At 32.2% G+C, this 40,853-nt stretch carries 36 protein-coding genes; 9 read left to right on the forward strand and 27 right to left on the reverse strand.

Annotated elements, in window-relative coordinates:
* Positions 1-102: 102 nt before the first annotated feature.
* From ACSVDA_RS19890 to ACSVDA_RS19905, 4 genes are all read right to left on the reverse strand, one after another.
* Positions 103-303: an AraC family transcriptional regulator gene (locus tag ACSVDA_RS19890; RefSeq protein WP_485885465.1), complete on the reverse strand. Its 201-nt coding sequence runs from the start codon at positions 301-303 to the stop codon at positions 103-105.
* Positions 304-571: 268 nt separating this feature from the next.
* A complete protein-coding gene (locus tag ACSVDA_RS19895) occupies positions 572-2,191 on the reverse strand; it encodes an ABC-F family ATP-binding cassette domain-containing protein (RefSeq protein WP_485885467.1) in 1,620 nt (539 codons plus the stop codon).
* Positions 2,192-2,309: 118 nt separating this feature from the next.
* The gene (locus tag ACSVDA_RS19900) at positions 2,310-3,773 is read right to left on the reverse strand and encodes a methyl-accepting chemotaxis protein (protein WP_485885468.1); all 1,464 of its coding nucleotides are present in this window, start codon (positions 3,771-3,773) and stop codon (positions 2,310-2,312) included.
* Between the two features lie 234 nt (positions 3,774-4,007).
* Positions 4,008-4,709, reverse strand: a complete 702-nt coding sequence (locus tag ACSVDA_RS19905) for a hypothetical protein (RefSeq protein WP_485885469.1) — start codon at positions 4,707-4,709, stop codon at positions 4,008-4,010.
* Positions 4,710-5,195: 486 nt separating this feature from the next.
* Between ACSVDA_RS19905 and ACSVDA_RS19910 the strand changes: the two genes are divergently transcribed.
* On the forward strand, positions 5,196-6,029 hold the full coding sequence (locus ACSVDA_RS19910; RefSeq protein WP_485885470.1) for an endo alpha-1,4 polygalactosaminidase: 834 nt from the start codon (positions 5,196-5,198) through the stop codon (positions 6,027-6,029).
* 167 nt (positions 6,030-6,196) lie between these two features.
* Here ACSVDA_RS19910 and ACSVDA_RS19915 read toward each other — a convergent pair whose 3' ends face one another.
* From ACSVDA_RS19915 to ACSVDA_RS19965, 11 genes are all read right to left on the reverse strand, one after another.
* Positions 6,197-6,877: a DUF4956 domain-containing protein gene (locus ACSVDA_RS19915; RefSeq protein ID WP_485885472.1), complete on the reverse strand. Its 681-nt coding sequence runs from the start codon at positions 6,875-6,877 to the stop codon at positions 6,197-6,199.
* Positions 6,878-6,894: 17 nt separating this feature from the next.
* Positions 6,895-7,593 carry a polyphosphate polymerase domain-containing protein gene (locus tag ACSVDA_RS19920; protein ID WP_485885474.1) on the reverse strand — a complete coding sequence of 233 codons (699 nt, stop codon included), beginning with the start codon at positions 7,591-7,593 and terminating at the stop codon, positions 6,895-6,897.
* A gap of 121 nt (positions 7,594-7,714) precedes the next feature.
* Entirely contained in the window at positions 7,715-9,418 is a 1,704-nt protein-coding gene (locus ACSVDA_RS19925) for a CotH kinase family protein (RefSeq protein WP_485885476.1), read from the reverse strand.
* Positions 9,419-9,445: 27 nt separating this feature from the next.
* Positions 9,446-10,882 (reverse strand): exopolysaccharide Pel transporter PelG, encoded by a 1,437-nt coding sequence (gene pelG, locus ACSVDA_RS19930; RefSeq protein ID WP_485885478.1) that lies wholly within the window; start codon positions 10,880-10,882, stop codon positions 9,446-9,448.
* A complete protein-coding gene (pelF, locus tag ACSVDA_RS19935; protein WP_485885480.1) occupies positions 10,882-12,297 on the reverse strand; it encodes a GT4 family glycosyltransferase PelF in 1,416 nt (471 codons plus the stop codon). The genes pelG and pelF overlap by 1 nt, the downstream gene beginning before the upstream one ends.
* A 1-nt stretch (position 12,298) precedes the next feature.
* Positions 12,299-14,131 carry a DUF2194 domain-containing protein gene (locus tag ACSVDA_RS19940; protein WP_485885482.1) on the reverse strand — a complete coding sequence of 611 codons (1,833 nt, stop codon included), beginning with the start codon at positions 14,129-14,131 and terminating at the stop codon, positions 12,299-12,301.
* A 1-nt stretch (position 14,132) separates the two neighbouring features.
* Positions 14,133-14,885 carry a hypothetical protein gene (locus ACSVDA_RS19945; RefSeq protein ID WP_485885484.1) on the reverse strand — a complete coding sequence of 251 codons (753 nt, stop codon included), beginning with the start codon at positions 14,883-14,885 and terminating at the stop codon, positions 14,133-14,135.
* Between the two features lie 130 nt (positions 14,886-15,015).
* Positions 15,016-17,193 (reverse strand): NAD-dependent epimerase/dehydratase family protein, encoded by a 2,178-nt coding sequence (locus ACSVDA_RS19950; protein ID WP_485885485.1) that lies wholly within the window; start codon positions 17,191-17,193, stop codon positions 15,016-15,018.
* 370 nt (positions 17,194-17,563) lie between these two features.
* The gene (locus tag ACSVDA_RS19955; RefSeq protein WP_485885487.1) at positions 17,564-18,688 is read right to left on the reverse strand and encodes a response regulator; all 1,125 of its coding nucleotides are present in this window, start codon (positions 18,686-18,688) and stop codon (positions 17,564-17,566) included.
* A 41-nt stretch (positions 18,689-18,729) separates the two neighbouring features.
* Positions 18,730-21,813 carry a hybrid sensor histidine kinase/response regulator gene (locus tag ACSVDA_RS19960; RefSeq protein WP_485885489.1) on the reverse strand — a complete coding sequence of 1,028 codons (3,084 nt, stop codon included), beginning with the start codon at positions 21,811-21,813 and terminating at the stop codon, positions 18,730-18,732.
* A 681-nt stretch (positions 21,814-22,494) separates the two neighbouring features.
* Complete coding sequence (locus ACSVDA_RS19965) at positions 22,495-24,135, reverse strand: lamin tail domain-containing protein (protein ID WP_485885525.1); 1,641 nt, start codon at positions 24,133-24,135, stop codon at positions 22,495-22,497.
* Positions 24,136-24,694: 559 nt separating this feature from the next.
* Here ACSVDA_RS19965 and ACSVDA_RS19970 point away from each other — a divergent pair.
* On the forward strand, positions 24,695-25,585 hold the full coding sequence (locus ACSVDA_RS19970; RefSeq protein WP_485885491.1) for a GNAT family N-acetyltransferase: 891 nt from the start codon (positions 24,695-24,697) through the stop codon (positions 25,583-25,585).
* Between the two features lie 200 nt (positions 25,586-25,785).
* Here ACSVDA_RS19970 and rraA read toward each other — a convergent pair whose 3' ends face one another.
* Positions 25,786-26,268, reverse strand: coding sequence for a ribonuclease E activity regulator RraA (rraA, locus tag ACSVDA_RS19975; RefSeq protein WP_485885493.1), 483 nt, complete (start codon positions 26,266-26,268; stop codon positions 25,786-25,788).
* Between the two features lie 342 nt (positions 26,269-26,610).
* Positions 26,611-27,348 carry a metallophosphoesterase family protein gene (locus ACSVDA_RS19980; protein ID WP_485885495.1) on the reverse strand — a complete coding sequence of 246 codons (738 nt, stop codon included), beginning with the start codon at positions 27,346-27,348 and terminating at the stop codon, positions 26,611-26,613.
* Positions 27,349-27,727: 379 nt separating this feature from the next.
* On the opposite strand from ACSVDA_RS19980, the gene ACSVDA_RS19985 reads away from it, so the two are divergent.
* The 3 genes from ACSVDA_RS19985 to ACSVDA_RS19995 all read left to right on the forward strand — a co-directional run bounded on the left by ACSVDA_RS19985 (position 27,728) and on the right by ACSVDA_RS19995 (position 29,800).
* The gene (locus ACSVDA_RS19985; protein ID WP_485885497.1) at positions 27,728-28,654 is read left to right on the forward strand and encodes a CobW family GTP-binding protein; all 927 of its coding nucleotides are present in this window, start codon (positions 27,728-27,730) and stop codon (positions 28,652-28,654) included.
* A 184-nt stretch (positions 28,655-28,838) separates the two neighbouring features.
* On the forward strand, positions 28,839-28,979 hold the full coding sequence (locus ACSVDA_RS19990) for a hypothetical protein (protein ID WP_214482237.1): 141 nt from the start codon (positions 28,839-28,841) through the stop codon (positions 28,977-28,979).
* A 320-nt stretch (positions 28,980-29,299) separates the two neighbouring features.
* A complete protein-coding gene (locus ACSVDA_RS19995; protein ID WP_485885499.1) occupies positions 29,300-29,800 on the forward strand; it encodes a sigma-70 family RNA polymerase sigma factor in 501 nt (166 codons plus the stop codon).
* Between the two features lie 226 nt (positions 29,801-30,026).
* On the opposite strand, the gene ACSVDA_RS20000 is transcribed toward ACSVDA_RS19995, so the two are convergent.
* The gene (locus ACSVDA_RS20000) at positions 30,027-30,221 is read right to left on the reverse strand and encodes a hypothetical protein (RefSeq protein WP_485885501.1); all 195 of its coding nucleotides are present in this window, start codon (positions 30,219-30,221) and stop codon (positions 30,027-30,029) included.
* A gap of 359 nt (positions 30,222-30,580) precedes the next feature.
* Between ACSVDA_RS20000 and ACSVDA_RS20005 the strand changes: the two genes are divergently transcribed.
* On the forward strand, positions 30,581-30,769 hold the full coding sequence (locus ACSVDA_RS20005; RefSeq protein ID WP_214482234.1) for a YkvS family protein: 189 nt from the start codon (positions 30,581-30,583) through the stop codon (positions 30,767-30,769).
* Positions 30,770-31,244: 475 nt separating this feature from the next.
* Here the strand turns inward: ACSVDA_RS20005 and ACSVDA_RS20010 are convergent, their stop codons facing one another.
* The 4 genes from ACSVDA_RS20010 to ACSVDA_RS20025 form a co-directional block, all read right to left on the reverse strand.
* A complete protein-coding gene (locus tag ACSVDA_RS20010) occupies positions 31,245-31,415 on the reverse strand; it encodes a hypothetical protein (RefSeq protein WP_485885503.1) in 171 nt (56 codons plus the stop codon).
* 145 nt (positions 31,416-31,560) lie between these two features.
* The gene (locus ACSVDA_RS20015) at positions 31,561-31,713 is read right to left on the reverse strand and encodes a hypothetical protein (RefSeq protein WP_485885505.1); all 153 of its coding nucleotides are present in this window, start codon (positions 31,711-31,713) and stop codon (positions 31,561-31,563) included.
* Positions 31,710-32,849 carry an AimR family lysis-lysogeny pheromone receptor gene (locus tag ACSVDA_RS20020; protein ID WP_485885507.1) on the reverse strand — a complete coding sequence of 380 codons (1,140 nt, stop codon included), beginning with the start codon at positions 32,847-32,849 and terminating at the stop codon, positions 31,710-31,712. Before ACSVDA_RS20020 ends, ACSVDA_RS20015 begins: the two co-directional genes overlap by 4 nt.
* Before the next feature lie 260 nt (positions 32,850-33,109).
* Positions 33,110-33,280 (reverse strand): hypothetical protein, encoded by a 171-nt coding sequence (locus ACSVDA_RS20025; RefSeq protein ID WP_485885509.1) that lies wholly within the window; start codon positions 33,278-33,280, stop codon positions 33,110-33,112.
* Positions 33,281-33,649: 369 nt separating this feature from the next.
* On the opposite strand from ACSVDA_RS20025, the gene cspD reads away from it, so the two are divergent.
* Positions 33,650-33,850 carry a cold-shock protein CspD gene (cspD, locus tag ACSVDA_RS20030; RefSeq protein WP_485885511.1) on the forward strand — a complete coding sequence of 67 codons (201 nt, stop codon included), beginning with the start codon at positions 33,650-33,652 and terminating at the stop codon, positions 33,848-33,850.
* Between the two features lie 143 nt (positions 33,851-33,993).
* Here the strand turns inward: cspD and ACSVDA_RS20035 are convergent, their stop codons facing one another.
* The gene (locus ACSVDA_RS20035; protein ID WP_485885513.1) at positions 33,994-34,602 is read right to left on the reverse strand and encodes a histidine phosphatase family protein; all 609 of its coding nucleotides are present in this window, start codon (positions 34,600-34,602) and stop codon (positions 33,994-33,996) included.
* 581 nt (positions 34,603-35,183) lie between these two features.
* On the opposite strand from ACSVDA_RS20035, the gene ACSVDA_RS20040 reads away from it, so the two are divergent.
* Complete coding sequence (locus tag ACSVDA_RS20040; protein WP_485885515.1) at positions 35,184-36,815, forward strand: hypothetical protein; 1,632 nt, start codon at positions 35,184-35,186, stop codon at positions 36,813-36,815.
* A gap of 696 nt (positions 36,816-37,511) precedes the next feature.
* Here the strand turns inward: ACSVDA_RS20040 and ACSVDA_RS20045 are convergent.
* The 3 genes from ACSVDA_RS20045 to ACSVDA_RS20055 all read right to left on the reverse strand — a co-directional run bounded on the left by ACSVDA_RS20045 (position 37,512) and on the right by ACSVDA_RS20055 (position 39,439).
* Positions 37,512-38,384, reverse strand: coding sequence for a GNAT family N-acetyltransferase (locus ACSVDA_RS20045; protein WP_485885517.1), 873 nt, complete (start codon positions 38,382-38,384; stop codon positions 37,512-37,514).
* Between the two features lie 53 nt (positions 38,385-38,437).
* On the reverse strand, positions 38,438-38,776 hold the full coding sequence (locus ACSVDA_RS20050) for an NIPSNAP family protein (RefSeq protein ID WP_485885519.1): 339 nt from the start codon (positions 38,774-38,776) through the stop codon (positions 38,438-38,440).
* Between the two features lie 264 nt (positions 38,777-39,040).
* On the reverse strand, positions 39,041-39,439 hold the full coding sequence (locus ACSVDA_RS20055; RefSeq protein WP_485885521.1) for a VOC family protein: 399 nt from the start codon (positions 39,437-39,439) through the stop codon (positions 39,041-39,043).
* Between the two features lie 164 nt (positions 39,440-39,603).
* Between ACSVDA_RS20055 and ACSVDA_RS20060 the strand changes: the two genes are divergently transcribed.
* Positions 39,604-40,071: an immunoglobulin-like domain-containing protein gene (locus ACSVDA_RS20060; protein WP_485885523.1), complete on the forward strand. Its 468-nt coding sequence runs from the start codon at positions 39,604-39,606 to the stop codon at positions 40,069-40,071.
* 122 nt (positions 40,072-40,193) lie between these two features.
* Here ACSVDA_RS20060 and ACSVDA_RS20065 read toward each other — a convergent pair whose 3' ends face one another.
* Positions 40,194-40,466 (reverse strand): HU family DNA-binding protein, encoded by a 273-nt coding sequence (locus tag ACSVDA_RS20065; protein WP_214482222.1) that lies wholly within the window; start codon positions 40,464-40,466, stop codon positions 40,194-40,196.
* Positions 40,467-40,853 lie beyond the last annotated feature (387 nt).

Genomic DNA, 40,853 nt, shown 5'->3' on the forward strand with positions numbered 1-40,853 from the left:
TATGCCCTCACCACTTCATGTTTAAATTCAATAGAGAAAAATTTATTGGACATAAAAAAGCCCCCTTAAGGTAATCAGATTTTATTTTTTAATCTGTCTACCTTAAGGGGAGCATATCACTTCGGCTAATCTTCTATTCATTATATATTGCTCTACAGTTTCCCCAACCACTTGATGAAATAGTCTTTGAAAATGAAACTTTGAGTAACCGCTATAACGGCTAATATCTTCTATCGTCAATTTGTTTGTTAAATTATTTTCTATGTAATTAATAGTTTTTGAAAGGTTTTCTATATATTCCATAAACAATCCCTTCATATAGAATTTTTTTATATGAATTTATCAGCACATTATGAAAGGTTGGTTGCTACTATTAATTGTTGTTTTTCGAAAGACATTAAACAAGTATTCATTTGACGTTCACGGTATTTTTTTATTAATGATAACGGCTAAAATCACAATTAGCTGTTCCAATATAGTTTTCAATTACGACAAGGCTTACGGCAAGAACCTAAAGGAAAAAGGATAGACGTTAATACTTTATCTATCCTTTCCACTTCCACTTATATAATTATTTATACATAGTTGCAATTTGACGTTGCAACTCATCGTCTTCAATATATTCATCAAAAGTAATTTGTTTATCAATAACTCCGCTAGGTGTCACTTCAATGATGCGATTAGCAATCGATTGAACAAATTGATGGTCATGTGACGTGAACAACATGGATCCTTTAAAGGCGATGAGACCATTATTGACTGCTGTAATAGATTCTAAGTCAAGATGGTTCGTTGGCTCATCAAGAATTAATACATTTGCACTGCTAAGCATCATTTTTGACAGCATACAGCGAACCTTTTCTCCTCCAGATAAAACGCTAGCCTTTTTCAGTACTTCTTCACCAGAGAATAGCATTCTACCTAAAAAACCGCGTAGGAAACTTTCACTCTCATCTTGTGGTGAAAACTGACGTAGCCATTCAACTAAATTTAAATCACTATTTTCAAAAAAAGCTGAGTTATCCTTAGGAAAATAAGCTTGTGAAGTAGTTACTCCCCATTTAAATGTGCCGCTATCAGGCTCCATTTCACCCATCAGAATTTTAAGTAATGTCGTGTTCGCAACTTCATTACGGCCTACTAGCGCAATTTTATCATCTTTGTTCATTGTAAAGCTAACGTTATCAAGTACTTTTTCACCATCAAGTGTCTTTGTCAAGCCTTCTACTCGTAGGAGATCGTTGCCTATCTCTCTTTCTGGCGAAAATCCGACAAACGGATACCTTCTAGATGAAGGTTTAATATCATCAAGAGAAATTTTGTCTAATAGTTTTTTCCTAGAGGTAGCTTGTTTTGATTTAGATGCATTTGCACTAAAACGTGTAATAAAGCTTTGTAATTCTTTAATTTTTTCTTCTTTTTTCTTATTAGTATCCTGAGCCATTTTTAAGGCAAGTTGACTAGATTCATACCAAAAATCATAGTTCCCTACATATATTTGGATTTTCCCAAAGTCTAAATCTGCCATATGTGTACAAACCTTATTTAAAAAGTGACGGTCATGTGAGACAACAATCACGGTATTTTCAAAATTAATTAAGAATTCTTCTAACCATTGGATCGCTTTCATATCAAGGTGGTTAGTAGGCTCATCTAGCAATAGCACATCAGGTTTACCAAAAAGTGCTTGCGCTAATAAAACCTTTACTTTTTCTCCACCTGCTAAATCACTCATTTTCTTCGCATGAAGGTCTTCACCAATACCTAGTCCATTTAATAATATTGCTGCTTCTGACTCTGCTTCCCAACCATTTAGTTCAGCAAACTCACCTTCAAGCTCTGCCGCCTTGATACCATCTTCATCTGAAAAATCAGCCTTCATATAGATAGCATCCTTCTCCTGCATCACTTCATACAATCGTTCGTGCCCCATAATAACAACTTTTAAAACTTCATGTTCTTCATACTCGAAGTGATTTTGCTTTAACACCGCTAGACGTTCACCTGGTGTCATGTGTACATCGCCAGTTTGAGCTTCAATTTCTCCAGATAATATCTTCAAAAAGGTTGATTTACCTGCACCATTTGCTCCGATTAAGCCATAGCAATTACCAGGCGTGAATTTTATATTAACATCCTCAAATAGCTTACGATCACCGTAACGTAAGCTTACATTTGTAACTGTAATCATTTACGTTCCTCCATTTTATAATACATCCTTACTATTATATCATCGTCAGTTATAAACTACTAGGAGTGATATTAAAAAAGACGATAACGCCATAAAATAGGCGTTATCTACGTATTTCTCAATTAAATGTATTTTTGATCTTTTCCGCATTAACTGTCGTATCCTTCATGATAGCAGCAATCTTTTGATTATCTGTAGTTAATGTTTCAATCGTAGCACTCATTTCCTCTAAGCTAGCTGTTGACTGTTCGATAATAGCTGCCAACTCATTTGTTGAAAGCTCCACATCGGTTGTTTTTTCTTTCATATCATTAGCAAAACGAGTAACCTCAATAAATTCATCAGTACGTTTTTCTAAAGTATCTTTTACGTCTCTAAAAATATTAGAAACAACTTGAGTGGATTCAACACCTTGATTAATACTAGTACTACTTTCATGCATTTTACTTACAGCACTATCGTTACTTTCATTGAGTTTTGTAAGATTTATATTAATTTTTTCAGTCGTCTCTTTCGTTACATCTGCTAATTTACGAATTTCTGATGCGACTACCGAAAATCCCTTTCCTGCTTCCCCTGCTCTAGCAGCTTCAATAGATGCATTTAGTGCCAATAAACCAATTTGTCCAGTTATCCCATCAATGGTAGATGTTAAATCATTGGTTTCTGAAATCGTTTCAGAAAGGACTTGAAAGGTTTGCTGTAAATCAGTAATCGTCTCCTTTAAACGATACATTTCCTGTTGGAAGTTTTCCATAGTGGAATAGCCGTCAGTCACAGTTACACTAGTTTGCTCTGTTTCAGCTTGTAAATTCTTCGTTAAACGATGCAACTGATCCATAGATTGCATAGTTGTTAATGAAATATGAGCAACATCGCTAATTTGTTCAGATTGTGATTGACTTCCTACAGAAACTTCTTGAATTGCTATCTTCATTTCGTTGTGCGAAGTTAAACTCGTTTGAATTTGGTTATTTACTGTAGAAATTGCATCTACAATTTGAGCTACATTTGTCTCTAATTGCTGTTTCTGAATACTCCTATGCTCAGCTTCTTTCTCAACTTGTGTAAGAACTTGTTGTAAATGATAAAACTGTTTGTTATTTAAATGAATAATCACTCCAAGAGCAATCCCGCTTAAAATATGTACTAATAATATGGTTACTAAACCTTGTTCAGCTGGAGATATGATTAACGTGGTAATTAAACCAATTCCACCTAAAATAAAACCTAAAAAATAATACAACTTATTTAAGTGAATAGCTGAAACCAAATTTAGAAATAACAGCACAACAATGACATCTATATTAATACCAAACAAGAAAATGTAACCAATAGTAAATGAATAAGTAATGATTAAGGCTATAGCTGGGAATAGGTTATGTTTCTTAATTAATAAATGGATAACAACAAACAATAGGATGAGCAAGAGTAGCTCAAGCCCAAAATAGATGGTCTTTGGCATTTGCTGTGTTGATAAGGCTTTCCCTATGGTTGCTAGTAAAGAAATTGCAATTACTATTAACATTAAGGTATTTTTCTTTTTCAAATCAGTATTTTGTAATTGTTCTAAAGCAATCATTAAATGTCCCCCATTAAATAGCATGATATAGGTATATTTTACTATATGACTGAACTCTAGTAAACGATTGTAATTATTCCAAAGGATAACAGAGGAAATCCATTCAACAAATGAATTCTGTACTACATCGAATCTACTATTTAAATACTAAGCTTTTTAACTAAAGCAAAACATTACTAATACAAGCTAGGTCAATACCTCTCATAGTCTCTTACATTGGACAGTAAGTAATTATTAGCTATTCTTCTTAGAACGAGAGGTTTCTACTAATAATCCATTTTTAAAAACGGCTTCATCATCGGAATATTCAAAGAGCATTTCACACATTATTTTAATAATAACCTTCTCGAAATTACTAATAGGGTCAGTAATATCCATTCTACTATTATCTACAAAATTAATTAATTCCAAATACGCAACATCAACTCGACCATATCTTGCATTCTCAATAAATTTCTCAAAGGTTTTTATATGACTTGGATAAATCATAGCGTTACTATAGTACTCTTTGTCACTTTCTTGTTGTTCATTAATGCCATCAAGCTGAATTAAGTTTAATTCAGTATATAACCATCGAACATTATCAATTTTCTTTTGTTTATCAAGTTTAAGCGCTTTTCTCATTTGATCTAGTATTTTCACTCGTTGTTCATTTACAGTATATTTCGTCATAATTTCTAATATTTTATCTTTTATATCTTTGTTTAACGAAGAGATCTCTTTTGAATCTAGCATCGTATATGTTAATGTATCATTAATTACGTAATAACTAATTTCAGCAGCTCTTAGTTGTTCTCTAATATCATCTATAGCTAATACTCCTATGTTGTTTTCTATCGTTTTTATTTTCTGATAGATTGATCGTAATAAATGAGCGTAACCAGATTCAAATTCTTGTTGAAGCTGTATATCTTTCTTTGTTAATTTAAATTTCACTTTCTAATCTCCTTTGTTCAAACAAAATGCCTAAATTTTTATACACTACGAAATTTCTTTGTTCAGAACGCTTATTAACTTTGTTAAGGATTAAGTTATAATTGTACGGTTAAATCATCCATATTAAAAAGCTATAAAGCGATCCGTTGTAACTTGCTCCTAAAGTAAATAAATTAACTACAACTAGATGATGTTATTTAGAACTGTTATCTTTTAAAAAGAAAAAAAGATGCTACGAACACTAATTAAATATTGCGGTAACAATTACATTTCTTATACAAAATATAACCTTATTTTCCTATACATGATAAAAATTCTATCAAATAACACTCACAAAAATCTCACAATCTTCTAGGCGTTTAGATACTTTACTAATACTGGTGACATATCCTATATTTATGTTGATTTCTTGTTACTATAAAAGTACTATATTAGATAAATAGCATAACCTCAGAAAGATACTTTTCCCCAAGGAGAACTAGAATGTTGAAAAAAGTTATATTTGTTGCCATATTCATTATTGTAAGTTTCATAACACTATACTTTCCTCTAAGCGCAAAGCATAAAAACGCTTTAATGAATGTTGAAGATTATGTCATATATTATGGCCATGTAAACGACAAGCTTGTTAAGGAGCTTAGTTCATACGATTTAATCATCATAGAACCTCATCAAATGACAACAGAACAAGTTCAAACAATTAAAGATAGCGGAACAATCGTTTTAGGTTATATAAGCATGATGGAATTAGCAACATGGAATGAAGATTTTGTAACAAAAGTACAACAGGATGACTACCTAATCATTAATAATGAGAGAGTGTACGTTAAAGATTGGGATACATATTTAATGGATATTTCAAAACCACATTATCAGCGATTATTAATAGACGAAATAGATATTGAGATCATCCAAAAAAACCTTGATGGCATTTTTATAGATACAATTGGTGATATCGATGACTTTTTTTATGATCAACCACATATTGCTAATAAGCTTCGTGATAGCTATGTAGAGCTGCTGAAAACCGTCAATGAACAACATTCAGACCTGCTGCTGTTACAAAATTGGGGATTTGAAACGTTTAAAGAAGCCTCAAAGGATTATGTTCATGGAATCATGTGGGAAGACTTTGACAAAAGGAAATTAGAGAATAGTTCCTGGGGACAACAATGGATTGCATTTTTTAAGGATATGAAAAAGAATGAAAAAGTTGCAGTTTTTACAGTTGCACCAGATAATACAGGCGTTAAATATAGCAAGCAACAACAGTTTGTTCCTTTCAAAAATGAAAGTAGTATATACGATGAAATGAACTAACGATGGCTCTTTATTGATATTGTTACACTACAAGAAATAGTTTTATACAATCGTCATCGTTTAAAGATGGAGCAAACTTTAGTTGTGTCCGTATTTATTTCCTAGTTAGAACAATTAATAAAGGTGCCAAGTCATATATCTCTTATGACTTGACACCTTTATTTAGCTTAAGAAGCATAATCTCCACTATACTGTACGAGTGACACATCACCCACACCATCAATACTTGCTAATTTATGGACAAAGGATGTATTGTCTACTTTAAGCTTTATTTTCACTGTTAGTTCAGTGCGCTGCTTCCTTACAATCTTTGATTTAAGAGAATAGTTCAATTTGTTCAGCTGCTCCTTAATCAAATCATTTGCCTGTTCATCATAATGAATAACTAATAAATACGTGACATGTTTCCATTTCTTCTTGGAAAGAGCATATACGACTATGGCTACGAAAAGAGATCCAAATATTGCAACTGTATATACACCTGCTCCTATTGCTATTCCACAAGTAATCGCCCAAAACATAAATACAATATCAAGTGGATCTTTTATTGCTGTACGGAAACGAACAATACTCAATGCGCCAACCATACCTAATGATAGAACAATATTCGTACTAATCGTCATAATGACCAATGAAGTAATCATAGTCATCAATACAAGTGTCACATTAAAATTGTTGCTATAAACGACACTTTTAAACGTCTTCAAGTATACGAAATATATAAATAATCCTAGTAGCGTAGAACATACTATACCAATCAAGATAGACATAATCGATACATTCCCAAAGCTATCTAGTTTTAATACGCTATTTTTTAAAATATCATTAAAATTAAATTGTCCATCCATATACTATATTCCTTTCTTTATTGATGATAATATTGAATACGATTCTCTCTGCAAATGACATATTTAGATATTGCTGATCTATGATGACTGTCAAGCTGTAATATATCACGAATATAATCTGGTAAATATGAATTATATTTCACTTCCATAATCATTAGAGGGTACTTTAATACTTCATAAGTTACCAAATCTGGATTAAACAGATCTGTAGAATTGTTACTCGTACTCAAATATTTATCAAAAGTAATTCTCACATCTTCAATATGCTCTATATAAGCTTCTCTTACATAATCGACAATAACTTTTGGTGACATATGTTCACTTCTTAAATACAAGTAAAAGTCCTTCGCAAGCGTACTTTCCTTACTTCTCAAAAAATCATAATCCCAACCGAGCAGTTTATCAAATTCACTTTTTGTTAATTTTAAAGATTCCTTACAAACATACTCACCGTATCGACTTTTCTTTTCCAGTTTAATAATTTTATCACTGTAATTATAAATACGAATACGAAACTTCTTTCTTTTATATATACCATACGTCTTTTCAAAAAGGTCATTATCAACACAGTTATCAAAATATAAGCTCCGAATATGATAGCCCTCTTCATCAATTGCGTTATGATCTCTCTGTAAAATTGTTTGAAGCTTTTCTCTTAAAATATTGTATTCTGACACATTAATATAAAATTTCAATTCATGACGTAACTTTTTCATACAACCTTCCTTTTATATACCAATTAATCTTTATTTGTATGCTTCCACATTAGCAGGTGGTACTTGCGAAAAGATGAGAAAAGAATATGCTGATTATTGGAAGTAAGTTCTTTGAGCTAAATTATTGAACATGAAAAGCTAGTATTCCGAAATACTTTACACCATCCGAATCTTCATATTGATCGAATGCATATTGTACATTTCCTTTACTATCGATGGCAGTCACTCTAAAAAAATATTGGCCTGGATCTAATTGATCAATACTAGATTTTGTATCTATCATATCTTTCTTTTCATAAACGATATCTAAGAAGGAGGGATCATGACTAACTTGAACAACATAAGAAATATCATCGCCTTGAACATCATATGAGGGATCCCAAGTTAATAAATAACTACCGTTACCTTCATGAGTAACCCCTAGAAAAAAAGGCATTGGATTCTCAAGATTAGTAAAATAGCTTTTCATATTTTGTTCAGTAACATTCACCATTGAATAATAACTATCATCAAAATTAGCTATATTCACACGTAAATAAGATAAATCTGGTGCACTATTTACAAATTTATAAACTGTATTGTAATATTCGTCTAACATTTTCCTTGTTTGAGTCGGATTTATAGTTTGAGAGAGTTCCTCAATCTTCTTAGTTAGTGCGTCTACATTAGTTGGGTCCTTAAAAAAACGATTATGTAATACTGATCCCCAATAATTTGATAATCCAGTATGCCATTCTGGATATTGTCTAACTTCACCCTCTTCAATAGGCTCTCTCCAAGCACCATCATAATCCCAAGGGAGAAAATACCATTTTTTTGAATTGATTGGGCTGTACAAATAGTAATTTTGTGTCATAATATCTGTGTTTCCTACTAGTATATTTGCAGCTACCCATGTCAAATAATTTTCTTTATCGAAATGTTCATTGACAACATCATTTATATTCAATGTTTTATTATTCACGTCATCAAGCATATCTAATAGTTGTTGATGATCTTTACTGCCCTTGTTTTCTAAAATACTCTCAAATTGATCCTTATCAAATAACGGATCAGATTCAAGCCTTAACTGTTCTGGATAACGATAAAATTCAAAATTTGAAGCTTTATATAAATTGCCATTCGGATCAAGGCCGTGTGATGCTAAGAAGCGTTCATTTACTTGCTCTACATGGGTAAATAATCCATAGTCTTCAAATTGTTCAACTGTTCTTCCTGAAGTTAGGTCCTTTACATATAACTGAACAAATTGTGTTCTCACACTCGTCAAATTAGCTATTTCAGTAAAATAATCAAAAGAAAGTTTGTTTCGAACTCTCGTAGGATCATACGGATGTTTATTTAGGTTTAGTGTTTTTTGACCTCTCCAAAGTCCTGCTCGATCATGCAGGTTTATTTTATAAGATTTTTGTGGTGCAATTCTAGTAGATTTCCCTCTTATACTAATTGATGCATTCGCATCTGATGTTCCTGTATGATTGAAGCTACCATTTATCGGCCCATCATCATTTCCTTCTTGAATAATAATATCTAGTTTAGGAGATTCTGTTTGGCTATTATAGATGCTGTACCAATTATTTAGTTCGTAAAATGAAACGGGATCATTACTCTTGTTGTCTCCTAGTATTGTAACGTAGAGCGTTACAACTGAGTCTCGCTCATAAAAATCATAAAGACGATTATCTTCACTTATCCCGCTAGATATTACTACTTCTTGTGTATTTTCCTTAGTTTGTACTTCATTGATGCTATCATTACTACAACTTGCAACAACAAATATTGTTGCAATACTGTAAATAATGACTATAAACTTTTTACTTATCATGCCATCCCCCACCACTCGATACAATCTCTATTCATACTGTTTTCTCATACGTTTGAATAAGTTCCCAACCTTTTTAGGTTTTTCTTTATTTAATATAGGTTGCGAACAGAAAGTATAGTAATCTATGTTATTTAAATAGCTTGTGAGCTTCCATAATCCAAAGATTAATGCACCACATGCGACGATAAAAACAGCATACCCATAAATGTCATAACGAATTAAAACAGCTGTCAAAACCATACTTCCCACAGTGTAAACAACTGTGGTTAAGCAAGCCCCTTTTTGATCGTCGAAATATAATAGTATTAAAACAACAGTATACATAATGATAAAAAATAAATTTCCAAGTACTAAAATAGTAAAAATATGCATTTGTTCAAACGTAAAACCGAGTGTTGGTAAATACTTCAAACCTAATGCAATCGAGCATATGACTACAAGCAATTGTATTTCTGTAATAAATGTCAGCTCTAACGATAAAGTTTTAAACATCGTTTTTTTTGCCGATAAAATATCCTTTAACGGAAATGAATTTAAAATCCGATCATAGTATGAGCGATAAGTTTTGTAAAATGATGTTTCTAATGAAACGACAAATAGTACCATAGCTGGGAGAACACTTAAATAAGCAAAGAAAACAGGTACATCATAATAAGGTGCAACTGTGAACGTTTCTTCGACCGTGTATTGAACCTTACTATGCCATATTATTAAATTATGTCCATACAGACCCAGCGTATAAAGTAACCCACATACGAACAAATATGGATACAGCCTCATGTATGAAAAGAATAAGAAGTATTTTTCATTATTAACGTGAAAAAATGCTCTAATATATTGTGTAAACCGAATAATCATAATAGCAAAACCAATATCTAGGCAAATAAACATTGCTGTTGCACTATATATTTTCAAAACATAGATGCAAATACAAATTAAAGCTATAGAGACGACTACTCCTACTACAAAGCTTCTCACTATTTTCATATAATCCTTTAATGCAGATACATACATGCACTGAATCCAAATGATGATCAGTTCCACGAAAAAGATATAGGATACAACCTTAAATGTAAAATTCATTGGCGAAAATAAATAAAACAAGAATGCACTGACAGCACCTATCGTTACACAAATGCAAATGACTCCATACATTGATGACAAAATGTAATCATACTTCTTCAAAAAGATATGGTCAGCAACATACCTAGAAATAATCAAGTTGAATCCACCTGTGATAATCTGTGAAAAAATGAGTGCATATTGTGCTGCAGCTAAAAACTTCTCTCTTTCTACAAATGGGGTATCAGCATATATTAATAATTGTTGCGCAAAGGTTAATAACAATATACATAAAGCAAGAGGGCCGACAGTTACGATTGTTGAATAACTATAAGCCTTAACTTGATTCAAAATACCTTGTTCATTAAAAAGCTTCTTTAATTGAAAACCTATTCCTGCCATTAATTTATCACCGTTTTATTATAAAGTTGTTTATAATTATCGATAAATGTTTCTTTTTGGTAAAAAGTTCTCACACGTTTTTTACCATTTTCTCCATAGCTTTTTCTCAGCTTAGCATTTTCACATAATTTAATAATTGCTTGTCCCATCATGACATATTGCATCACAGGAACGATCATACCTGCTGCACCTAGATCATCAGCTTCACCCATTAACAGCCCTTTGCAATTTCCTACATCAGTGGCTACAAATGGCTTACCACAAGCCATTCCTTCTAAAATTGCTAATGGTTGTCCTTCGCTTATGCTTGATAAAACAAGGATATCTAATTGCATTATATAATCTTTAATATTTACTTCACCTGTAAATATCACATCTTTAAGATGTAAACTATTTACGAGCTGTACACATTCCTCGTAATATTCCTTATCTTCATCAAGCGGTCCTAAAATATAGAACTTTGCATTCGGCACTGAGGCCTTTACTATAGAGAAACTTTGAAGCATTGTTTTTATATCTTTAATTGGAACAACTCGAACAATCGCACCTATAAAAATGTCATCTTTAGACTTCTCTTGCTTTAATGACAATGCTTCGAAATTTTTTATATCAATTCCATTTGGTATAATTGATATTTTATTTTCTGCACAACCTAGTTCAATCTGAATTTCTTTGTTTTTATTAAATAAAGTAACAATGTTATTCGCGTAGGTATACGTACAATTTGACATATTATAAAAATATTGAATCCATAAATCTTTAAAATACCCTTTTACCCATTTCGCTTTAATAATTTCCTCCTCTCTTTCTCTTGTATAAATGCCATGCTCTGTTAAAACTAATGGTTTATCATATAAAAAACTTCCTAAACTGCCAATTACTCCTGCGTATCCTGTAGATACACTATGGTATATGTCAGCCTCTGGCACAGAATTTTTAATCGCCAATAATAAGGGTAAAACCATTGAGCGTAATGTCCAGAACATTTCAGTAAAAGGAATTTCACTATATTTTTCCAAACAAATTTCTTGAACAATCTCAAAAAAGTCTCTACTCTTTAGAAAACTAGTAACAGATTTAATTCTATGACTAGAAAATAATGAAAAAAGGACATCCCACTTGGTTGTTCTACTATCAAGTAAAGATCTGATAGCTACTTTTTCCTCTAAAGAAAGATTATAGCGACCTCCCCATTGATCTCCGTCCTCATCAAATTCATCGAGAAAAGTCTCTACGACATGACTTACATTATTCGGCAAGCTATACTTAAATTTCCCTTTTATTTTTTTTTCAGCTCCGATCGTATAAACGATAAATTCGTGCTCTGATATATTTGATATTAACGATTGAATCCAACTCGATACTCCTCCTGTAATATAAGGGTATGAACCTTCAGCAACCAAACAAATTTTCATATTAATCTACCAACCCAATCTCTATTATCATATCATTTGCCGATACGACATAAATATCGTCATCCACTTTTGTAACTGTACAATTTTTCAAACTACCAATTTTCTTGTTTGTACGTAATAAGAATTTCATTTCTTGTGCAAAACGATCAACATAAGCAATGATACGATCACTATCTTGTTTAATAAATACTTCGGCATTTAAGTAATTTGCCATTTGAATACTAGCATTTGATGCAGTTCTACTTTGTAACCAAGGATAATCAGCATGTAAATCGCTTAACATTCCATTATACTCTTTTGAAAGTGTTGACCAACTTTTTGAAAAAGAACGATTTTCATCAAAAATATCATCAGGGTGAATAAAATGTGAAAAAACGCCGATTGAAGTGATGGCATTCGCGATTGCCCATTTATTTTTCTCGGAATATTCATATCCTGAAGTAATCCTTGGTAGGTTGTTATGTGTGCTTGTCGCATCAAATTCTTGTATCTTTGAATATCCTACATCATCCTCTAAATACAATGATGAAATAGTGTTGATAGTTGGTATCGATTCTAGTAATGCTTGCACACCCTCATCGCTTATCCTATTACTCGGAGGCACGTATGTTGTAAGTGGATAATTTGGAAAGCTCTGCTTTACAAAGCTCTCGACCGTTTGTAATGCTAACACCATATCACCCATTGAATTCCAAGCATTGTACCCCAAATCTTCTACAGCGGCTGGATCTGTAGTCAAAGACTGGTGATTATATCCGTGAACCCCTAATTCTCCTCCCATTTTCAATAATTCTCTACCGTACCGAATAAGTGTACTACGATCGGATCCAATATCATTAAATGGAGCTTTCACGACGTCATTATATGTTTCAATTAATACACCAGTATATACTACATCATACTTTGCTGCTCCACTTAAAATATCAGGCCACCAAATGTCCTCAAAAAAGCTTTTTATATCCCTTCGATATTCATCAAATATTCCCTCATGGTATCCAGTTTGGATTGGAGCAGGAAAATCATCTAAGTATAGGACTTTCATATCCAAAATAGGATAAATAAAATCATCATTTAGCATACTTAATGCGCCAGAAATCAACCCTCTATTTTCTTTTGTACTTAGCATCGTACCATTAAAAACGATGAATTTTCCGTTATTAAATGACATACTCCACATAAGAGGAGTATCATCATCAGACGTTGCAAGAACGTCTGCTTTGCTTTCCAAGCCAACTGCTAAGGAAGAATTTTTCGCAATATTTTCTGCTCCAATCGTTAACTCTCGCTGATTAATAAGGATGTTAGAAGTAAGTTTTATTCCCTCTAGAGTAATAAAATCTCCTACTTCATATATTCCAAGCTTTCGGTAAACATTATAAAGCGAATTGTCTATTTCAGGGCGCATCGCAAAAAATATTTTCCCACCATTTGAGGTATATTCCATCAATTGATCCAAAGTAGGAATCTTACTAATTTCTTCTAATGCTATAATGACATTCTTGTATTGATCAATTTGTTCAGGGACAAGTGTATGAGGTATGACTTCCACCTTTTTCTTCATATATAATAAAGTTTGTTCGATATTATCCTTTAACAACACACTCTCACGGCTACCGTCATTATATATAAGTAAATATTCTTCAGCTTGTATTTCATTTAAAACATCTACAGGCAATCGTTCATAACTCATCTGCCCACTATTCTTAAGTTGTGAACTACCCGGTACAATTGTAAGGATAAGATCTGAACGAACTATTCCTAAAAATATTCCTGCTAAAAAAACAGACAAGATAATTAAATGAACTGTTTTCCCAATTCGAAACTTATAATTCATCTCAGCCTACACTCCCTTTCAACCAATACCTCATTTTATTCAAACCTAAGGGAGTTAGCCTGACAGGTGAATTTCTAAGCATATTCAATATTTCGTTAAATTTTTCTTGATCTTTTAAGATATAATATAGTTTCATCGTAATAAAATACGCTTCTTCTTCATTAGAGCAGTAGTTCATAAACAGTTCACAATACTTTTCTGCAACTTTTAACTCTCCAAGCTGTAAATCACATTCTATTTTTTCAATGTAATTCTCCTTATTATTTGGCTCTATATCAATGATCTTTTCCAACACTTGAGAGTATTGATATAGATATTGTAATTCCGCCCGCTCATCTAAGATTCCAAGATCAACATACTGTCTTATTACTTGTGCATAGCTCTTCATTATTGATACTTCCGTAGGAGTTATTTCTAACTGCAGCTCCAGCTTTTGAAGAGAGTTTAACAAGGAGCTATTGACTTCTAAAATGGCTGACGCTGCGTAATGTGAAGTTTCAGTATCATCATTCTTTATCGCGGCTTGTAATATATCTCCTTGTATTAATGAATCTGTTTTTAAAACATCGAGGAGCATTTTCCTTTTCGTTTTATTATCATTTAAAATCAACACATCCTTAATGGGTACAACATTAATCTCTTTTTCTTTATTTACACTTGTTAGTATATCCTTATCAATTTTTTCTCTGTGAATAATTGATTCGAATTTTCGATTACTTATGTTACCATTGTGTCGTTCTTTTTTGTTCATCATATGGATGAGGATTATGCCAACAAAGGGACAGCATAAGAGAATAGTTAGGTTAACTATTGTTCCTCTCTTTTTCCACCCAAAATAGTAAGAAAAATATATTAAAGAAACGACATAGTACGCAAGCAGTGCACTAAGCATACATTTCTTCCTCTTTAATTTGAATTTCACCTAATAATGGTTTAATTCGTTTCATAACCGTTAAAGCATCCTCTTTATTAGTATTTGAAAGTAAGATCCAATAATTAGCATCGTTATCAATTCCAATAAAGTCTGTTTCACGAAGACTATTAGCTACTTTTATAGCTGCCTGTTGTACTATTTCAGTATTTGATTCAAGCTTTAATAAAGTGAAAGGGATATTTAATTGCTCCTTTGCTTTCCTCTTACTAATCATTGCTTTAGTTAAGTATTCTGGTTTTAATACTCTAGTATTTAGAATATATCTCTCTAATTTAGTGGCATTGACATAATCAAAGGCACGTGTTATTGAAGATGAAATTAAATTAATGACAACTTGGAACAAGTTTTCATAATATAATGTTAAGTTATTAAAATCCGTATCATTTATACAAATAATTGCAACTGGCTTGTTATCTTTCATAATGGGCGCAATCATCAAAGGTGTATGTGGATCTATACTTCGATTTATATAAATCTGCTTCTTTTTCATCACATCAGTAATTGCACTCGAATCCTTCACCTTGATCGAGGAGGGGAATGTTAAGTGGGGGTGACTCGACTTTGATATTAATCGCAAGTATTCTTCACTATTTCCAACTAAATAAATAGCGGCTTCCTCAGTTTTCATAATCGTCTCAAGCACACTAATCACACCATTAAAAATTTCATCAGGCTCTAAACTATCAATTTTTTTAATAATTTGATAGATTTCACCTACACTTTGCTCTGAATGTAAAATTTGAGTTTGTAATTGTTCTTTAATATTTTTAGTTTCAGTATAAATTCCATTTAGCAATAGATATTTTTCCTCAAACAATTTTAATTCTGAAATTGCATGTTGTTCCCTAACATTCTTTTTTTCAATAACATATCCGATAATGAGTCCTACAAAAATATAAACTGCAAATTGAATGAGCGTGCTATTATCAGTAAATAAAGCAACTATTTCTCTTCCATTTTGCAGGCCTTCCCAAATATATATCATAATTGAAAGAGCACAGGCTATCATGACCTGATTTTTGCCTAATACAACCCCAACGATTAATATATATAATAGAAGAATGTCGATTTGACCAAATAATAAATCGAATTTGATATAAGCCAATGCACTTACTATAAACAAAATCAAATTTTCTATAATAGGGAATATAGTTGTTTCAGACATTTTTTGAAATAAACTTTTTTCCCTCACTGCTTTGTTATTTACACTTTGTTTCTTCTTATCTTTAAACCATTGGTATGTCTTTTCAAGTCCTTCTTCTAGCTGATATTTCGGTAGCCAATCAAACTCTCTTTTAATACGTTCATTTTCTAACCTAGAATGTTTTATATCTCCCTCTCTAGCTTTTTTATGCACAAGGCCATTTAGTGGCTCCAATTGTTCTAGGGCTGCTACAAGTTGATTGATACTATTATCCGTATTTGTAGATAAATTATATACGCCAGTTGTATCACTCATAACCCCACGATAAATGGCTTCAGAGACATCTTCAACGTAAATGAAATCCCGTGTTTGACTACCATCACCAAAAACTTCAATTGTTTGCTTGTTTATTAACTTATTTAAAAAAATAGAGACAACTCCACCTTCACCATCATTGTTTTGTTTTGGGCCATAAACATTTGAAAAACGTAAACATAAAGTGTTTATACCATAATTTTCTGACCAAAATTGACAATATGATTCTCCCATCAATTTGCTCATTCCATAAGGTGAAGAAGGATTACATTTTTCGTCTTCAGTTAAGGGTAGCGCAGGATTATCACCGTATACTGCTGCTGAAGAAGCAAATACGAATGAAGATACTTTATACTTCTTTGCTAGTTGCAACATATTTATAACACCTAAGACATTCACCTTTGAATCATAAGTTGGACTTTCAACTGATGTCTTTACATCTACTTGAGCAGCTAAATGAATTACAACATCAAAATGATTTGCTCTAAAAACCTCTTCGCATTTTTCATCTTCAATATGTAATAAATAAGATTGATGTCTAAAATGAATATTTTCTTTATGACCAGTAGACAAATTGTCAAGTATGTGAACCTCGTGTCCTTCTCTATAAAATTTTTCAGCTACAAAAGACCCGATAAACCCATAGCCACCTGTAATCAATACCTTCATACTATGCCTCCATGCCTAAAAACGAAATTCATTTGCTACTATTGTAACATTTACATATAATGGTTTAATACATTTTTCCCATTTTCAAATAATAACAGAATGACCTCACAAAATACTCACAGGTTTTAATGACATGTAACATACAAGTAAAAAACAGATGGATAGCGTGTGTTCTTGCTCTCTAACAGTTTTTATGGATATTCTCGCAAACTTTGTTGCTATAGTTCATAAAATCAAATATAAAAACGTCGTTTTATAGGAGAAATGATGACCTGAAACCTAGTTGTATACGTGTTTATTTTTATACGAAGGCAGCCTTACTTAAAGGATGCAATCGTACAGTCTACAGGATGTACTAAATCATGAATATTCATTGTTTCAAGAATAATTGTGCCTCTTTAGGTGGAGCTACGCCCATTTCCTTATGTAACATTTTTGCATAGTAATCATAATAATCTATCAGCAGGTTGTGATCATTCATCGCATATAAGTTTAGGAGAGCAAGGTTTATTCTTTCATGCAAAGGATAGTATGACAAAAAGGTTTTCAGTCGTTCCTCAGCTAAGTGAAATCCTCCATTCGAACTATAATGAAGAGCTAATTGAAGAGTTAGTGAACTATATTTTTCTACCAACTCTTCTTGAACACCTATACTCCATATGTAATCTTTCCTGCCGAATAAGCTCCCTTTGTATTGATGAAACACACGTTCACTTTCCTTTAAGGTTGCACTTGATACATTTTTGTGTGTTTCGAAATAATGAAGAAATTCGTCAAAATCACTATTCATGTTATTCATATCTAATAAATAACCTTCATTCACTTTTTTGATCGTTAGTAAAATATCGTTTTCTTTGAGAACTTTTTTTAGTCGATAAATTGTTGTGTACAAATTATGTACGGCACGGTCATCCTCCATATTTCCCCATAACAATTCTGTGAATATCCATTTATCAATTATTTGATTAGGTTTAGTAAGGAAGTAAGCAAACAGTTCTTCTGTTTTTTTTGTTGGCCATTTAATAATTTCACCAGAGCCATTTCTCACCTCAAGTGTACCTAAACATAGGATTGTTTCCTTCCACTCCTCTTCAAATACTTTTCTAGTTTCACTTAATTGAGTTGCCATAAACTTTTGGTTCTTCCTCAGCCTAGTTGTCACTTTTTCTATTTCTTGAATCGTCACAGGCTTTAATAAATAATCAACTGCATATACTTTGAAAGCATCTAAAGCATATTGCCCATACGCTGTTGTAAATACAATTTGGATATCCTCATTTATAATAAGCATTTTTTTTGCTAGTTCTATGCCAGTCATTTTGGGCATTTCTATATCAAGGAATACAACATCTGGCTTAATAATAGGAAACTGCTTAAGTGCTTCAAGAGGCTTGGTAAAAGTCCCAGCAATTGACAAATGGGCATTTTGACCTATAACTATCTTCATCAAATCTAAAATCGGTTTTTCATCCTCTACAATCATAACCTTAAGCATTAGCATTCTACCTCTTTCCTAAGAACTTTATTAGTCCATAATCAATTATCAGTACATTTAGGAAGCTGAATATTAACCGTCGTACCTTCGTTTTTTCTTGAATGCACCTCAATATAACTCCCATTGATGGATTCTAACCTCTTCTTTATGTTCGTCATACCAATACCTGCATTCTTTATTTTACCTGCACGAAACTGTTGAAGAACGTCATTTGTCATTCCAACACCATTATCTTCTATTTGTACTAAGATATGTTTGCCATATTCTTTAATGGTTAATGAAACATAACCACGTCCTTCTTTTTCGAATAAACCATGTCGTATCGCATTTTCCACAAGCGGTTGGATACATAATGATGGAATATGGACTGTGTCTAACCCTTCGCCTATTTCACACCTAAATTCAAATTGTTCAAACCTAGCTTTTTCAATTTCAACGAATGCATTTATTAAATCTAACTCTTGTTGAAGCGGAACAAGAATTGTCTTATGATCCGAGTTGTAAATAATTCGTAAATATTGACTTAACATCATTAACAAATGTGCAGCCTTTTGTCCGTCTGTAAAGCAAAATGAGATGATATTACTAATGGCATTATATAAGAAGTGAGGTTTAATCTGAGCTTGCAAAAATGCCATTTCATTATGAAATGCTTCTTCCATTGATGTTTTCATAGATAGTAATGTTTGAATTCTAGCTATAATGGTGTTTGCTTCAAACGGTTTTGTTACATAGTCGTTCGCTCCAGCTTTGAAGCCTAATTCAATATCTTCTGGCAAATTATTTACAGTTGAGAATAAAATAGGCAATTCTAATAATGAATGTGTCTCCCTTATTTTTTGACATAATTCAATCCCTGACATAACTGGCATCATCACATCTAATATGACTAAGTCAATATTTTTATATTGCTCTAACTTCCTTAAAGCATCCTTAGCTGAATATGCAGTAATCACATTGTAATGATGACTAGATAATAAGTTGAGTAATATCGTGATGTTTGATGGTTCATCATCCACAACTAAAATCGTGTTTTCATATTCATCTATTTTGTCAAAGTTTGGTTCTGACAAGACGATAGAGTTAGAAGGTATGACTGTTTGTTCAGCTGATTCTTCATTCTTTTCATGTTCAGTGCATGTGGCAATAGGTAATTTAAAAGCAAATCTCGTACCTTTTCCAACTTCGGACCAATCGACCCATATGTCACCGTCCATTTTTTCAATAAGTTGTTTGCTTATATACAACCCTAACCCCATACTTTGATAGCCATTTTGTGGTGACAGCTTATCAAGCTGTTCAAAATACCCAAAGATCTCTTCAAATTTCTCTGCTGGTATGCCGATTCCTGTATCCTCGACATATATATATAGTTGTTGGTCTAATGACTTAGCTGAAACAATGATTTCCCCATGCTCAGTATGTTTTATTGCGTTTTGTATTAAATTATATAAAATTTGCCTTAGCCTATTCTCATCAGCAATGGCGAATAAAGATTCATCAATTCCGTTTATTAAATGTATTTGTTTCCCTTGAATTTCAAAAGCCAATACGTCAAACACGATTTGTGTAGACACTTTTATATCTACTTTCGTTGTGTTCAACCTGAATTCTCCATTCTTCAAACGTGTTACGTCGATTAAGTCGTTTACTAAATTTGAAAGTTTAATAGACGTGTCATGTATTAGCGACAGATTGTCCTTATAATTTTGTGATTTATGTTGACCCTCATTTTCAAGTAAAAAGGATGATATATTTATAATACCGTGAAGAGGTGTTTTAAATTCATGTGATGTCTTAGCTAGAAATTCATCCTTCACTTTATCCACTTGAACCAGCTCTTCTGATAACTGTTCATTTCTTTTAAAGGCATTTGAAAACCGTAGTGACATTAATAAAGCAAGCATTAATAATAATATAAAAGGTTCAAACGGAAATAAGGCAATAGGGTTATCAATTGCTATAAAGCTATCAATTACAATAAAATACTTAAACATATGTACACTCATTGCAATTGAGCCTAAAATTAAATAGATACTCCCCTCCATCTTTTGTAAAAAAGCTAAAATCATTACATACACAGCGAAAACCATAGCAAAAATACTATACAAAGACGTAGTATCTCTCACCCAAAAAGGAATATACGCAGGAAAAATTAGTTCATATAATGTTAGCAACAAACCTATTGACGCTACGAACCAAACAAACTTTTTACTAACTACATTTTTAAATGCTGCATATATATATAAAACTAATGAAAGGTTTGACAACATAAACGACACGTACTGCAGTCTTAAAACAATCCAGTGAGGAGTATTTGGAAAAACTGTATACCATACTAACTCTCCATGAACAGCTTTGAATATACCAGTAGCTAGACAATAAATAGAGAAAAGTATGAGAAAGTAATCCTTTTTCCTTTGAGAATACAGGCCAATAAAATACAGCCCCATGATGAGGAACACACTAATTGGAACCCAATCATTCATAAGTGATCGGTCTCTTAATTTCGAGATTTGTTGCTGATCACCAAAATATATAGAAGTAAATATACCTCCTCCAACCGAATAATCGTAGTTAGCTACTTGTAAAATAATTTCATTCATGCCTTTATTTAAAGTAAAGTATGTAACGTATGTTGCAGTCCCTGGAGTATAAAGCGACTCATCGTTTGGTTCCCCACTTGATCCCAACAATTCTCCATTCAAGAACAATTTATTCGACATAATTATAAAAGAAGGTGTCTTTATACCATAAATATGTTGATCATCTTCTACGTTTACTTTTAAACGATAGGTTGCTTTCCCATACGGACTCATTGCTTGATTACCATTTTCATAGCTTGTCCAAGTTATGTTAGGCACTTTTACAAATTGAGGTATAAATTTTTGACTGGAGTTTGTTTTAAAATCATTTGCATTTAATAGTTGATTAGGATAAAACTCCCATTCTCCATCAAGTCGAATAACTCCATCATTTTCATGATCCCATTGCGATAAATCTAACACCCCATCTTCTATTGAAGGTGATGCTAATTCGTGATGTGTTGCAATATAGTATAAAGTACCTGCTACGATCAGAGTAATCAATAATAATATCTGTATAGCGACTAACTTAGTTTTCATCTTGCACCTCAAGTAAAATACTCAAATAATTTATTAATTCAATAGGTATAATTCACTATGATTTCCCAATTAATGTTTACAGAACTTAATAACTAACTAAAAGATAACACTACCAAAAAATTCTCACAAAAATCTCACAAAGTATTTTTTGTCTCTTTAACTATTAAAATACTCTAACAAAAACTACTCAAAAACAATGCATTGTTATTACCTATTGTGGAACATAAAGGAATTAGCTTTTAATAAAAGCCTTTTTTCCTAAACTTTGTTGCTATTAATCGGAAACTAGAAAATTCAGTCCTCGTTTTAGTAAGAAAAGGTATCTCTAAATCTAATCCTATATACGTAAATATACAAGTACAATGAACAACATTCTATACGATAACAGCCAAACAAAAAAATAGCTTTTTCGTATACTTTGTTACATTGTTAAATAAAGTGAACAATTGAGCGGGTATAGTACTATTATAATAGTACTTATTGAGTATAAGCTACTCGATTCTTTATTGTATAATTATTTTTCACCTTAGCAAAAGTACAACATTGAATAAATCGCAATGTAGCTTTCATACAAAATTTTCACAAAAAAATAACTACTTAACCCCGTATATAAGATAGGTAAGTAGTTATATCTATTAAACTTGTTTTTCATTTTAAAATCCTAATGATTTCAATGCTTGATTAATGACTTCCTATATAATCAAACGTATTTGAAGGGTAGAATGTCCAGTCGTTGCTATTATAAGTAGCTGCACCAGATGTTATATCACTATTCCTTAACAAGGTTTTATCTTTAGCAAAGCTAGTGCCTTCAACACCGATTACATCAATAATAACGCCATTATGCTTTAACACAATTGAATCATCACCATTAAAAACCATGTTTGTTTCAGTCATATCTGCTTCTACTAAAATAGTTTGGTTCGCGTTAGGATTTGCAATAACAAAGACTTCACCACTGTTTATTGTACCACTTAATGAAATACTACTAGAAAGGTTGGATAGCTCAATTGTATATTGTGATAAATCAACAGATACACTTGTTCCATTATAAATTTCTAGTGCTTTATTATAACTGCTTCCTTCAATATATTCAGAGAAAAATATATTGGATGTATGATTTTGACCACCTTCCACATAACCAAATGAACCTTCCGCAAAAGTCGTTTGATCCCACCACTTATAACCTGGGTCAGGTGAAGACCACGGCTCAAATTCAGGCTCTGTGGAATTTTGTGGTGTTTCAAAATGTAATAATGAAGTAGGTTGATCTAGTTCAAGTCCAGGTATATCAGCAAAGCTTGTATAGCTTTCTTGAACCGTTAGCCAATTTACCATATTCACCAGAAGTCTAGCGTCATCAACTTCAAGAAAACCGTCATAGGTTCTTTTAGATGATCCATTTTCCTCACGTGCATATTTAGGTGTTGCATCTTCTACCGGAGATGAATCACCGATAAACGCTGTTTTTCCTAACCCATGCTTCCCAATCGCTGCATAAGGGCCTTCTTCGATTCCACCGCCATTATATACGCCCTGATCTACTGCATAAGACCATTTTTGGTTTGTGCTTGGTAAATATACGATCCCCTTAGCTTTTGTTGGATCAACTATAGCCAAGGTTGATCCAGCATGCATAGCCACGTTGTTTACCCCTTCCGTAATTCCAAAGGATTGTTCTGGTGTTACAATTTGATTAGCCGTAACATCTCCTATCGCATTATAACGAAAACGAATACCAAAATTTTCTGAGAGCCAATCAGAGCTTGTTACATCCTCCATCGCTGTTGAATTGCGCTCTTCAGTACTCATGCCTTTTGTTGGATCAGTCCACGCACCACGTCGATAACCGTTAAAAATTTCTGATGAATCCCAACGGTTTTTATTTCGGTCAGCATTATAATGGTCAGATATGAAAAAAATACTTCCTCCATTTTCAACATACTGTAACATGACCGCTTGCTCAGAACTTTTATAAGGTATATTTGCCTCAGGTATTATAAAAGCATCATAAGTCACTAAGTCTTCATATGTAATTGGGGTAGATTGTCTAAGTTCTTTAACGTAATAGCCATTATCTGCAAGTGCATTTGCAAAATCTGAAAATCCCCCGTCTATTACCCAATCAGCTGCACCGGCAGTTTGTCCATGAGTATTATCAAATAAAATCCTCTTTCCATTTACATTACCTCTTGCTTCAATTTCTGGTGCTGGATCTCCTACTCCTTCTGCAAAAATAGCAACATCTACTTGTAAAAAAGCAACGAGGGTCAATAAAGCGATTACACTAATACAAATCCTTTTTCCAACTTTTAATATCATAAACAAAACAAACCTCCTATCTTAATTATTCTCCCTCTTCTAGATTATCATATTAATATGAAATTTAAATTAAGAATCATAATAATATTAAAAAAACTATTCATTTAGTAATGAGATTAATATAATTACTTTTTCCAAACTTACATTGTAGAGAACAAAATAACAGCTTTAATGTAACTTCTCTTTTACTTAACAGGAGGCTTTTGTCCATTTGCTTCTCTATATAATATTAAAATGAGATATAAAAAAGGAATTTGTCCTTACTTATCGAATAAAGATGAATGTCATACTTTCACCAAACTTGTTTTCACAAACTTATGATGAGATCTTCTTGGACTTCTCTATCTTTTTAATTAAAAAAAGACGCTATGAGCACTATGTTGTACCTTGTTTAAGTCTCAGTACATATAGCAACATTCAACCCAACCAAATGCGTATCTATGAAAAGAAGTTTTACAAAGAAAAATATATACACTGCCGTATGAGTCAAGTATAAGCACCTACCATAACCTCATATAGGATTGTTACTTACATCTAAACTAAGGAGAATGAATACAATATGAATACATTACAACTAATTAGTGACTATAAAAATAATTCAACGTATAGAGAGAGTTTTATTAAGCTAGCTAAAGATGTTTTTGGGATAGATTTTCAACAATGGTATGACTTAGGGTATTGGGATGATAACTATATATGTTATTCATTTTTTGATCAAAAACAAGTTATTGCCAATGCTTCAATTAATAAAATGAGCATCACGCACATGGGGAAAGTGTTTAACGCAATTCAAGTTGGCACAGTTATGACACATCCTGAATATCGAAACAAAGGCTTAGCTGCGAAACTGATGAAACATATTATTGCAACATATGAAAACGATTGTGATTTCATTTATTTATTTGCCAATGATTCTGTTTTAGATTTTTATCCTAAATTTGGATTCAGTAAAGTCTTAGAAAGCAGCTTTACTATACAGCGCTCTGACTTAAGTCTTAAACCGACAAATCCTTTAACGATAAAAAAATTAGATGTGAATAAACAATCACATCTAACAATTATTGAAAGATTAGCAAACACAAGAGTTCCTGTATCAAACATCTTTGGGGTAAAAGATTGTAAACACCTGCTAATGTTTTATATTATTACAGTATTTAAAGATGCGACTTACTATATTGAAGAGGAAGATAGCATTATTATTTTTGACCAAACTGATGGCGTGTTAAATATTTACGATATCATCAGCAATGATAAGATCGATCTTGTGAACATTCTTAGTAATTTGATGACAGATGAAAAAACTATTCATTTTCATTTTACTCCGGACTTCCTGCAAGATCTGTTAAAAACTGAACTCATATCAACCATTGGGAATGATACGTTGTTTATACGTCCTTTAGCAAAGGATTTCCCTAGCCATTTCTTATTTCCACTTACATCTCATGCGTAACCTTGCTATTAAGATTTGTAACAGTAATTGTTTAATCTACATGAACAGCACTTATCAAGGTGGAAGTTATACTCCCTCTCTTGATTAGCCTTAAATATAGAAGTATGGACTAGAAAAAAACTTGGTTGATCCAACAAAAAAAGTGTGTTCCCTAAGTCATATAAATGCTTAGGAAACACACTTTTTCAGCTTAAATGATTTTACACCTGAATTTGCTGTAGACTAACTACAACCCCGTCCTCATCAGCGTAAACAAAATAGCCTGGCTTCCAGTCTATTCCACCAAAGTGTAATCGTTCATTCCTTTTCCCCTTCCCTTGCTTTTTACTTTTCAAAGGATGGGTTCCTATAGCTAAAATACCGATATTAAGTGTAGCAAGTTCTGCCGAGTCACGGACACACCCATTAATAATAATCCCACTTAAATTACGCGACATAGCAATACCACCTAGTCGATCCCCGAGCAAAGCACAATTTCTAGAACCTGCACCATCTACTACTAAAACTGACCCTTCTGGTACTGTCTCCAATGCTTCTCTAACTAAAACATTGTCCTCAAATACTTCTACCGTTGCAATTGGGCCAGAAAACATGTGTTTTTTTCCAAAAGAACGAAATTCTGTTTGACAAATTAATAATTCGGCTCCAAATTCGTCACATAAGTCTGCAGTTTTTAACTCCATAATCACATCTCCTTTTTCACGCTTGTTTTCTGGTTATTCGACAAATTGCATGTAAAATCCTGTAATGAGGAATCATTATTATGCTTAGTTAATTGCTGACACTTGTTCTGCATAAGTGAAAGTGGAAAATTACACATCTACACTTGGGATAGTGGCATCCTCTCTACTTTTACAATTTTTTGATCTCTCATAAAAGCACATCATATTGTTCATTTTTAATTATAAAAAATTTTACAAAAAGACTCATACTTAATAAGTAATTAAAAGCAAATAAAAAACTGTGATCCATCATTTGATGAATCACAGTTTCTCTACTCTAACTTCTAATACTTGTTATTTCATTTATTTTTTCAAACCTCTATAGGTTGCTGTTCTCAGCTCATCAATATAAGGCTCAAGCTCTGGCATTCCTTCTTCTCTTGCTTGGCGAATAGCAAGCTCAATATCGTATGGTACTCGAACTAACTGAATCGCAAAGGAGCTTACTACATCAGAACCGTAGTCCCCTTCTAAGATGATATAAGATGCCTGTGTCATATCTAAGGGATTACCTACACTTCCAACGTTTAAAAGCACCTTCTCTTGTATATGGTGGATAAAGGCATAATGAATATCTCCATAACAAACAACGTCTGGCTTACGTCCATTTATCCCACCAGTTTTTTCAGTATTTTCAAACATTTCCTTCCGCTTGTCTAGCGAGTCCCAAGGATAGACTCGGTGATGAACGCTCGTATGTGAAGCATGAAACAGCCGTATTTTACGACCACTCATCGTAAAATCATACGAAAATGGTAAAGATTTTAAATACGAAAGTTGTTCTGAACTTAAACGATGCTGATACCATTGAATATATGTATTATTTGTTTCATTTGGAAGAAAGTCATCCCAATTACCTTGTACAACGATATCACAGGTGTCACGGATGATGTCTATACTTTTCTCTGGATGGGGTCCCTTCCCAACCAAATCACCTAAACAATAAATTTTTTCAATGCCTCGTTGTTTAATATCTAGCAGTACCGCTTCTAGCGCAGGAATATTCCCATGTATATCCGAAATAAGTGCAATCCTCTCCACCAGCATCCCTCCATAAAGCTCATTATGGTTAAAGCCCAATTATGTTGAGCGAGTTTAATTGAAATTGTACTATAAATTTCCCACAAGTACCTAACAAAAACAATTTCTAGTTAAATTGGCTCATTTGTAAAGGCTGTTTACGCATTTGTTGTTGCTTTTCGTATTATAAAATACACATATGTAACTATCATTTTCGGCATCATTTCTTCTATTTGAATATGAGTATGACTTTAATCGCCTGTTGTTAAGGTAATTTCATCTAAATAACAATATTACGAAACAAGCCTTTGTTAACATTTATATAAAACATAAATCATTGACGAACTGAATTTCAATAAGCTACGATAGAATGTACGTGACCTTAAGGAGAGAAAAAACAGTGAAGAAAAAAATAGATATTATCATTTTGTCTGGATTTCTTGGCAGTGGCAAAACGACACTACTTACAAATTTGCTACAACAAGAAAAACAACTCGACCGTAAAGTTGCCGTAATCATGAATGAATTAGGCAAAATATCAATTGACTCACAAGTAGTTCCTGATAACACACCTTTAAAAGAACTGTTAAATGGCTGTGTTTGCTGTACGATGCAAGGCCAACTAGAAGCACAACTTCAAGAACTATTATTAACCCAAAACATAGATGTTATTTATATAGAAACAACTGGAGTTGCACATCCAATAGAAGTGGTTGATGCGTGTATGTCACCTATTTTTGCTGATAAATTAGCAATACAAGGTATTATTACAATTGTTGATTCAAAAAGATGGTTTGACCGTGACAAGCTTTCTCCACAGATGCAACAATTATTATACGAACAAATTCGTCATGCTGATACATTACTTTTAAATAAAACTGACCATTTAACAGAAGCTGAACAAGCAAATCTAATATTTTCAATTCAATCCTACAATTCTCATGCGACTTGTTTGTTAACTACTTTTGCAAATATCTCATTACAGCAAGTTCAAGCAGTTCCAAAAAACAGTCGTATTTCAAAACAAAGCACTCATGTTCAACATGATTTAAAAGTAAAATCATACGTATACCAGTTCATGCATCCCTTGGACATAGATGCTTTTGAAAACTGGCTTCGGGAGATGCCTGAAACTATTTTGCGTATTAAAGGCTACTTGAAATTTACTCATTCTGAATCGATGTTCTTATTTCAGTACTCGTATGGGATGCCGATTTATATGAAAGAACCAGTACAAATGCCGATGAATCTCGTCTTTATAGGTGAAAATTTAAACACATCATGGCTTGAGAACGAAATGATTAAACTTGAGCAAAAGAATTTATAGCACCTATGTTTAAAAATTCAATATTTTCAGAAATTAACAATAGTTATTTTCGCACATACCCTTTATAATTAAATTACAAAGCTTTGTTATTAGCTCAAAACAAATGGAGGTGGGGCGCTAGAGCGATTAATGTAGCTTCAAATCGTATGTTGCTTGTTTATCTTTGTAAAAAGGAAGTGATTGTATGCGATTATTTAAAACGTTGAAAATACTTCTGTTAGCAAACGTAGCGATTATCGTAGTTTTTATCTTCCTTCCTGCTTTATTAATAAGTGACATTAGTGTCCTAGAATCAATCCTTGAAACATTAAATAACAATGACTAACACTAAGAAATTTTAAGAAGCCTGTACACAATATTTTTGTGACAGGTTTTTTTATTTTATATTTGTTACACATAGTTTCTTTGGTGCATAGACTTGTCAGAAAGCTCTTCACTTTTGCACATGTTAAATTTTGCGAATTTAAAATTTCACCCAGCCTTACTTAGTTCATATATATAATCTGCTAATATGATACTTTATTTTCTATGAACTCATATAGCATAATAACCTTCATTCATGAATTTGAACTTTTAAGCCGTTGTCAAGTATGTTGGTGTTACCGCGGAATAATAGTCAAAGCGCGCTTTCGATAGGAAAATTCGATGAGCGATGATAAACTGTTTGAACAAATGATCCATCAATACCGACCAATGATACTAACAATAATGAGAAAACTTCATCTTTATAAAAACTTTGATCACTATTATCAAAGCGCCTTAATTGCTTTATGGCAAGCTAATGACAGATACGATAGTGAAAAAGGAATTTTTTCAACATATGCTTATGCAACAATTCAAGGAAAATTATTATCTGAATTGACAAAAGAAAACCGTGTAGAGAGTCGTTTCCTCTGTATGAGTGATGAAAACCTTCAGTTTCTTGCCGGTTCTTACGTGGATATAGAAACAGAGCATGAAAGTTTGCTCATGTATTGTGAAGTATTAACAATGAATCAACAAAAATGGCTATTAGGTACTTTTTTGTATGGTAAAAAACTACAACACATCGCTAGTGAAGAAGGTGTCTCAATTGCTGCAGTTAAATCATGGCGAAGACATGCTTTAGCAAAATTAAGAAAGACTTTCACTCCACCTTCCACTTAGCCTTTCATTTAATTTTTCAATTGGATTTCTTTGTTGCTTAGTTACAAAGAGCAGATTTTGGATATATTTCCTAATTATGATCGCATTAACAAACAATCCCTACTCGTTTGCGTTTACGTGAGTAATATCGATAAATTATGATTGCGCTTTGAACGGCATTACAATTGGAACAGTCATTAATGGTGTGCTCTTAAAAAGGTACGATTATTAGGGGCACCCATAGTTTTTAACTACGCTCTTCTGTTAGATAACGATATATTACGTCACCACCTCTTTGAGCAATTCCATGAAAATGCTTAAAGTCACTGCGACGAACTATTACGTTTCTATAAGTATAGAATTGTTCCTTACTAACTCTAAATTCATTTAATTCTCCATCACGCAGTTTATCTAATATATCTGTAATATATTGTTGATCCATATGGACATTCCTCCTCTAGTAATAACTTATTGTTGGACATAAATGATAAAATCTATATAATCATGGGTAATAAAGCTAAAAAGTATGTAAACTAGCCTATTACATTGTATTAGTACTTCAAACTAGATATTTTAGTATTTTACATGTAAAGTTATTTATTGTCTATATGAGAGCGAACCTAGTTAAAATTAACCTTATTAAAATAGTTATATTGACTCATTCGTAATGGTAAATTAATACATTTTTCAGATCAAACGTATGAACTAACGATAATAAATGTCAATTATCCAAAAAATTGCTTTACTGATTATCTATTTTAGGGCAAAATTGGAAGTATAAGTTTTTAAAGGAGAGATAACATGAAAAAAGCAGAAGTGGGGAACATCATCGAGTTCAGAGGTGGGCTACAAGGAATCGTTGAGAAAGTTAATGAGAACTCCGTAATTGTAGACTTAACTTATATGGATAATTTTAATGAACTAGAGCTTGAACACCGTCGAACAGTTATTAACCACAAAAACTATAAAGTTATCGCTGAAACAAACTAACTATTCATATCATTACTTACATATTCTTCTCCTGTATATACTAGAGCCATTTCACTTGAAGGCTGTTGCCTTTATGTGAAATGGTGCCAAAACCTCGGATCATAATGTTCCTTCTTAAGTATCGACAACTACACATCAATATAAGGATATGCTGCATCGTTTAATTCCTTAATCGTTGTGGTCTTCTGATTTTCTTGTATTTCAAAAAAGCTGCTAAAATTTTTCACTTCCTTATCTATAAGATTCTCAATCTTCCATCCATTATCATAACGAAAAAAAAAACGCTACAATTCAGTAACGTTCAAAAATAATGCAACTACTTAACAGGTAGAAATATGTTTTATACAATCATCAATAAAAAAATCAAAAGTCATAATTTTTTCTTGAGAGGTTAGTTAGAAGTACATTTTTACATTTTACTTATCATTTATTGTGGTCGTAATTTCGAAAGAATTTATAAATATATTTACATTTATTAATCAAAGGGATCTTTGAGAATCAAAGAATCTGTGATGTGTACGTCTTTTTCTAACGCTATATCTGCTTCCCAACACGTGTTTAAGAAAGCATTCTTATGAAAGATGTTAAGAGTTTGTTCAATAATATCTTCTACTTCTCTTTCAATTTGTTTTTGACGTTCAGACATGCGACTTCACTCCAATTATTAAACTTATATGTAAATTAATTACATTTTCGCATTTTCTTTTTCTTGTTGTAGTTATTCCGAGCCCCTAAAACGAAGGATGGACAGTGCTCATATAGAACACTGTCCATCAAAAACAATATTAAATTTAGTTCCCATCAGGGTCAATTACCCCTAATTTAAAAGTGATTTTAGATTTCTTTTCTAAGTTACTACTTGCTACTTCCTCGCTGCCTATCCCCGCAGTAGCAGTAACTATAATAACAGCAATTGCTGCAAATGTTAATAAGAGTTTCTTCAATTTATTGGTACCTCCTTGTCTAATTGTTTTAATTCAAGCATTGGTAACTGTGCATAATGTAAATCACCAATTGCTTCAAATAATATAATCGATTGTCTTAAATGGTCTCTCTTTGAAGACAGATCATTTGCTATTAGACCTTTCATAAAACTAATAAATGGAGCCTCGTAATCTTCATATGTAGCATTTTTAATCAATTGCTCAGATTCCTTGATTAAGCCTTTTTGATAAAAATAATATGCTCGGTCAAAATCAGATGTGTCACCTGTTGCATTTTCTAGATCAACTTTATGATAACATTTTGCTATAAACAAGTGTGACTCAACAGCTTGACTATCTCTAATCATACCACTTTTTTTAAATAAGTATGAAGACTTTTTTAAATTTTCTTCACATTTATCAAAGTCAGAAAAGAAATTGGTTAATGCTGAAGTAAAGTATGCTGATGCTTTAATTCTATCTCCAGAATCGCTGCTAATTATAGTTTCTGAAATTTGGTTGACTTCATCATATTTTAATAATTGTATTTTGGCTCTTCCCAAAAGTTCTAAGCTACGCGTTGAATAATTCAGCTTCAAATATTTATTGTTAATTGATTGTGCCTTTTTTATTAGCGCCTCACTTTTCATTTCTAACTCACTGAAATTACGAGCTTCTAAAACTACCAAAGTTTCTATCATGGATAACAAAAAGATAATAACAGGGTCACTAGAATTTACTAACTTAGCCTCTAAAATGATGCTTGTCCACTTTTTATTTTGAGTCTTTTTTATTCTTAGCAAATCATATAATTTAGCAGCTTTTTGTATATTTTGACTTTTTCTCTCACACCGTTTAATTAAGTCCGCCAAAAAATCAAACAAACTATTATCATACGCATAATCCATTAATTTTAGTAAATTAGTTGCACCTACATCATTTTCCCCAAAATCTTGGACTATAGCATTGATATTTGTAGAGTTGTTAGCATATAGCCTTGCTAGAGCTAAAATATTTTCAAGCTTCGGTTCATTTTGAGACTGATTTTTTAAGTAGTTTTTCATATTTGCTATCGTTTTATCACTTACTTTTATGGCCGCACCAAGTTCAACATTACTACGTTCATCAAAGATCATTTTATCATAGAGATTTTCCAATGTTATCAATAGAAATTACCTCTTTTCGAAAACATTTGTCAATAAACTATCTTTTGTTACAATATTCAATTATTTTCAAAGCTAAAATTGTAATGATTTCGTTTAGTTTTACCTAATAATCTCATTTTTTTACATAAAAGTAAATAGGAGCTTATACATAACTACTTCATTATTAATAGTGATTTAATATTAATAGTCTCTTTAACCATCAAAAATATCTATACATGATTCAACTACAAGATGTTGAACTAAATTATTGTTTATCTCGTTAAAGCATAATACAACACATAAATCCAGCTTAATAGACCGTGTATACATGCCCAAATAATTGATTTATGAAGACTCCAAGATATTGCAATTGCTAATGCCGATCCAAATGTAATACCCGTTGATACATAATTTGACTTATTCTTCTCTTTCACAACCTTCATATGCATCACCTTTTCTTATCGATTTTTTAATTTACCTAGAAAAATATCTTTTTCATTATTTTACCATACTTAGATCATTTACTTTGTAATTGAATTAAGCTAATTACCTACTACATTTGTATTATAAAGTAAGCAAAAATATATCTTGAACTTAAAAGTGTAAACAAAATTGGTGCGAAAATTGATTTATAACAGCAACGAAATAATAAAGCCCTTTCTTCTTGAAACTATATGTGGTATAATAAGATCTGTTATTGTTGTTCCAATATGATTGTTAAAAGGAAATATCTCAAAGATTTTCATCTTTAATATATATTTGGAGTAAGAATAGTAATATAATGTGGAATTATCCACCCAGGAGGAAGCGAAATGGCACAAGGTAAAGTAAAATGGTTTAATGCAGAAAAAGGTTTTGGATTTATCGAAGTTGAAGGTGGAGATGATGTATTTGTACACTTCTCAGCTATTCAAGGTGATGGCTTCAAAACATTAGAAGAAGGTCAAGAAGTTTCATTCGATATCGAAGATGGTAACCGTGGACCTCAAGCTGCTAACGTACAAAAGTTTTAATAAAAAAATCGTCTTTTATAGACGATTTTTTTTTATTCTTTAATATTCTGTTTGAGCTAGTACTAGCAGAATGCTACACCCTCGATGTATGGAAGAAGGACTAGACAAATTCCAATATTCTTCATTTTGATTATGTTAATGAACTAAAATTCCTCATACTCATAACAGAATTGTTCAATGTTCTGATTATTTAATTTAAAAAATGCATTTTGCGAAACTCCTAATCTTAATGCTTCCTCCTTATCCATTTGTTTATATACCCCTCTTAAAACTCTACCCATTAATCCATGTGAAATGACAATTACTTTCTCAACATCCTTAACACTATTAAGCCATTTAGATGCACGCTCTACAACAGCATCATAGCTTTCTCCATCTGGAGATTTGAAATACCAATTGTAACTATCTGTATTTTTTATAAGGTTAGGCCATGAAGCTTCTATTTCCTTAGTTGTTAAGCCAGCCCAAGAACCAACGGATACTTCTTTTATTCTTTTATCAATAATTACCTTATTAAAATCATACCCTAGAGTTTCACAAATAATTTTTGTACTTTGAATAGTCCTTCCTAGTGGACTAGAATAAATAGTCCATTCATGAGGATCATCGACTATTAGCTTTAATAACCTTGAAATGTTTTTAACCTGGTCAATCCCCTCTATTGTTAAAGGTGAATCAAGCTCACCTTGATATCGTCCTTGAGTATTAAAAACTGTTTCTCCGTGTCGAAGTAGGTAAATAGTATGATTCAATATAATAACCTCCAATAGCTTAGAATGTTAATTCAAATTCTTATGTACTAAAAAAAGTAGTTTTTTATTGTCACTCTCTACATAATAGACGATGTTTCTCAAATAAAGTTACTTTTAAATGTAAATTATGGTAATCTTTCTTTGACAAAATGAGCCATTTATTTGAAGTCCTTAGAATCGATAGGCTATTGAGAGGTAGATAACAGTATTGGAAGTATCTACAAGGCTCTATCTAGAAGTTGTAAATTCCCTTTACATGAATTGCCAAGCATGATAGCCTTAGATGTCGATACCGAGGGGATGATATGTATGCTCTTGGTAGGAGTAACATGACCATGGAGGCGCCATATCATGCGCCGTTGCAATATCACCTTGAATTGTGTAGGCGGTTTGAATATATCTTATTTCTTAGCGTCCAAAAATTTAACATAGATCGCCCCATTTCAACATTGTTAAAAAAATAGGATATAATATATAAAATATACAAATGTTAACAATTAAATATTTAATATAATAAGACCAACCAATATTGTTATCTTGTAATTCAATTACATTGGAGGAAATTATTCTTGAAAAGATTAGTGTTTGTAATTATTTTTATTTTTTTTCTGGCATTTTATTTAGAATATGTAAAAGGAAAACAGCTTACAACGACCTCTTCTATTGAATTTTCTGAACAAGATCATATTCGGAATATTATGATTAATGAGAAAAAATATGGATTTGAACAAATTGATACAAAAGAACAGGTTTATTTGAACAGTAAAGATACAATTTATACTTATAAGATACTTACTAGTCCAATTTCGTTTCTTAAAATTACAAAAAGAACTTTGGATAATGGGGATTTCTTTATCTTTACTTCACTCGAAAATAATAGCACAAATCCAATAGATGTAACTGTCACATTTCCCATACCAGAAGTATCACACTATACATTACAGCCATTTGACCAATTTTTGGCAGGGAGAAGATACAATGAAGATATTGGTTTTGACTTAACTACTAACCCACTAGGTTTACTAACCACTTACAATGGGAGTGAATATTACTCAAATGTTATGATTAGTAAAATATATCATTCAAAAGAATTATCTCAAACCTACGAAGATGAAAGAGAAAGTATCGTCAGAGAGCTTATATCTGAGAATCGAGATGTTGATGTGATTATAAAAAAAGACCATCTACAAATTAAATTGGATATGGAGTCTTTAGGAGAAGACATTGTAGATCATTGGTCCCTTTTTTCTGAAAAACAATTATTTACTTCTGATAATTCTTTTAGCGAATGGATAAAAAAATCAAATTACCATAAATGGAAAACTAATAGCTGGTATACCGCTAAAGGGCCATACAAAAAACTAGTTACTACTGTTGAGCCTCTGCCAGAGTCTAAGCTTAATTACGGAAGGAATTTGTTGCTTGTAAAGGATTTTTCTGCATTAGAGGAATACAAAGAAACAAAGGAAAGGTACTTTTACGATTTGGTTCTAAATTCTATAGCAAACTTAACAGTTTTTAAAGGAAATAAGGAGTTTTGGGAGACTGAAATTACAAGCACTTGGCTTAAAAGGGAATACGGTATAGAAGCTCCTTATATTGATACACGTCATAATGAAGGGATAGCTCTTTTCCTAGAAGAAACAGGAAATTTACTAGAAATTCCAGAATTAAAAATTGCCCTGCTAAATTATGCTGACCTTTTAGTAGACCAAATTGAATCTAGAAAAGTTCTTGAAATTGCACCAGATGCATTTTTGATTAGTGATTATTTTTCATTTTATCAAGATACACTACCTACACACAGTTCACTTAATCATGTCTTAGGGGGATTAAACCTGTTACTAAAAAGCTATAATGAAACAAAAAATGAAGAATATTTAAAATCCGCATACAATATTCAAAATGCAATAGACCTTCTTGGAGAGAAATGGTTAACTGACGAAGGTGATACATGGTATCAAATTGGACCCGATATGACTTTTCAAGGTGAAGATTATACTTTACTTACACTTGAAGATCTTTTACACACTTACGAACTTTGGAAAGAAATTGATTCTAAAAAGATAAACACTATAGAAATGCTTATAACTTCAAAAGCTTCTTATTTGATTTATAAAGAGGTAGGGCTATCACAAGAAATAGTTAAATTATTAATAAACAATGGATTTGGTGAAATTATTAAGAACTATAATAATATCCTTCCATACTAAGAAAAAGATTTTTTAAGTAATAGAAGGTTTGTTGACATTTCCATCTCCATAGAGGCAAACTGATGATCTTACAATTAAACTGAGTTTTTTGAGCTCACAAAATGCATGCTATTGAGATGTGAGCTCAAGTTTATGGTATGTCATTCTTCCTAAGTCAGTGTACATAGCATGTTGGTTACATAACCTATACAGGTATATTATATGTGACAAAAACTTATACAATACTAGAGACATATTTGTTTGAAAACAGCCCTACAAGATGAGGATTAAGGCTATTTTTTCGTGGAGTAAATCATGTTGTATATTATGTAATTGTAATTATTTTTCATGTGGGCAGTCAACAATAACACAATTATAAACCAACTGTCATTTCACCTTTTTCTTCCCTCTTTCACCAGTTAGTTGTCCCTACACTTGAGCAGTTTAGGGAATATTTGGAACTCATAATTAGCCATGTACTTTCCATTACATTAGCAAAAGCTACCGAGAGTGATCAAACATCCTATTTTCCATTTCCTTTTTGTTAGGACTGCAATATACTGTTCAACTAGAAATACTGCCAGTACAACTATCAAACAAGTATAAAAAGAATTTTTTTACTTGTTACACTTTACATATTCCACTAAACCATACACTATAGAGGCGTCTTCCTTAAACAAAAGTGATTTACTAAGAGTCACAACTTGTAATTTTATCTTAACCAAAAATTTGAGCCGCAATGCCGAATAATGTACTGTTCCTAGGTGGCAAATTTTCAGAGTTAATGACCATAATTGGTGGCTCACTAATTTTGTTAAATCCACTTTGCTCTAGGTACAACATAAATTGATCATTACCCGTTGGCACATCAATTCTTAATTTCCCTTGATGTCCAAATGCTAGCTTATCTAGTATTAAAACAGCTGTTTCATGATTAGGTGCTACTATAGGCCCTAGTATTAAATTTATGGGACCTCCTATAGATATACCATAACCCATAATATCCCCGCTGTTATCTTTAGCTACTATACATTGCTCGCATTGATTTATTCTAATTTTAAGAAAATCACTTCTTTTATCTCCAAAGGCAGCTTTATCTAAGTCAACAATTCTATTCATGTCAATTTCATTGAAAGCTCCAATGGTGACATTACTTTTAGTTAATAACTTAAGATTATTAGTATAGCTATCACAAAGATACTTATGAACATAATTTACAGTTCTAAAACCCATTTTTTCATATAAGATTTTCCCATCTTCTGTTGCAATTAGCATAATTGTTTTGTCATTAGAACAGGAATCTATACATTTTTGAGTTACCTCTCTCCCTAGACTTAATCCTCTAAATTCTTTAGAAACAATAACCATACCGATAGAAGCTAAATTTGTATCGTATGAGATAATAGCAGCGCAAGAGACTACTTTTCCTAAAGCGTTTTTGTGACCAAATATTTTACCAGTTGACAAAACTGTACCGATTTCATATTTATCATAATCCCAGCCAACTGAAGTAGATAATTCAATTAAACTATTGATATCATCAGTATTTAACTCAAATAATTCTAATTTTGTTTCATCGTATGTAGCCATAGAAGCCATCCTTTAAATGCAATTTATAATTACCTTAATCTTAATTTTTATAGTTAGTTTGTTAAAGTTGACTCTAAAGGTTCGTTTTTCATTTCTAATATGTATTCTTTAATACGTTCTCGTCCACCATATTTTGCATACCAATCTGTAATACGCTTAACATGAGCAGCATCACTAGTTACCTTAGATTCAATCTGTAAATAATCTTCATAACTATCATACTCCCAAATAGCGAAAACTTCTACAGTACCATCATTATTATCTTTCATCCAACGACCTACTAGACGTGAACCGTATTTTAATTGGTTTGGTAAATTTATGTTATTGAAAAGATTATTGAAATCTTCAACTATCTCCCTTTTAACAAGATAAGACTTTCTTCTGTAAAACATTATACCTCTCCTTTAACAGACTTTTATATAGAATTTTCTATACTATCTTTTCACTCAAGCTATCGGGATGACACATTATACGTCCAACCAAACAATTCATAAATCACATTACCGTAATGTATTACTGTTATTCATACTGTGTTTAGTAACTTTGTTAGCTGTGGAAATCTACCTTCAAATTCTGTTGAACATTGTTTCGTAAATTTTGTTGCTATATGAGATAAAGGAACTTCTAGCTCCTAGAAGTTCCCTTTCTTACAAGTTTTATATTTCTATTGTTCCTAAGATTGTTTTAATACGTTCTTGCTGTTCTCTCTTATCTAAATATTCAAAAAATCCAAGTCGATTTCCCCACGGGTCAGTGAATGTTCCCCATTTAACTGGAACTTCTGGTCTTGAATGTATTTCAAAGCTATCAATTTTAAGCTCTTCTACAAGTCTATCTCTTTCAGCTTCAATATTAGTAACTCCTAATCGTAATGGTCCGTTACCCTCAGTAAGAGTTCCTTCTGCGACCTGCAACCAACAACCAGGAATTAGTTCCCATTCTGCAAATCCCTCGTGCGGAGTAATATCAGGCTTCTTATTTAGCAATGTTTCATACCACTTTTGCCCTTCTTTAATGCTAGAAACTCGAACCTGAGTAGTTATTTCTAGAATCATTTGTAAACCTCCTACATATGTATAATCGAAAATAATTATACCTTAATTTAACAATTAATATTGTATAAATTTTCAAGTAGCTCTCAACATCTGAACTGTTGTATCATTTGATTGTTAGTATGCAGAAATAATTGTAAAATAATAAGACGCAATGTGGTGATTAATTGAAAAGATATATATGTTTATTATTCTCTATGGTCATAAGTTTGACATTATTATCAGGATGCGGAAATACTAATTCTGACAGGGAACCTACGTTATATGAAACTGTCAACAACGTCGATGGTGTAACTATGATTGCAATAGAAGAAACCGTCTCCCCTACTGGGTTGACTGTAGCATTAGAGAATACCTCCGATAAGGAATACATCTATGGTGAATATTTTTCGTTGGAAAAGAATATTAACGGAAGATGGTATCAAGTCCCTGTTGCCATTGACGATAACTATGGATTCAATGATATTGGCTACAGATTGGCTTCTTCCGATGTTAAGGAATGGACTGTTGATTGGAGTTGGCTGTACGGTAATTTGATTACTGGTGAATACCGTATAGTGAAAGACATACTGGATGGTAGAAAAGCAGGAGAATATGATAAGTACCATTTGGCAGCAGAGTTTACAGTTGATTAACTATTATAATTAGAATAAATATTAGATTGTGAAAGCTAGTCTTAGAGCAAAGGTGAGATTAGTGAAGAACAAAACAAAGAAAAAGCCTATCATCATGATAAGCTTTTTCTCTTGGCATCTATTTACTTTACAGCTTCTTTTAACTCTTTTCCTGGTTTAAATGCCGGTGCTTTACTTGCAGCGATTTCAATTTCTTCACCAGTTTGTGGATTACGTCCTTTACGGGCTGCTCTTTCACGAACTTCAAAAGTTCCGAAGCCGAGTAGAGAAACTTTATTCCCATCCTTTAATGAGTCACTAATAGCACTAAATACAGACTCTAGTGCTTTACCAGCGTCCTTTTTACTAAGCTCAGCTTTTTCAGCAATTGAATTAATGAATTCTGTCTTATTCATTTCACTACCACCTTTCTATGTAACAATCTATATTTTACCAAATTCAATAGTTAAAGGTAAATAGCTACAACTAATCTTTTTATACATTTAGTTACATCGATAAAACTTTATGTCATGCAAGAGGTACATTATAAATAATTCAGTTTGTATTCAAACCTTCTCGAACATTGTATTGTGTATTGCTGTCTTTAACCTCTTTGTGAACCTCTCCAACTAATTGTTGTACAATTTGATGGAGCATCCCTTGTCTTAAATAGAGTACAAAAATAGCTATTAAGCCACCTTCGGTGACTCTAATGCCAAGTTAAGACTAATTAATGAAGACAAGTTTTGTTCTGTTCTTTTTGCCAATTCAGGAACTTTTGCCTGAAGGGACAACCATTTCTT

This window comes from Cytobacillus sp. Hm23 (assembly GCF_051842895.1).
Taxonomy (GTDB): domain Bacteria; phylum Bacillota; class Bacilli; order Bacillales; family SM2101; genus Nanhaiella.

What these genes read in the sequence shown, in the direction of transcription:
- ACSVDA_RS19890 (WP_485885465.1), bottom strand. Translation starts at nt 303, where the DNA reads ATGGAATATATAGAAAACCTTTCAAAAACTATTAATTACATAGAAAAT.
- ACSVDA_RS19895 (WP_485885467.1), bottom strand. Translation starts at nt 2,191, where the DNA reads ATGATTACAGTTACAAATGTAAGCTTACGTTACGGTGATCGTAAGCTA.
- ACSVDA_RS19900 (WP_485885468.1), bottom strand. Translation starts at nt 3,773, where the DNA reads ATGATTGCTTTAGAACAATTACAAAATACTGATTTGAAAAAGAAAAAT.
- ACSVDA_RS19915 (WP_485885472.1), bottom strand. Translation starts at nt 6,877, where the DNA reads ATGGATGGACAATTTAATTTTAATGATATTTTAAAAAATAGCGTATTA.
- ACSVDA_RS19920 (WP_485885474.1), bottom strand. Translation starts at nt 7,593, where the DNA reads ATGAAAAAGTTACGTCATGAATTGAAATTTTATATTAATGTGTCAGAA.
- ACSVDA_RS19925 (WP_485885476.1), bottom strand. Translation starts at nt 9,418, where the DNA reads ATGATAAGTAAAAAGTTTATAGTCATTATTTACAGTATTGCAACAATA.
- pelG (WP_485885478.1), bottom strand. Translation starts at nt 10,882, where the DNA reads ATGGCAGGAATAGGTTTTCAATTAAAGAAGCTTTTTAATGAACAAGGT.
- pelF (WP_485885480.1), bottom strand. Translation starts at nt 12,297, where the DNA reads ATGAAAATTTGTTTGGTTGCTGAAGGTTCATACCCTTATATTACAGGA.
- ACSVDA_RS19940 (WP_485885482.1), bottom strand. Translation starts at nt 14,131, where the DNA reads ATGAATTATAAGTTTCGAATTGGGAAAACAGTTCATTTAATTATCTTG.
- ACSVDA_RS19945 (WP_485885484.1), bottom strand. Translation starts at nt 14,885, where the DNA reads ATGATGAACAAAAAAGAACGACACAATGGTAACATAAGTAATCGAAAA.
- ACSVDA_RS19950 (WP_485885485.1), bottom strand. Translation starts at nt 17,193, where the DNA reads ATGAAGGTATTGATTACAGGTGGCTATGGGTTTATCGGGTCTTTTGTA.
- ACSVDA_RS19955 (WP_485885487.1), bottom strand. Translation starts at nt 18,688, where the DNA reads ATGCTTAAGGTTATGATTGTAGAGGATGAAAAACCGATTTTAGATTTG.
- ACSVDA_RS19960 (WP_485885489.1), bottom strand. Translation starts at nt 21,813, where the DNA reads ATGAAAACTAAGTTAGTCGCTATACAGATATTATTATTGATTACTCTG.
- ACSVDA_RS19965 (WP_485885525.1), bottom strand. Translation starts at nt 24,135, where the DNA reads ATGATATTAAAAGTTGGAAAAAGGATTTGTATTAGTGTAATCGCTTTA.
- ACSVDA_RS19970 (WP_485885491.1), top strand. Translation starts at nt 24,695, where the DNA reads ATGAATACATTACAACTAATTAGTGACTATAAAAATAATTCAACGTAT.
- rraA (WP_485885493.1), bottom strand. Translation starts at nt 26,268, where the DNA reads ATGGAGTTAAAAACTGCAGACTTATGTGACGAATTTGGAGCCGAATTA.
- ACSVDA_RS19990 (WP_214482237.1), top strand. Translation starts at nt 28,839, where the DNA reads ATGCGATTATTTAAAACGTTGAAAATACTTCTGTTAGCAAACGTAGCG.
- ACSVDA_RS19995 (WP_485885499.1), top strand. Translation starts at nt 29,300, where the DNA reads ATGAGCGATGATAAACTGTTTGAACAAATGATCCATCAATACCGACCA.
- ACSVDA_RS20000 (WP_485885501.1), bottom strand. Translation starts at nt 30,221, where the DNA reads ATGGATCAACAATATATTACAGATATATTAGATAAACTGCGTGATGGA.
- ACSVDA_RS20005 (WP_214482234.1), top strand. Translation starts at nt 30,581, where the DNA reads ATGAAAAAAGCAGAAGTGGGGAACATCATCGAGTTCAGAGGTGGGCTA.
- ACSVDA_RS20010 (WP_485885503.1), bottom strand. Translation starts at nt 31,415, where the DNA reads ATGTCTGAACGTCAAAAACAAATTGAAAGAGAAGTAGAAGATATTATT.
- ACSVDA_RS20025 (WP_485885509.1), bottom strand. Translation starts at nt 33,280, where the DNA reads ATGAAGGTTGTGAAAGAGAAGAATAAGTCAAATTATGTATCAACGGGT.
- cspD (WP_485885511.1), top strand. Translation starts at nt 33,650, where the DNA reads ATGGCACAAGGTAAAGTAAAATGGTTTAATGCAGAAAAAGGTTTTGGA.
- ACSVDA_RS20045 (WP_485885517.1), bottom strand. Translation starts at nt 38,384, where the DNA reads ATGGCTACATACGATGAAACAAAATTAGAATTATTTGAGTTAAATACT.
- ACSVDA_RS20050 (WP_485885519.1), bottom strand. Translation starts at nt 38,776, where the DNA reads ATGTTTTACAGAAGAAAGTCTTATCTTGTTAAAAGGGAGATAGTTGAA.
- ACSVDA_RS20055 (WP_485885521.1), bottom strand. Translation starts at nt 39,439, where the DNA reads ATGATTCTAGAAATAACTACTCAGGTTCGAGTTTCTAGCATTAAAGAA.
- ACSVDA_RS20065 (WP_214482222.1), bottom strand. Translation starts at nt 40,466, where the DNA reads ATGAATAAGACAGAATTCATTAATTCAATTGCTGAAAAAGCTGAGCTT.